Raw genomic sequence first — 57,671 nt, 5'->3', positions numbered from 1 at the left:
CGAAGAGCATTTCCGTGCTTTGAAGGATAAGGCTATTGTTTGTAATATCGGTCACTTTGATAATGAGATTGACATGGCCTGGTTAAATGGCGCTTATGGCAATACCAAAATTGAAATTAAACCACAGGTTGATAAATATACCATCGATGGCAGCGACGTTATTGTTTTAGCCGAAGGCCGTTTGGTAAACTTAGGTTGTGCAACCGGTCACCCAAGCTTTGTAATGAGTAACTCGTTCACCAACCAAACCCTTGCCCAGTTAGAGCTTTGGACCAATGGCAGCGCTTACGAAAACAAAGTTTACACCCTGCCAAAACATCTTGATGAAAAAGTAGCCCGCCTGCACCTTGCAAAAATTGGTGTTGAGCTGGAAGTACTGGATCAGGATCAGGCCGAATACATCGGTGTAACTGTTGAAGGTCCGTTTAAACCGGAATACTACAGATACTAAGTCAAAATTCAAAAGGAAAAATTCAAAAGGGATGTGGTTGAGGCCATGTCCCTTTTTTGTTTATTACGCAGCCCGGGCTCAAGGCGTATCGGCAATTTGATAGTTTTATTTTCTCCGCCTTAAAATAACAATGGGAGTAGCCAATGTTATTTTATATTTACGGCTATTAAGCTAAATGAAAAAATACCTGCGTTTAATTATTGCTATTTTGTTGTTGTGTGGACTGTTTGCAAGTATTTGTGTGCAGGCAGGTGAGCGTATAAATCCTGTATTTTCAACAAATCAGGCACCGCAGCTTATTGTTGGCGATGTAACGGGTGCTATTTCTGCCTGTGAGGGTATGGCATCGGTGAGTCCGGCGGTGCAGCAGTTTACGGTTTCGGCAAGTGGCCTGTCGGCCGATGTAGCAGTTACAGCTCCCGGTAATTTTGAAATCTCGCTTGCTGCCAACGGCACTTATAGCAACAGTTTAATGCTTGCGCAAATTTCGGGGCTTATTTCCAGCGTAACTGTTTACGTTCGTTCATCGGCGCAGGCTACAGCGGGTAATATCACCGGCGATGTTACTTTAACTTCGGGCGCAGTAAGCCAAACGGCGAAGGTAACCGGGCACATTACCGCGTTGCCCATTGTAAACGCCATTGCCGATCAAACCAAACAAAACGGGCAATTGACCGACGCGGTAGCTTTCAGCGGAACAGCAAACACCTACACCTGGACCAACGATAACCCTGCAATTGGCCTGCCAGCCTCAGGTACAGGTAATATCGACAAATTTACAGCCATAAATACGGGTACAATCCCCATTACGGCACATATTACGGTTACCCCGGTGCCGGCGAGTTATATGTATGCGACAAATTCCGCACTAAATTCAATTTTTCTTATAAACACTGTCACAAATAAAGTAGAGCAAACAATAACAGAAGAGACAAATTCCAATCCCGTTCAGATGGTGTTCAGCCCGGATAAAAGTCTGTTGTATGTGACCAATCAGAGTTCTGGTACGGTATCGGTAATTAATACAAGTACAAATAAAATAATCGCTACTTTTCCGGCGGGGTTTAATACAACAGGTATCGCAATAAGTCCCGATGGCAGCAGGCTTTATGTTACCGATTTTAGCTTTAGTCATTTAAATATTATAAATACAGCAAATTACGCCATCATAAAAACTGTTGATACTGGTATAAACCCTTATAGTATGGTTATTAGTGCCGATGGTAAATATTTATACATCATCAGTGGAACTTCAAACCTGTTGCAATTTTATAATACTACGGGCAATTTTTTTGAATACGGTATTGTTACAGGTGTAGGCCCAAACAGCATAGTGATAAGTCCGGATAATAAAACGCTCTATATAGCCAATTATAACTCACATGATATTGCCGTGGTAGATATTGCCAGCAGGCGGGTTACCTATAAAATTGATGTGGTTTCTGCGGCAGATTGGGTGGCTATAAGTCCTGATGGTTCCAGACTGTACGTGTCAAATATTGACGAAGATAGAGTGACGGTAATTAACACAGCAACCCGTAGAATTATAACCACTATTGATGTTGGCGACCATCCTGTAGGTGTAACAGTTAACAGCGATGGTAGCAAAGTTTATGTATCAAACATCGTGTCAAACTATATATCGGTTATTGATGCAACTACCAATAAAGTTACCGGACAAATTCAAACGCGTCAGAGCGGTTATTTCATGGCCATACTCAGCGATAATGCCTGCAGAGGCCAACCGGTTACATTTTCTATCACCGTAAATCCATCGCCGGTAATAGTACCGCCTGTAGAAGGCGAAGCTGTGATAATACCCAACAGCTTTTCGCCCAATGGCGATGGTGCGAATGATACCTGGGTAATAAAAAACCTGAGTACTTACCCTCATAATACGGTTGAAATATTTAACCGCTACGGGCAAAGGCTCTTCCTGTCTAACGGTTACGGCGTGGCCTGGGATGGTACCGTTAAGGGCGAGCAACTTCCGCCGGGTACGTATTATTATATTGTTAACCTTAAAAATGGCAGCAAATCGTTGTCGGGCAGTGTAACTATTATCCGGTAGTTTTTTAAAGTCAAAATTCAAAAGGAAAAAGTCAAAATGAGAACGATGGATTTGTTTCCTGCTCATTCCTTCACCTTCCCCAGTATCTTACTATCAATATAAAACGTACCGAAGGGGATAATACAGGCAAGCAGCACCTTCCAGGTGGTGGTTTTAAATTTCCATCGCTGTTCTGTACCAACGCTTATGGTGTTAAAGATAAACAGCAGGAACAGGGCGCCATGAATAGGCCCCATAGTTTTTACCATGGCCGGGTTATGCTGAAAATGCTTAAGCGGTACGGCTATAAAAACCAGTATCAATAGCGATAACCCTTCCAGGTAAGCGATGATGCGCAGGCGGCCAACGTTTGTTTTAAACAGATTTTTCATGTGTAGTTAATTTATTAAAATGATCTTAAATAGGGGCGGTGGGCTAACGGCGAAAACGGCCAGGGGATAGCTATAAATATTGCGGCCAGTGCTATTCCAAACCATATCAGCATGGTTTTAAATTTATCGTGATGGTTTAATTGCCGCCTGGCCCTGGCCGAACCAATGGTGATAATAATAATAGCAGCCAGCATCATACCAATATGTATAGCGCCAAAGAAAACCGGCTCGCTTACCCTGTTGGTACTGGCAATGCCGTTAAACAATGATTTTACTGTAGGACTTTGGGTATACATATAAATACCCAGCATTAGTTGAATGTGCGCTACGGTGGCAGTCCAGTGCCTTAGGGCGTTATCTGTTTTGTCGAACGGGAGGCGTTTGGTGTAGCCCCGGTAAGCCCGGCAAATAGCGATAAGCAAGCCTGCCAGTACAAACCACCGGATAAGCGAATGAAAAAATAATAGTACGGTAAAGAGATTCATCATGTTTATATTTTAAAACATACTAAATGGTATGTTTTTATTTAAATTTTTTTATTGAAGCCGTGTTAAATAATTTTTTAGTTCGTGCAGGTAAGAGGTGTAGCAAGGTGTACCTAAAAGCTTACCCATATTACGGATGCCGCTATAGCCGGCCGCTATAAAGCAGGACACTTGTTTGGGGTCAACATCTGCCCGGACGATGCCTGCGGCTTTTCCGTTGCCGAGGCTGGTTTCCATAGCCTGTTGCCATTCGGTAATAAGTTTGCCAAGGGCTTTATGGAAGGCCGCGTTAAGAGGTGCCATTTCGTCGATAAGGTTAACGGCGGGGCAGCCGTACTTTACTTCAAAAAACGGCACTTTTAAAAACAGGTTGGTCATCATTAAATGAATTTCCTGCACCGGATTGGCCGAACCGGCGAGGGGTTTTATCATCACATCATACATACCGGGATACATGATCTCCTGTATCATGGCCAGGCCCATTTCTTCCTTGTTTTTAAAGTGATAAAAGAAAGCCCCCTTGGTAACCGGACTATCAACCAAAATATCATCAATGCTGGTAGCCTGGTAACCATTGCGGTATATCAGCCCAAATGCTTTTTGAAGGATGCCCAAACGGGTGGTTTCTGCTTTTGTCATTAAAAGATACTGCCTGGTATGTAATGCAAACATACTGGTTAGTATGTTTAGTTGCAAATGGTTTTTTAATTATGACGAATCGGTGTTGTGCGTATCCTGAATGCAGTTTATTGTGGCTAAAGCCAGCTTATCGCTTTTTTATCCGTTGACTTCAGTCAACGGCAATGAATAGATGAACGGATTTATTTCATAATAGCTGATTTGATTACAACGTATATTCAATTCCTTTTTTTGATAATAATTATGATGGCACAAACTATAAAAAAGTAGAGGTTGTGCGATTCCCTCCCGTTGGGCAATGTCATTAAGTTAAGGATTTTGTCATTTCGACCAACGGGAGAAATCTTATACGTTTTGCAAGGTTTCCGCCGATATGTATAAGATTTCTCACTCGTACCTCGTATCGAAATGACAAACTTTTTAGTTATTATTCCTTAACTTAATGACATTGCCCAACGGGAGGGTGTAGGGAGGGGTTTCTGCGTAAACAATGCGAATAAACCCCTCCCTGCTACTTCACAACCCAACGCGCCCCTCCCGTTTGGAGGGAAAAGGTAAACGGATTATCTTATGATAGACTATTGTTTCTAATGGAGAACAGGTTAATTAACTAAACTAAAGTCTACATTACTTACTTCCCTCAAATTCCTCATCCACACTTTCGCGCAAATCATATAACAGCCATTGCTTGCCGGCTATGGAGCGTGTTTTGGATTGCAGCAGCTTTATAAAATCGTTAACGCCGGTTGGTTCGTTACCATTACCGTGTATTAACACAATGCTGCCTGCCTGGGGTTGTTGTCCTTTGGCCAGCCAGGCATCGGTACCAATGGGGATGAGGCCAAAATCTGTGATCTTATATACCAATTGCTGATCTGACACCAGCCCCGGAAAGCGGAAAAACACGGATGGAAGCAGGCCATTCTTTAGCATTGCTTTTTCAGTTTCCAGCACTTCATAACTGATGTTTGTACCGGGTTCCAGTAAAAAGTTTTCCTTTAGCGGGGCCTTTAAACTTACGTGGTGATTAAAGGAGTGATTTATCCAGGTAATATAAATTTCATGCTTTTGCTGCATTTGTTTAAGCCAGTCCAAATCCTGCGGGTGCTGTCGCATCCAAACACCGGTAACGGAAAGGGCAACGGGAACGGGTCGCTCTACCTTTTTAAATTCATTAAAAATATCGGTAAAAATGCGCCTGTCCAACGGCCGGTGCGACGGGCATAGATCGGCGGTTAAGTTAATGCCCGTTTCTTTGGGCAAACCGCTTTCTATCCCGGCATCCTGTATCGTTACCGATTGTTTTTCGGCCCGGCGCAAGGCTTTCTGGTAGGGTGTACTTTTAAAAAAATCGCGGGCGGCGGCTACGTCCATTGGTTTCACATCGTAAAAGCTGCGTTCGTCTATCCGGGTTTCCAGCGTTTGCGGGTTTACCAGTAAAAGATAGTTTTTGCCCTCGTTATCAAACTGGCGCAGTATCATATAATCCTGCGGAAAATGGTGCGCCCAGCCGTAAAACGGTTTGTAGTTGTCTATTTTGCGATAATTGGCCTGCGAATAAGCAGCCCCGCAGAACGCCGTTAAGCAAATAAATACGGTTAAAAGTGTTTTAGCTGGTAGTTTGTTCATGTGGTTGGGTATGCCAGTTTTTACCGGTGATAACGGCGGTGATTACCAATATCAACATAAAAAGTACGACAATAAAAGGCAGGATTTGTTTAATCAGCATCAGTACAAAAAGATGATGGTAAAGTTTCTCGCTTATTGGCGGAATGTTTTTACCTAAGGCCGATAAAGGCGGATAAATCGTCCACCCGGGAGATGACAGCGTGCTTGCAAACACCGTGTACGGGTAGAGTTTTACAAGAACTAAAAAGTTAGCGACCAGCAGTATAATGTTTTGAAACCTGCGTTTATAACGCTTAAAGCCTTCTTTAATAAGATAAACAAGAGTTATAATTAATAAGCCGGCTGTAAGGATAATTGGTGCCGGTTGAATTACAAAATAAGTATCTTTCATATCAATATCAAGCGTGGTATTGCTTACGTAATGCGTAAACAGCAACCAGGTGATCACGAAAATTGCAGCTACAATTAAAATCTCGATGATAATGGTTTTAGGTTTCATGATTTAAATATAAACTTATCAATTAATAATAGGTTTATAATTGTATAAATGATGTATTAACTTTGAGCCATGGCCCGTTTATCTGTCAACATCAATAAAATAGCTACCCTGCGCAACTCGCGCGGTGGTAATAATCCCGATCTGGTACAAGTTGCCAAAGATTGTGAACGTTTTGGCGCGCAAGGCATAACTGTACACCCCCGGCCCGATGAAAGGCACATCCGTTACAATGATGTGTTTGAGCTGAAAAAGATAGTTACCACCGAGTTTAACATTGAAGGTAATTGCGAGGAGCAAAAATTTATTGACCTGGTACTGGCCAACAAGCCCGAGCAGGTAACCCTGGTGCCCGATGTACTGGGGCAGATAACATCAAATCACGGCTGGGATACTATTGCCAACTATCATTACTTGAAAGATATGATAGCGGTTTTTAAAGAGGCCGGTATCCGGGTTTCTATTTTTGTTGATCCGGTTGCCAAAATGGTTGAAGGCGCCGCCAAAACCGGTACCGACCGTATTGAACTATACACCGAAGGTTACGCCACGCATTTCCGCCAAGGTAAAGAACTCGCTATTGCCCCCTACATAGAGGCCGCCCAAGTAGCCCAGGAAGCAGGTCTTGGCATAAACGCCGGGCACGACCTCGATCTGCATAACCTTAAATACTTTGCCGAAAATATACCCGCGCTGGATGAAGTGAGCATTGGCCACGCGCTGATCAGTGATGCGTTATATTACGGGTTGGAAAACACCATACAGATGTATTTGCGCCAATTAGCTTAAGTATTTTCGGGGCTAAATATTATAGGCATAGGTCTTTTTAATTTCTTTTAAAACAAAGGCGCTGTTTAAGATCCCAATATTGGTGATTTTTGACAGTTTGTACCTTATGAAATTATGATATTCATCAATGCTGCCTACATTTACCTTTAACAAAAAATCTATTTGCCCGGCTATGTGGTAGCATTCCTGAACCTCGTCGAGTTTTAAGATCTCTTCTTCAAATTTATCGATATATTCTTCGTGATAGCGCATAGATACCTGGCAATAACTGGTGAAGGCCTTGCCAATCGTTTCTTTATTCAGGATAGCAACGTATTCTTTAATAAAACCCATGTTTTCCAAGCGCTTTATCCGCTCATAAACTGGCGAAATAGTAAGGTTTAGTTTTGAGGCCAGTTCTTTAGTAGTGATCTTGGCGTTTTTTTGCAGTTCGCGTAAAATGCCTTTGTCAATTTCGTCTATAGGTTCCATTAGGATAATTTTTCTTAATAAATGAGCGAATATGGTATGATTAAGATTTTTTTTATAAAAATAACATCTTTTGCAGAAAAATTTACCAATATACCTTTAGTTATAAAATAAAAATTCTTTATTGTGTAAATTTGGGCGGGATAATATTTAAGCAGCAAAGCATGAAATTAGATACGCAATACCAGGAAAAATTCCAGCATAGGCATATAGCGCCAAACCAGGCAGACACCGAAAAAATGTTAAAAACAATAGGTGTTAATACGCTTGATGAATTAATAGCGCAAACCGTTCCTGAAAAGATCAGGCTAAAAAAACCACTCAACTTACCGGCAGCCAAAAGCGAGTTTGACTACCTGAACACTTTGAAGCAAACCGCTTCAAAAAACAAGGTGTTTAAATCATTTATTGGCAAGGGTTATTATGATGTGATTGTGCCGGGTGTTATTCAGCGCAACATTTTGGAAAACCCGGGCTGGTATACCCAATACACACCTTACCAGGCCGAAATTGCGCAAGGCAGGCTACAAGCCCTCCTTAATTTCCAAACTATGGTTGTTGATTTAACCGGGATGGAAATTGCCAACGCATCGTTACTTGATGAAGGTACTGCAGCTGCCGAGGCTATGTTTATGCAATATAGTCTGCGTAAAAACACAAATGCCAATATTTTCTTTGTTTCGGAAGAGTTGTTTCCGCAAACCATAGATATTTTAAAGACCCGTTCTGAGCCTTACGGTATCGAACTGCAAATTGGTGATCACCGCACGGTTGAGCTTAACGAAAATATGTTCGGTGCCATTGTGCAATATCCTGCAGGTAATGGTGCGGTTTATAACTATGCCGATTTTGCCGCCACAGGTCATGAAAAAGGTATCAAACTAACCGTTGTTGCCGATATCATGAGCCTTGTGCTGTTAACCCCTCCGGGCGAGTGGGGGGCCGATATTGTTGTTGGCACAACCCAGCGTTTTGGTGTACCAATGGGTTTCGGCGGTCCGCACGCAGCATTTTTTGCTACTAAAGACGAATACAAACGCGCTATCCCGGGCCGTATTATTGGTGTAACTATTGATAGCGCCGGTAACTACGCTTTGCGCATGGCTTTGCAAACGCGCGAGCAGCACATCCGCAGGGATAAGGCAACCTCAAATATTTGTACCGCGCAGGCATTGCTGGCTATTATGGCCGGTATGTATGCCGTATATCATGGTCCGCAGGGTGTTAAGCTGATTGCCGAGCGCATTCACGGTTTAGCCGTATTGTTAGCTAAAGCCCTTGGCGAGTTGGGTTACAAGCAACTAAACGAATCGTACTTTGATACCCTGAAGTTTGATGTGGCGCATTTAGCCGGTCCTATCCATTCAGAGGCGTTAAACAACGAAATGAACTTCAATTACGAAGGTTCGGTTGTTACCATTTCTGTTGATGAAACTACATCACCAGATGATATTAAAAACATTGTAAGGTTTTTCGCCAAAGTAATAGGCAAAACCATTAACGATGTAAACTTTGATGAGCTTAAAGGCGATCTGCAAACAGTTATCCCAACCGAATTGCAGCGTACATCAGCTTATTTAACGCATAGCCTTTTCAACACGCACCATTCCGAGCATGAAATGCTGCGTTACATTAAGTCGTTAGAGGCAAAAGATCTTTCGCTTTGTCACTCTATGATAGCACTTGGTTCATGTACCATGAAACTAAACGCTACCACCGAGATGGTACCGGTTACCTGGGCTGAGTTTAGCAAGATCCACCCGTTTGCCCCGGCCGATCAGGTTGGTGGCTACATGCAGCTGTTTGATGAAATCAACAACTGGCTGAGCGAAATCACTGGCTTTGCCGCCATGAGCTTGCAGCCAAACGCAGGTGCTCAGGGTGAATATGCAGGTTTAATGGTTATCCGCGCCTATCACCGCGATAGGGGCGATCATCACCGCAACATCGCTTTGATCCCATCTTCGGCACACGGTACCAACCCTGCATCGGCAGCAATGGCCGGCATGAAAATAGTGGTTGTTAAATGCGATGACAACGGTAACATTGATGTTGCCGATATGAAAGCCAAAGCCGAGCAATACAAAAACGAACTATCATGCTTAATGGTTACTTATCCATCTACCCACGGGGTATTTGAGGAGTCGATCATCGAGATATGTGATATTATACATCAGAACGGCGGCCAGGTTTATATGGATGGTGCTAATATGAACGCGCAGGTGGGCTTAACCAGTCCGGCTAATATTGGCGCGGATGTTTGCCACCTTAACCTGCACAAAACCTTCTGTATACCGCATGGCGGTGGCGGTCCTGGTATGGGCCCTATCGGTGTAGCCAAACACCTTGTTCCTTATTTACCGGGCCATGCAGTGGTTGATATCGACAGGGGTAAATCTATCCACGCGGTTTCTGCTGCTCCATGGGGTTCAGCATCTATACTGATCATTTCACACGCTTACATAGCCATGATGGGCGGCGAAGGTTTAACCAACGCAACCCGTTACGCCATCCTTAATGCCAACTACATTAAGGCAAGGTTACAGGAGCATTTCCCGGTATTATACACCGGTGCCAATGGCCGTTGCGCGCACGAAATGATCCTGGATTGCCGCTCGTTTAAATCGTTCGGCATTGAGGTTACTGATATAGCAAAACGTTTAATGGATTACGGTTTCCACGCGCCAACAGTATCATTCCCGGTTGCGGGTACGGTGATGGTTGAGCCAACAGAAAGTGAGCCTAAGCATGAGCTTGACCGTTTTTGCGATGCCATGATAGCTATTCGTCATGAAATTGCTGATGTTGCAAGCGGCTTACTTGATAAAACAGATAACCCGTTGAAAAATGCACCGCACACGGTTTCGGTAATTACGGGTAACGAGTGGGAGCACCCATACAGTCGTCAAAAAGCAGCATTCCCGCTTCCGTACGTGGCTGCTTACAAATTCTGGCCGTCAGTGGGCAGGGTTAATGATACTTATGGTGATAGAACGCTTATTTGCTCATGCCCGCCGCTAACCGATTACGAGTTTGAAGAAAGCGAAGTAACCACACCGGAATACGGAACGTGAAAATAATTGAATAGTAAAACATAAAAGCCATCGTTTACGATGGCTTTTATGTTTTATAACAATTTAGGATTCAGCTCCGAATCAACGGGCGAGCCAATAGGCTTGCCCATCAGCCATTTTTGGTGATCGTTCTTTTGCCACTCGTTTTTATGTGGGGTGATGCGGGCGCCATCGGCAACGTAAATAATGGTCATTATCTCGCGCCTTTTGCCAGAGTTATTACCCGGTGCATTGTGTATAGTAAAACCGCGATGAAAGGTAGCATCGCCGGCCTTCATGCTTTTGGCCCGGCTTATGGGAAAGTTGTTCTCCGTCACATAATCATCAAATGCCGATGCGGATTGGTCGGAAATTTCGTGATTAAATACAGCGCCGTTAGTGTACGAGTTGGATGCAAAAGTGAGCATGCCCATTTCCTCGTTAATATCAACCAGGGGCATCCACATAGTTACGGTGTTGTTGGTATCTACAGGCCAGTAATATTGGTCCTGGTGCCACGGCGTAGGGCCGCCGCCGGGTTCTTTAAAAAGGGCTTGGTCATGGTATAATCTTACGTTTTCTACACCCATTAAATCGGCGGCTATTTTAGCCATGCGCGGTGCAAAAACAAACTTTTTGGTATCGGTATCAACCTGCCATAAATTCATGATTTGCAAAAAAGCCTTGCCGTAGGTATCTCTTTCTTCGAGCTTGCGTTTCTCAGTATTATACCTGTCGGCAGCGTTAACAATCACGGGTCTATAGGCCTCAATTTCAGCCGGTGACAATATATTTTTAACCAAAGTATGCCCTTTTTCGCGAAACTCCAGGATGGTTTGGGGCGACAGCCTTTTGAAATTATCCAGCTGCGGTAATGGTGAAACCTTAGCATTCATATTTTTTTAGGTTTTATTCAAAGGAAGTTTAACTTTATAGCAAAAAAAATGAAATGAATGGTATGTTTATGGGTTATTTTATCCGAAATTTACCTATTAATAACGTTCACGCTAATATATGCAATGATTAAAGCATCGTACGAAGTTCTTCAACCTGCAAACAGTCAATCGTTCCTGGTAAGGAAGTTTGATAAGCTGGCATTTGATGCCCCTTATCACTTTCATGAGGAGTACGAGCTGACGTGTATTTTAAACGGTAGCGGTAAACGCTACGTTGGCAGCCACATGGAGGATTTTGTAACCGGCGACCTGGTGCTGCTTGGCCCCAACCTGCCCCATTGCTGGAAGCTGGAAGGCAAGGACGTTTTACCCAGCGACGCCGGCGCCATAGTTATACAGTTTAACGACGCTTTTTTGGGCGATGATTTTTTTAACAAATTTGAACTGCTGCACATTAAAAGACTTTTCCAAAAAAGCGGCTCGGGCATTTATTTTCATTCGGATACGCAGGCCGAGGTAAAGCAGATGCTGCTTAACCTGGTAGAAGAAAAAAGTAACTTCAGGATCTTGATCGGCTTGCTGGAGGTATTGCAGCGCATGGCCTCTTCAGATGAGTATGTACTGCTGGATCAGCACCGTGTTATAGCCGAGCGTACAACTGCCGAGCGCGAGCGCATAAACCCGGTATTTGCTTACCTGGTTGAAAATTTCCGTAAACAGGTTTCGCTTGATGCCGCCGCCAGCATTGCCAATATGACTACCAACGCGTTTTGTAAATACTTTAAAAAAGTTACCCGCAAAACCTTCATGGAAACCATAATTGAGTACCGCCTTAATTACGCCATACAACAACTGGTGCAAACGGATAAGCCTATTTCCGAAATTTCTTTCGAAAGCGGTTTTGGCGATGTATCGCACTTTTACAAAATGTTTAAGGCTAAGATGCACCTTAGTCCGCTTAATTACCGCAAGCGTTTTATGCGTACCATTGCCAGCCCTAAAAAGCAATCGGCATAATAAAACGGTAAAGCCTACTTGCTTTCCCTGAATTTTAGGGCGCTGCCCTTTATATATTCCACCATATCATAGTCGGTCATTTTTTTTACCTGGGCTATAGGCGGGCGGTACTGGTCAATAAAATCATCTAATGAGTCTGATTTGAGGTTGGTAAGCTTGCTTACCAGCTCGGTAGTAAAACGGCTCTCTACGTATTTCAGCTGCTCATCTCTAATAAGCACTTTTTTAAATTTATAGGCGCGGCTACGCCTATAAGTAAGCAGGGCCACTAATTGCGAAGGATGAATGGTTATCCCCGCCACGTCCAGCGGACCAGTGCCCTGCGCTAATCCAAAAATATCAGTGAATTTTGGCGGCGCGCTGTTAAAGTCCTTCGCAAACAGGCGGCGGGTGTTCAGTGAATCTTTTACCCTGTCGCGTTTGCCGGTAATGCTAACCTCGGTTAGTTCAATAACGCGGGGCTCCAGCTCAATTTTCAGGTAAACCTCTGCCGATGGATTGACGGCCCGCACATACGATTTATAACCCGGCATTTTTACCTTAATACTATCTGCAAGCTTTTTTACGCTGATGCTGTACTCGCCCTGCAAGTTGCTTATGGCCGATCCGCTGGTGCTGGTAACCCATGCGCCGGTAAGCCTCATGCCCGTGGTTTTATCGGTTACTATACCGCTAATGGTTTGCGATTTTGCCGTAAAGCAGATGCCTAATATGATAAAAGTAAGCAGGTAACGCATAGGTTGTATCTTATTTTATATCAACACATTACAAATATAAAAAAGTGGCCGCTGTTTTCATGAGTACTTTAACAACTTTTAACTAAAGCCGATAGGGCACCGCTTTACTTACTTCTGTTGTATAAGGTAATTGCCGAAGCTGCTGTTTACTGATAATTTTTTCTTATCAGCGGCATTAACGTCACAGTTTTTAACTAAGAATAGTACCCTATACCGCGGCGTTTCCTGGCTTAACGAAAGCATGGTAGTGGGCAGTGAATATTGCTTTTCTGTATTGTATCTATCCGAAGGAAGTTTGTATGTTTTAAGTTTTGCAGAATCGGCAAGTAGCTTTTTGGCAAGTTCTGATACATCAAACCTAAAGACTTCACCATTGAGCTTTAATATATGAACATGGTCATTCAAATTGGTTTGCATGATCTTTATGCCGTTGTAATTATTGATCACAGTATCAACAGAATTATCGTTACTCAAAATAATATCATACCCTTTAACTACCGTGATGTTTTCATTTGCCGTAAAGCGATAAAAGTCTGCTACTGTATCCTGCGATGGGGAATAATATGGATAAAAATGGCTAAGGCCTACTTGCTTCTTTATCCATTCAAGTTTTTCATCATACAGGGCATAGCGGGTAATTTCCCTTTCGCCGATGGGTTTATCTTTTACCTTTCCTAACGAGTCGGAAATTTTTTGCAGGTTGCGGGTAAAGTAAGGCTGCAACGAAACAATATCATACTTATTAATAAAATATTGCAGGTTGGCTACGCCGCTGCTGCCCTCTTTATTGCTTATTTTGGTGCTATCTACAAAAGTTATTTTTCCGTTTTTAAATGCGTTGTGTTTTTCAAAAAACTTTACCACCACCCGCCGCTGCGAGTACATGGATACCGTAAACGCGCTTTGCGGTCCGTAAATGGAGAGCAGCGTAAGAACGCTTAAAGAGATAGGGATAAGCTTAATGTTTTGCTTTTTAAATAGCAGGAAGTAAACAGAAATAAACAGTAGCCAGCAAGCCAATACAATTAAAAAGTAACGGTATTCGGTAATGCCGTAGCTAAATACCCTTGCGCCAACGGCTACAAACAGTAGCAATAGCAGCGGCAGTAATAAAAAGTAAAAGCTGCGCGAGTAAGTTTTGAGCCATTTGTTTTCGGCATGCTCACGGATGGGGTATACCAGCAATAATGATAAAAGGCCAAATACCGCGTAACCCAATATCAGGTTTGATACCAGGCCTTTAGGCAAATTCCATTGCACCAATATTTTAATTTCGTAGGCCAATAAAATAATAACATACACCGTTGATAGCGGGATGAGTACGTACTGGGTAAATATTTTTAGGCCTTTCGGGTAGCTTTCGTCGGTGTTAAGCGCGTGGGTATCAACAGGTACGCCGGCTAAGAAAAACAGGGTGGTGAACATGCCCACTATCCAGGCCCATAGTACGGCGTAGGTATCCCATTCAAATTTAAAATTGAACAAGAAGTTAGTGGCGCCAATTGCCGCGGCCAAACCGGCAAATAATACCACGCCATATAACACACTTGTTAAAAAACGCAGGAACAAAGTTTTATTAAACTGCCAGAAACCCTGTAACTGTCCCTTGCCCGTGAAGGCCGCGAAAGCTACCAGCAAGTGCATCGCCAGGCTCATCAGAAAAAAGCGGGTATAATCTGCCGAGCGGTGCGTGGGGTCGATGATGAGGATGAGGAGGGCAGCAAAAATGGCTACGATTACCTTCAATACCAAACTTTTGCTTTTGGCCATTGCCACGCTCTGCGTGTAAAGCGTGGCCGATAAACTGAGCAGTAAGCCCAAATTAGCTATCATCATAACGCGTACACACCAGCCCTCATTTTCACGGGCAATTTGGCGCAGCTCAATTTGGGTAGTAGCGGCTATGGTACCGGCCAAAGCAAACAATACCTCAAATGGATATCGTTTTATGGTTGATACCGCGCCTTCGGCAAGGTTTTTCAGGGATGGAAATTTCATTTATGACAGGTTAGATAAGCAAGGTAGTAAACTTTCGGCTAAAAAAACTACCGCAGCGAATCTATCTTGACGGTCATTTGCTGTTCAAAATTCTCAAAAAAGCCCTCATAGGCTTCGCTCACTACCCCTTCTTTATTTATAATATAAAATACCGGGATAGCACTCACGTGATAGGCTGCTTTAATGGTATTACCGTTAACATAAACCGGGTAAGTAACCTTGTTCCTGTCTTTAAACTTTATAATGTCTTCCCGTTTATCATCAAGGTTAATACTCACTACGGCAACATCGGTACCCTTATATTTAGCATGCAGGTTGTTTAATGGCGCTACCGACAACATACAGGCTGCGCAGCCTGTTGAAGTGATATCAAGCAAGGTAACCTTACCCTTTAAATCCGCCAGCGACAGGGTTTTACCATCGGTGCCGGTAAGTTTCCAGTTGGGGGCGGGGGCACCTTTTTTCAATAGGGCCAGAGGCGGTTTTTCTTCGGTAATGCCTGCGGGTATGTTTAGGGCAAATGTGCCGGGTGTAACGGAGTTAAGCTTGTATTTGGTGGCGGTAACTTCCCATTGAATTTTAAATGTTCCTATGGGCATGCCGCCTTTTTCCAGTACTCCCTTTTGGTCGCTTTTCCAATAGGCTGGTAAAAAGGTTTTCTGACTGATGAATACATCTAAATTATTATAAGAATCTTTGGCTTTACCGGCAGAATCAATGCTTTTTATGGCGATGTGGTAGCAGGCAATGCCGTTAACCGTACTGTCCTTTGCCTGCGTTATGGCATGCTTGGTGTTTTTTAAATAACCTTTTAAATCTGCCGCCAGGCGATAAACCGAACTGTTATCAATATTACCATCGGTATAATTCTTTTTAAGGCGATAGGTTTTATCGGTAAGGCTGATATTTAACAGATCCGTCCCGTTAAAAATGTTGTGCGTAGCATAGTTAAAACCCTTATCGCTTGTGGTAACAAAGCTTATATTGTAGAGTTGCTGCAACGCCTTATTGGCCTGCGATGCGAAGCTTATTTGTGATGTTATGGTAAAAAACTCGTCGCTAAAGGGGCTGCCGCCCTTTTCTACAGCGTTGTAACTGATGCTTTTACAGCCCTGTATCTTATCAATTGTTTTTTGGAGGATAGATATTTGTGCTTGTGCGTTAAAAAAGCAGGCAAGCAGCAACAAAATTAATAATGGCGTAAGGTTAAATTTATTCATTAGGCTTGATGTTTCATAAGCTGTAACAGCATTATGTTTGGAAATACTAATTTACCTAAAAACAAACCATTTAAGTGTGAAATAAGGTTAAACTTATATCGGCTTTTATGGCATTGCTTTTTACACATTAGTGATTATATTTGCTACCGCAAAAAAACGTCATTTTATATAATATAATGAGAGAAATACAATTCAGAGAAGCGCTAAGAGAGGCCATGGTCGAAGAAATGCGCAACGACGATAAAATATACCTGATGGGTGAAGAGGTTGCTGAATATAACGGTGCCTATAAAGTTAGTCAGGGTATGCTTGATGAATTTGGCGCTAAACGCGTTATCGATACGCCAATTTCTGAATTGGGCTTTGCCGGTATCGGTATAGGCTCGGCTATGAATGGCTTACGCCCGGTTATTGAGTTCATGACCTTTAACTTTTCGTTAGTGGCCATTGACCAGATCATCAACGGTGCTGCCAAAATCATGTCAATGAGCGGCGGCCAGTTCTCGGTGCCAATCGTTTTCCGCGGCCCAACCGGTAACGCGGGTATGCTAAGCTCACAGCACAGCCAGTGCTTTGAAAACTGGTATGCAAACTGCCCGGGTTTAAAGGTGGTTGTACCATCAAACCCGTATGATGCAAAAGGACTATTGAAATCAGCCATATTAGATCCGGATCCGGTTATTTTCATGGAGTCGGAATTAATGTACGGCGATAAAGGCGAAGTGCCTGAAGAAACTTACTACATACCTTTAGGTAAAGCTAAAGTTGTAACCGAAGGTACTGATGTTACTTTGGTAGGTTTTGGCAAGATCATGAAAGTGGTTATCGCTGCTGCTGCCGAACTTGCAAAAGAAGGTATCCACGCCGAGGTTATTGACCTGCGTACCGTGCGCCCTATTGATTATGAAACTGTTATCAATTCGGTTAAAAAAACAAACCGTTTGGTTATTATTGAAGAAAGCTGGCCTTTAGGTTCAATTGCTACCGAGGTTGCTTTTAAAGTACAGAAAGATGCTTTTGATTACCTTGATGCGCCTATACTGCGTATTATGGGTGGTGATGTGCCTTTGCCTTACGCACCAACTTTGATCCAGGAATACCTGCCAAACCCTGAGCGCGTAATTAAAGCCGTTAAGGAAGTATTATACGTTACCAAGTAATACACGATTTAAGGATTTTACAGGACAGACAGGATTTTTGCCTGCCACCCTGCTAAAATGAAATATAATTTTTGAGCCCGGATTGTAAAATACCGGGCTTTTTATTTTTTATACCTCCAACAATGGAAACATCAAACGTTAAAGACAGCAACGGAAATATCCTGAATACCGGCGATTCGGTAACGCTTATGAAAAGCCTGAAGGTAAAAGGCGGCGGCACTACCCTTAAGCAGGGCACGCTGGTAAAAAAATCCGCCTTACAGATAACGACGAAGAGGTTGACTGCAAGATAGACGGCATGAGCATTGTACTGCGTACGGAGTTTTTGAAAAAACGGTAGATGTTAGTGCCCTAAATTGGCCATTAAAGCTATATAATCTGGCGTTTTACGAATATTGTCAAAGTCTTCGTCGTCAGCTGCATAGCTCTTTGAATATCCCGCATCGACTGCTTTTTTCAAATAAATATTAGCTTCCTGCGGTTTATTTAAGAGGGAATACAAGCATGCAAAGTTGTAGTATTGCCTAATCAAATCGTCGGAATTGGAGATTTTTAAAATGTTCTCCTGTAGCTTTCCAAGTGCTGTATCGGCATGACCCAGATAAAATTGCGAAAAAATATAAGCCACCGTTGATTTCGTGGTATCTAACTCAAGTACCTTGTTAAAATCTTTTATGGCCAGATCTTTATTTTCCAGTCTTTTTAAATAGAGTTTACCCCTGGTAAAATATGGCAAACAAAAATCGGGATATAGTTCGATGGACGTGTTACATTCCTTGAGCGCATTTTTGTTGTCTTTTGTGATGTACAGGTCTGATGCAATATCGGCGTGTAAATTACACAGCACTTTTTTATTATCCTTGAAAAACTCCATCGTTTTATTATAGTCATCTATGGATAATTTGTAATTTCCCGTTTGCGCGTAAATATTTGCTCGTGTCCAGTATGTGAAACCATTTTTAGGATACAATTCAATTGCGCTTGTAACGTCATCAATTGCTTTTTGTGGTTGATAGGCGGCTATTTCGTCAACACTACGGCTTTCCAGAAGCTGTGCTGTTTGTTCTTTGCTGTTTTTATAAAAAGGTATAGCGGTAGTATAATCATTAATAGCCAATTGATGATCGCTATTTAAATGATAGGTATAGGCCCGGTGCCAATAGGCGGTACCTCTTTGGGGATTTAATCTTAATGCAGTATTAAAATCATTAAGTGCCTCTCTGTATTTTTTCAATGATCTTTTATTGAGCCCCCTGTTATCATATAAAGTTGCCAATTCCTGCGTATTTTCCTGGTTATAAAACATAGCCATGGTGTAATCATCAATAGCCAGCTGATAATCCTTGTTGCCGTTAAATGCAATAGCCCGATGCCAGTAAACCTTTCCATTTTTGCTGTTTAGTGACAGCGCTTGATTATAAGCGTCAATAGCATCTTTATAAAGTTTTAATTCTGCTTTGCTCAAACCAAGGTTATCATACAACTTAGATTGACGTTCGTTGTCACCTTTGAAAGTTAATATTGCCTTATTATAGTCATCGATAGCTAACTGGTACTTTTCGGTTCTTGCATAGGCAAGGCCCCGGTTCCAGTAGGCATCGCCTAAAATAGGGTTTTCAGCGATAGCCGCTGTTTCGTCGGCTATCACTTTGTCATGTTGTTCAAGTCTTAACTCAGCTAAAGCCCGTTTATCAAGCAATTCAGCCAGACCGGATTTATCGTTTTTTACATTATTTATTCCTTGCGTGTAGTTAACTATCGCGCCATTATAATCTGCGCTTCTGAATAAAGAGTCGCCAATTGCTTTAAAGTCTATTGTTGTTTGACAGATGGCATTGCTGGTAAAAAAAAGCAGGATTAATGCAGGTAAGATTAGTTTCATTGGTATTAATTGTGACGGTTGATTTTAAGCTGAATATAAGTATATGATTTATCATAACTAAACTATTTTGCCAAATATGATAAATTAAATTTTCAATTTAATAAAGTGATGAGCTATGTATTAAAGCGTATTAACATATAAGGCATTTTTATATAAAATCACTATTTTAGACAGCAAATTCTATCAATATGAAAAACTTCCCTCGTAATGCTTTTAAAACCTTCGTGCTGGTTTTATTTACTTGTATTTTAGGCAATACCGCATCCGCGCAAACTGCCCCGGCAAAAGCACCTGCCAGCGTAGTTGGTGTTACCAGCATTATTGACAAGTTTTTTAAAAGCTATGAAAATGACGGCACCTCTAAAGCGGTTATCGAAATTTTTAAAACCAATCCGCTGGTTGATCCATCAAGCCTTACCAAACTGATAGCCAAAATTGATACCACCCGTGGGTATATTGGCCCCTATGTAGGGAAGGAACTGTTGGTACAGCGTAAGGCGACAAACAGCCTGGTATTGTACAGCTACTTAGCCAAACACCAAAACCAGCCTATCAGGTTTACTTTTATGTTTTACAAAGCTAAAAACGACTGGGCCATATACCGCCTTTATTTCGACGATCAGATTGATAATGAGCTGGAAGAATCGGCCAAGGTAACCGGTAAGCCATAACAATTTTATTATTGTTAAAATACAATTATGGTTGTAACGTTTTTGTAAATCAATCGTCTATCAGTTAAATTGTTGATTATGAAATTCAAACTGATCTTTGCTTGTATTTTATTTTTTTGCGCCGGTACCCTAAAAGCCCAAACAGCTAAGGAAAAACAATTTGCCACCTTTGCCCAAAGGCAGGATAGTCTGTTTAACCAGGCCTATCAAAAACGCGACGCCAAAACCTATGAGAAACTGCTTGCCGCTTCTTTGAAGGAATACAATAATTTAAGCGATAGCGTAAAGAAAGATTTTAGCGGGTATTATATGAACAGCTTTTATAACCTGTGCTGTACCTATTCGCTCCTTAATAAAAAACAGCAGGCGTTGGATTACCTGGAGAAAACCATTAAAGAAGGCTATTACGATTATGCGCATATACAGGCAGATGCCGATCTGGATAATATCCGCAATGAGGCGCGGTTTAAAACGCTGGTACTATCAACCCGCGAAATTGGTGATTATATGTACATCCTGAACAAGGGGGGGAAGTATAATTTAAGCGATAAGCGCGAGATCCCTAAATTTACCTATCAATCGGCCGATAACCCACATCTGGTATCATTACGCAAAGCTTTTAAACTTGATTCGGTTGCCGGTACCGGTAACGATGCATCTAAAATAATAAACCTGCTGCATTGGGTTCATAATATCATTCCGCATGATGGCGGCCATGGCAATCCCGAAGTTATGAATGCCATGAACATGATCGCGGTTTGTAAAAAAGATAACCGCGGCCTTAATTGTCGGGGGCTTGCAACTGTATTAAACGAATGTTATTTATCGTTAGGTATAAAATCGCGCCTGGTTACCTGCCTGCCTAAGGACAGTTTGGGTATAGATTTGGATTGCCATGTGATAAACACGGTGTATGTCAATTCGCTAAAAAAATGGATCTGGATAGATCCTACAAACGATGCCTACGTTATGAACGAAAAAGGTGATTTACTGGGTATTGAAGAAGTGAGGGAAAGATTGGTAAATGGAAAACAGCTTATTATTAATCCCGATGCAAACTGGAACCATAAGCAATCTGTTGTGATAGAAAACTATTTGTATTACTACATGGCCAAAAACCTGTATATGCTGGAGTGCCCCCTTAACAGCGAATATGATTTAGAAACAAAGGTAAAAGACAAAAAATTAGCTTATGTTACGCTTCTGCCACTTGACTATTTTAAACAAAGCCCAGACAAATCTGAACATACCAACGCCCTAAACGGCGCTATTTTTACCTATTACAAAACAAATAACCCCACTAATTTTTGGCAGGTGCCAGCGGCAGAGAGTATCGCAAAAACAAAATAGCATCAAACAGAAAATATAACGTAAAACGGGCTTCCTTTTAAGAGAAGCCCGTTTTTGTATTTAAAAACAACAATAATAATTAATGCCTGTCGTGACCGCCGCCATGGTGTTCACCACCGTGTCCCTGGTTGCCACGACCAGGATTGCCATGGCCTTGATTACCGCGGCCTGGGTTACCGTGACCCTCGTTTCCACGACCTGGGTTACCACGGCCGGCAAAATGCTGGTCCCTGTTGCCATAACGGTTGCCCGGGCGATAGTTGCCCCTGCTATGGTTTGCATAGTGTGGGTTACCATAACTATGGCCACCTCTCCAGTAATTGGCATACCTAACATCACGGCTATTGCGGATGATCACCTGATCATGACGGCCTCTGTAGCCTGCGTATCTTGTTCTGTAAATATTGTTTCTAACCCATGGGTTACGCTCGTTTATAACAACCTTGTAACCGCCGTAAACATCATAATTACGGTAACGTGCCGGTAAGTAAGCGCGGTGTACCCACACATTGTTATCATAGTACACATACTGGTGGGTTGGTACATCGTAATAGGTATCAATATCGGGCATGTAGTAATAGTTGGCATAATCATACCCTACAGGGCCCCAGGCAGGCTGGCTGCCAATATTAACCCCTAAACTAACGCTAACCTGTGCTTCGGCTTTTTGAATGGATATGCAGCCCAATAAAACGGCTGCTGCTAATATGATCTTTTTCATAACGTAATTGTATAGTTTGTATGGGTATGACTATAGATAGCCCGGATAGTTTAACCGTTTTGCCCAACAATGCCATATGCCCAAAATTGATGCCACAAAAAAGCCCCCGTTTTAGCGGAGGCTTTTTTGTGGTGATGCGAAGATGATTATCTCATTTTTGCGGTGTCTTTCTTCATGGTGGTATCTTTCTTCATCTTTTTCATCTTCTTCATTTTTTTCTTAGTGGTATCTGTTTGGGCTGTTTCATGTCCTGTTTTTACCACTGTACCATGAGCAAATACGCTCCCGAAAGAGATCGCTGCTAAAGCGATCATACAAAGTGCCTTTTTCATAGTTGTTTATGTTTTATACCTGTTAAACAATTTAACTGCCGATTGTTTTTAATTTCTCTAAAATTAAATAAAGGTATTGCTTATAACAAAGGCGATAATCATCTGCACATCTATCCTGATTATTTTGCATCTGTTATAAGCTGTATAGCTTCGTCGGCGGCTTTTGCCGATGCATCATCCTTTAACTGTACGCGTTGTGCTTTAATATCGGTTAAAAATTTAATAGCTGGTTTATCTACACCATAGCTTTTATATTTTATGGCGAGGTCTTTAATTTCGGCAATACCTTGTTGCGTATAGGCTGGTTTATCAACCCTGCCGGTCATTTCTGCAAATTTTTGCAGGTTATTAAACTTGCTTTGTACGCTTGCGTCATGAAAATGCTGAAATACAAAAGGCCACTGTGCTGATGTGCCGCTTCCCGCGTATACATTTATTAATGCGGTAGTAAGCACGCCAGCGTTATCTTTTTCCAACCCTTTACCAACTTGCAAAGCCTGCGCCGGATCAAGCAGGTTAATAGCCGTTAGTGCAGCCGCCTGTACTGCGTATGACTGGCTGTTTAATGCCTGTTTAAATAAATTCATATTACCTTGTGCCTTAAGCTTGCCAAGGGTAGTTATTGCGGCTGCGCGTACCAGGGTATTATCATCTGTTTGCGCCAGGTATGCCAGTACGGGTTGTGCTGCATTACGCACATCATCATTGGTCATGTTTAAGGCCTTAATCGCTTTTATGCGTAAACCATAGTATTTATCCTTTAACGCGGCAATCAGTACTTTTTGCGCGCCTTTTTCGGTTTGCTTATCCGCCGCGGCATCAATAGCCTCAAACCTGTCTAAATATTGCGGGGCGTTAAAATATTGGAAAACATACTCATCCAGTGTTTTCTTGTCGTTCTTTTTAACAAGCAGGATCTTATCGGCATCCACATTCACCAGGTCGGGCTTGGCCGATAGTTTAAAAGTAAGGCTGTCGGTTTTGCTGTTCATCCATACCTTGTGGCGTGTTTTGGTGCCACCTGCATAAATATCAACAGCCATTGGTAATTTAAAAGTTTGGCCATCCTGGTTTTGCTGCAGATAAACAGTTTCGGTTTTGGTGGCATTATCCCACTTATAGCTGATATCCAGTATCGGGTGACCGGCGCCGTAATACCATTGGTTAAAATACCAGTTAAGATCTAAACCGCTTGCTTCTTCAAAAGCCAGGCGTAGTTGCTGGGCTTCGCCGTTTTTAAAGGCGTTTGTTTTAAGGTAGATGTTAAGGCCCTTGTAAAAAGCGGCATCGCCTAAGTAATTTCGCAGCATATTTAAAATACGACCGCCTTTTTGGTAGGTAACCACATCAAAAACCTCTTCCTTGTCGGCATAATTAAAACGTACCAGGTTTTTGGTATTTGCCCCAGGCGATCTTAAATAGCTTTGCATATCGCCATAGTTATGATCGTCGCCGGCATCTTTACCGTATTTATGTTCGGCCCAAATGGTTTCGCTAAAGTTGGCGAATGATTCGTTCACGGTAAGGTTGCTCCAGCTTTCGGCAGTTACATAATCGCCAAACCATTGGTGAAACAGTTCATGCACAATAGTGCTGCGGCCATTGTTATAATAAGCATCTATCAATTCGCGCGGGGTAGCCTGCACGTATTCGCCATGCAACGTGGCCGATGTATTTTCCATTGCACCGCTCACGTAATCGCGCACTACAATTTGTGAGTATTTGTACCAGGGATAATCTACCCCTAAAGTTTTGGAGTAAAATTCAATTACCTCGGGTGTAAAACCGAAGATCTCCTTGGCATACGGCGCGTACTTAGGCTCCAGGTAATAGCTAACCTCTTTGTTGCGCCATTTGTCTTTATAGATCTTGAAATCGCCAACGGCCATCATAAACAGGTATGGCGAATGCGGTAATTCCTGTTTCCAGGTATCGGTACGGGTGCCATCGGCATTTGTTTTTTGCGATGCCAGGCGGCCGTTTGATAGCGTAACGTATTTTGATGGTACCGTCATGCTGATCTCTTCGGTAGTTTTCTGGCTTGGCTTATCAATAGTAGGGAACCAGGCCGATGAGCTTTCGGTTTCGCCCTGTGTCCATATCTGGGTTGGCTTGTCCTTTTCAGTGCCGTCGGGATTTATAAAGTATAAACCTTTATCGTCGGTAATGGCGGCGCTGCCGTGGCTTTTAAGCTCGTTTGGTTTTGCGGTATAATCAATATAAATGGTGTAGCTTTCGTTGTTGTGGTAAACCTTATCAAGCTGGATAGCTACCGATGAACTATCCTGGTAGGTAAATTTCAGGGGGATGTTTTTACCGTTTTTAACTACCGCTATAGTTTTAAGGTTCATGCCCTTGGCATCAAGTCTAAGACTGTCGGTAGGGTAAAAATGAGGTTTCAGTGTAACCCATTCCTTACCGTACATGTAGCGTTTTTTGTAGTCGAAACGTACATCGAGCTTGGTATGTACCAGGTCGTTGATTTTTTTGGGTACCTCGCGGTAAATTTGCATTGCCGGATTTTCCGGGGCAGCGGTTTGCGCATGGGCGGCAGTAACGCCAACGGTAACCACACTCGCAACAATAAAGGACGAAATTTTGTTGAAATTGATCATATAGTTATTAGTAAAAATGAAGCAGTCACGCTTAATACAGGCCAAATTAACGTATTTTACCTGTAAATAGTAAAGACCTTTAAATAGCAAAAATGTTACAGCGGCACGTTTTTATTTCTGCGTAGAAATAAAGCGCGCATCCCGGTAAAACCGGACACATGATTGTTCGAATACGAACGGTTTCAATAAATAATTGTTTATAATATTCACATTTTCAATTACTTGTGATATTGGCACGTATATTACTATGTGATGAGTAAATTGGGAGATCTGATTTTAATAAGTTGATTTTTAGAACATAATGCATCATGATAAAAAACTACTTGAAAATTGCCTGGCGCAACATGGTAAAAAGCAAGGCACATTCGTTTATCAATATAGCCGGCCTATCGGTAGGTATGGCGGTTGCCATGCTTATAGGGCTTTGGGTTTATGACGAGTTATCGTTCGACAGGTATTTTAGCAATCATGAGCGTATAGTGCAGGTAATGCAGCACCAAACCTTTAACGGTACGGTGCTAACCCAAACCGCCGACCCCATCCCGCTGGGTTTAAAGCTGCGCGAATCATACATGAGCGATTTTAAGTATGTAGTACTTTCTACCTGGACAACGGAGAACATCATCTCTTACGGAGATAAAAAATTTACGCAGCGGGGGAACTTTACACAACCCGAAGCACCGGATATGCTCACCCTTAAGATGCTCAGTGGTACCCGCAGCGGACTTAAAGATCCATCATCTATAATGTTATCGGCCACCCTGGCTAAAACCCTTTTTGGCACTGCCGACCCAATAAATAAGGTGCTGAAAATAAACAGTAAATTTAGCGTAAAAGTAACCGGTGTATTTGAAGATATGCCCACCAATTCCAGTTTCAGGGAGGTTACATTTTTAGCACCCTGGGATTTGTACGTTAGCAGCGAACCCTGGGTACAACGGGCATCAACCCGCTGGGGCAACAACTCATGGCAGATATTTGCGCAGCTTGCACCCAATGCGGATATAGACAAAGTATCGGCAAAAATTAAAAACGTAAAACTGGAAAATATTGCCGCCCAGGGCGATAAAGTGGGTGCTGAGTTTAAGCCTCAGGTTTTTTTATATCCCATGAACAAATGGCACCTCTATTCGGAATTTAAGAACGGAATAGTAACCGGCGGTCCTATTCAGTTTGTGTGGATGTTTGGCATTATCGGCGTATTTGTACTGCTGCTGGCCTGTATCAACTTCATGAACCTGAGTACAGCCCGGTCAGAGAAACGGGCTAAAGAAGTGGGTATCCGCAAGGCGGTGGGTTCCATCCGGTCGCAGCTTATTACCCAGTTCTTTATGGAATCGTTACTGGTGGTTGCGTTTGCCTATGTGTTTTCTATAGTGCTGGTTGAGCTTGCACTGCCCTGGTTTAATAACGTGGCCGATAAAAAGCTATCGGTATTGTGGTTTAATCCGTGGTTTTGGATAACAACGCTTTCGTTCAGTATCCTTTCTGGCTTGGTTGCTGGTAGTTACCCTGCTTTGTACCTGTCGTCTTTTAACCCGGTTAAGGTATTGAAAGGCACGTTTAAGGTGGGGCGTTTTGCGGCCATCCCGCGCAAGGTGCTGGTGGTGATGCAGTTTACGGTTTCGGTTACACTTATTATAGGTACGGTAGTGGTTTTCAGGCAAATTCAGTTTGCCAAGAACAGGCCGGTTGGTTACAGCAGAGATGGTTTGTTATACGTGGTATCAAAAACAGAGGATATTCACAACCATTTCAATGCCGTGCGTGACGAACTGCTGAAATCTGACGCGATTGTGCAAATGGCCGAATCGGAAAGCCCGGTAACACAGGTTTGGAGCAATAGCAGCGGTTTTGAATGGCGCGGCAAACCCGTAGGTATGCAGGATGATTTTGCCACCATAGGTGTAAGCTATGATTTTGGTAAAACCGTTGGCTGGCAGTTTAAGGACGGTCGCGATTTTTCAAAAGCCCTGGCAACAGATTCTACATCGATAGTGATAAATGAGGCCGCCGCGAAGTTCATGAATTTAAAAAATCCGGTTGGCGAAATACTTAAATCTGACGGACATAATGTAACCGTGGTGGGCGTTATTAAAGATATGCTGATGAGTTCGCCGTACGAGCCTGTTAAGCAAACCATATTTTATATCAGCCGCGACGCGGCAAGTGTTGCATCGTTACGGATAAATCCTAATATGAGCACCCATAACGCGCTTGATAAAATACAGAAGGTGTTTGAAAAATACGCTCCATCGGCCCCGTTTGACTACAAGTTTGCTGATGATGAGTACGCCAAAAAGTTCGATCAGGAAACGCGGGTAGGCAAACTGGCCAGCGTATTTGCCATGCTGGCTATATTTATAAGCTGTCTTGGTTTATTTGGTATGGCCACCTTTATGGCCGAGCAACGCACCAAAGAAATTGGCGTACGCAAAGTATTGGGTGCATCGGTATTTAACTTATGGCGATTGCTATCTGCAGATTTTGTGGTGCTGATCATAATTTCGCTGGTAATTGCATCGCCAACAGCATATTATTTTATGAGCGGCTGGCTAAAGGGTTATCAATACCATTCGGAGATCTCCTGGTGGATCTTCGCGCTCACAAGCCTGGCAGCTATCACCATAACACTGCTCACCGTAAGCTACCAAAGCATCAAAGCCGCCCTCATGAACCCCGTGAAAAGCCTGAAGACGGAATAGTTTAAGGAGGTGAAAGGATAAAGGTCAAAGGCGAAAGGCCGAATGAAAAGGGCAAAAGGTAAACTAGAAAAACTATATAAATTAAAAGGCGAAAAGCTAAGGGTTTAAAACCTTTAACCTTTCGCCTTTTACCTTTAACCTGAAAAATTAGCAGTATTGCTCAAACGCGCCAATTAGGTTATCGGCTATCATTTGGGCAGGGCGGCCTTCAATTTGATGGCGCTCAATAATGTGTACCAGCTTGCCATCTTTAAACAAAGCCATTGCCGGGCTCGATGGAGGATAAGGCAGCATATAATTACGTGCAGTATCAACAGCGTCTTTTTCCATGCCTGCAAAAACGGTAACTAATTTATCAGGGTGTTTTTCGTTAGCCGCGGCAATACGTGCTGCCGGGCGTGCATTTGCTGCAGCGCAACCGCACACCGAGTTCACCATTATAAATACAGTACCTTCGCTTTCAATGGCATTTTTTACAGCCTCAGCGTCTTTTAATTCCTCAAAACCCACTCTGGTTAAATCTTCCCGCATTGGGGCAACTAAATATTCTGGATACATAATATGTTTCTTTTTTAGATTTTCTCAACAACAAAAATAAGAAATGATTAACAGTTTGCGTTTAAAAAACGCAATAATAACAATCTGCTGACTAACCTGCTTTCAACTAAGCATCAGGCAATAAGGTGTTTATTTAGAATGAGTATTGATTTGTTGACAGTATTACTTATATTGCGAACCCTAATTATTTGATTTTGATGAAACAAAAAACATCTGATATCAGTACGGTTGTTATTATTAACAAAAACCAGCAACCAACACGTTCTGTACAAATAAAAACAAAACACCTCAACAGGCTTGGCCATTATGCTGCAAGCGCAGCAACGGTTTTAGTGGTTTTGGTTGGTTGTATTATTTACCTGAGATCGCAAAATACACAACAGGCGCAGCAAAACCAGGCGCTGCTGGCACAGATAACCAAACTTAAAGTTGCAACGCCCGTAGTTGTTGCAGATACAACCGGTGTTAAACCAGGCAGTGCGCAATCATACGTTAAGGCCATTGAGGGTAAATTGAAAACCATTAATGATTACCTGCGCAGGCGCGGCTTAAAAGGCTTTTCAACAAAAGGCCTTGGGGGCGATAACAATGCCGAAGGCGAAAAACTAAGCGATAAAGAGGTGTACTCTTTATACAACAATTACCTTAATCAGTTAATGGGTACCATCGCTTTTACGCCTATGGGTTATCCGCGTATCGCTTCTTTTACCTCATTTTTTGGCTATCGCAGCGATCCGTTTGATTCTGGTAATGCTGAGTTTCATCCCGGTATTGATTTTAAGGGCAAAAAGGGCGACGAGGTAAAATGTACTGCCAGCGGTAAAATAGTTTTCGCGGGCTGGAGCAATGGCTACGGTAAATGTATCCGCATACAGCATATCAACAATTTTCAAACGGTTTACGGGCATCTTTCGCGCATCCTGGTAAAAGAGGGGCAGGATGTAAACGTGGGCGATAAAATTGGTTTGGTAGGTTCAACCGGCCACTCTACCGGGGCACACCTGCATTACGAGGTGCGTAAAAACGGCAAACCTGTAAATCCGGTTAATTTTTTAACGCTTAATAAGTAAGGTAGCGGTAGTATCAAGTAGCGAGTATCAAGTATCACGATTTTTTTACTCTGTTTAAATACCTGATAGTCGTCACTTTATACTAATGCCCGATACCAAAAGGAACATAAATTGAATTGGCGACAAGTTGGGAGAATCCAAAATCTTGATACTTGATACTCGTTACTTGATACAAAAAAACTATGGCTATTTTCGGTAAAAAAGATAAAGTTGCGCTTGATCTGCAGGCTATATCAACGCTTATAAGCGAAGGTTGCATTATTGATGGCGGTATAAAAGCACCCGCTTATGCCCGTATAGACGGACAAATAACCGGCGATGTTACAGTAGATGAGGGCCTGATACTTGGCGAAAAAGGCCTGGTAACCGGTAACATCATTACCAAAGAAATTGTAGTGTACGGCACCATAAACGGCGATATCCAAACCGGATCATTAGAAATAAAAGCCTCGGGAAAAATTACCGGCGAAATAAAGACCCAAACCCTTTTGGTAGAAACCGGCGGTGTTTACAACGGTCGCCTCACTATGGAGCCTGTTAAAAACGGATAAACTCGGTGTCTTCAATTAGAAATTAAAAAAGGGTTTATACATATAGTATAAACCCCTTTATTTTTTATTGTGATTTCGAAACGAGGTACGAGTGAGAAATCTTCTACTTCATACATATCGACTAAATATAGTCCGCATACAAAGTTTTATAAGATTTCTCACTCGTACCTCGTTTCGAAATGACAAACTTTTTAAAACTGCGCTTTCCAGCACGTAGGGTCAAAAAGCATTATACCCTTTCCTTTTAGAATATCTTAAACCCTACGCTTAAAGCCCAGAGGTTTTGGCGCTGGCCAAAGTTTTCGTTGACCTTAGTTAGGCCGCCTTCGTAACGCAGATCGGCGGTTATGGAGCCGATATCAACACCGGCGCCTACCTGGTAACCCAGGGTACTATTTTTGTAATTCCCAAAATCGGCCACCGCGCCGGATGCGTTACCGCTCAGGCTTTCATTTTTGTCTAAAATGTAGGTGTAAACCGGGCCGGCCATTATCCTAAAATTAAGATCCTTTTCGCCAAATGATTTACCAACCAGTACCGGCAGGTTTAAATTGGTGAACCTAACCTTGGCATTGTAGTCCTGCCCGTTATCGCTCGATGTAAATTTACCACCCGTTCCGCTTAAATAAAGTTCGGGCTGCAGGTACAGGCTGTTGCCAACCCGGGCAAATAAACCAGCCTGGTAGCCGGTAAGTGTTGATTCTTTTAAATTATCGGTATTGATCTTTGAAAAGTTGACCCCTCCCTTAACACCTAATGAGAATTGTGCCTTTGCGCTAATGCTTACAGCAATTAGTAATGCGGCACTTAACAGATACTTTTTCATAATTTTTAATTTTAACGGAGCCGGTGCTTTTTGTTGATGGTACAGCAACTCCGGTTTAGTTTATAAAACAAGCCTATGTGATAAGCCTGCATTTGCTTATCAATTGACGAGCCAAATATTTAAACGTTGCCTGATGCGTATTTTTTATATTTTTGCGTAAAAGAATTTAATCATGGCTGAGATCAGTATTACCAATAAGGATTGGGAACGCGTAAAAATTAAAGTTCAACGTAAATACAACCACCTGAGCGACGAGCAGTTAAAATACACCGAAGGCCAGGAAGAAGCGCTGATAACCAAACTTATGGACCTCGTGAACCGTAACAGGGAATATGTGGTATTCACCCTTAAAAAAGCTTTGGTGAATATTGATAATAACAGGCTGTAAATAAGCGCTTTTACTTGTATAAAGTAGGGGTTTAGTAACTAACTGTTAAAGACTTATTCGGTATGGGAAATCCCGCAGTTATGAACGAAACAATCAAGCCAATAAATAATGCTCCGGTTAAGATATATGCCTGGTTAATTGGGTTGTTTTTTGCTTGCCTTTGTATTTCTTTTTTTATTATTTATAATGGCAGCTCGCAAGTTCAACAAAATGGATTTGGTTATATTTTATTAGAATTTGCAGTCTTTATACTTGCCCTTTTTATTATTAGCATAATTACTACCATTGCATATAAACCCTGGTTTATAAAAAACTGGTATATAAATGCGTTCATATTTGTATGCTCAGGATTTGTATTAGGGTCAATTTTATACTCTTTAATTGTTAACGGAGGCATAGGTTAGTTTGCAAATGCAGATAAGCTTTTCGTATTTTTATAAGCTTAATGAAGAATAAGGATATGGTGATCACTAAAAGATACAGAAAGATAGGCTTATTTACCGGTATAGTGGTACTGGCCGCGGGGGCGTTGGCTTTTGATGATGACCTGTTCCAGATCTCGAAGAACCTTGATGTTTTTGCATCGGTATACAAAGAGGTTAACATTAATTATGTTGATGATATAAACTCGGCCAAGCTGGTAAAAACCGGCGTTGATGCCATGCTGGACGGTTTGGACCCCTACACTGAGTTTGTTCCCGAATCGGAAATTGAAGATTATAAACTGCATTACGTAAGCACACAATACGGCGGTATAGGCTCCAGTATTTTTGCCCGCGATGGCAAAGTTTACGTATCTGAAGTGTTTGCCGGTTTCCCCGCCCAAAAAGGCGATGTGCGCCCCGGCGATCAGATCCTGAAAATAAATGATATTGACCTTAGCGGTAAAAATAACGACCAGGTAAGCCTTTTACTTAAAGGCTCAAAGGGTGCAGCCATAAAGTTGCTTTTAAAGCGCGACAACGTAAGTCAGCCTTTTGAGAAAAACCTCGTCCGCGATGAAATTAAGCAGCCAAATGTATCATACTCAGGCATGGTTGACGGTAATATGGGCTACATTAAGCTCGATAAATTCCTGGAAAACTCGGCCAGCGAGGTTACCAATGCCTTAGTGTCTATAAAAAAGAACAATCCCAACGGTATTATTCTTGATTTGCGCTCAAATGGGGGCGGTATTTTGCAGGAAGCCGTTAAAATTGTGAACCTGTTTGTACAAAAGGATGTAGAGATCGTATCGCAAAAGGGAAAAGTAAAGGATAAAAATTTTACCTACAGTACCGTAAGCGCGCCGCTTGAGCCTAACTTGCCGTTGGTAGTGTTGGTTAATAGTCATTCGGCATCGGCATCAGAAATTGTTGCCGGGTCATTACAGGATCTGGACAGGGCGATTATTATTGGTCAGCGCAGTTACGGCAAAGGGTTGGTACAGCAAACGTTTAACCTGCCTTATAACAGCCTGGTGAAAATTACCATCGCCAAGTACTATGTACCGTCCGGCCGTTGCATCCAGGAGCTTGATTACACCCACCGTAAGGACGATGGCAGCGTAGTAAAAGTAGCCGATTCGCTTATACATGAGTTTAAAACGAAAAATGGCCGCTCGGTTTACGACGGCAGCGGTATTTACCCCGATATTTTTATTAAGCAGGAAAAATTTGCCAACGTAACACAGGCACTGGTAGGCAAGCTGCTGGTATTTGATTACGCTACCATTTACCGTGATAAACACGCTAAAATAAACGATGCGCGCACGTTCACCCTTTCTGATACGGATTACGGTGATTTTGTAAAATACGTGTCTGATAAAAACTATAGCTACACCACCAATTCCGAAAAAGTACTCAACAGCCTTAAAACAGAGGCTACCAAGGAAAAACAATTCCCCGAGATACAGGCCGAATACGATATCCTGAAATCGAAACTGATGGCCAGCAAAAAGAATGATCTGCAGCTGCACAAAACCGAAATAAAACAGGTGTTGGAAAACGAGATCTCATCCCGCTATTATTACGAAAAGGGCCGCTACGAAGCCAACTTTAAGTACGATGATGAACTTGCCCAGGCAGTGAAAACCATGCAGGATAAAACCCAGCTGGCATCCATCCTTAAAGGCGAAGGTAACTACAAAGTTATTGGTAAACCCGTATTAGCTATGGCAGGTAAAAAAGTTGCCGATAAGGACACCGACGAACAATAGGTTGATTATCTGATATTTAAGTCGTTTAAATTTTATTGTAACTGATTAGTTACCTGTTGCAACTGGTAATGCTTAAACTTTATTCATTGGTTATTGTCATACCTGCAAACAAAACAATAACACAAATGAAAAAGATCATATTAACAGCAGCCATTTTCTTTAGCTGCTTATCAGTAAAAATAGCCAGTGCTCAAATTAGTTTAAGCATTAACATTGGCAGCCAGCCCGAGTGGGGCCCTACAGGTTATGACCGTGCCGACTATTATTACATGCCGGATATCGACTCATACTATGATGTAAATGCGCATCAATATGTATACTTTAATAATAACGTTTGGACACGTTCAAGCGCATTACCCGCCCGTTATGGCAATTACGATGTATACCATAGCTACAAGGTAGTAGTTAATGACCGTACGCCATGGGTTCATAACAATGTGTATCGTACAAAGTATGCAAACTATAAAGGCCGTCGTGATCAAACCATTATACGCGATACTAAAGAGGTTAAATACCGTAACCATTGGACAGGCCGTGGAAACGACCGCAAGGTTGTTGTGCGCAAAGATGTTCACGTAGATAAAAGGAACGACCATCATGATGATCATGACCGCGATCATGGTAATGGTCACAGAAACTAAGGTTTTATATTGTTGAATTTTGATTGATTTTGATAAGGAGGCTGCCCGTAAAATGGCAGCCTCTTTTTTTTATGTGATGCGCATCATATTTGTTTTAACTAAAAAAGCGTTTGTTTACAAATACCAGATTGGTTTGGTATCTTTAACGTAAGCTTTAAAAACATGAATAAAACTTTATAGTCTTTTTTGAGTTAATCAACTAACAATAAACCTTTTAATCAACAAAAATAAATTTTATGAAAATCCGAATAACTATGCTGGCGCTGCTTGTGGTAGCTGTAGCAAGCCAAAGCTGTGTAAGTACCAAGAAATACAAAGATCTGCAAACCAGCTATAATCAGTTGGATAGCAATACCCGCAACCTTAACACCAAGTATCTTATGAGCGAACGTAATGTTGCGGTATTAACCAACAACGTTAAAAACCTCGAAGATCAGTTAGGATCTGAACGAAACAACGTAAAGGCTTTACAAGAGGCGCTAAACAAATGTTTAAACTCCAGCAGCCAGGGAAATGTGAATATCTCCAAACTGGTTGACGAGATAAACAGCTCAAACAAATACATTCAACAGCTGGTAAATGCCAAAAATAAAAGTGATTCGCTTAATATGGTGTTAACCAATAACCTTACCCGTTCATTAAGTCAGTCAGAAATGAGCGATGTTGATGTACAGGTGCTTAAAGGCGTGGTTTATATTTCCCTTGCCGATAACATGCTGTACAAATCTGGCAGTTATGAAGTATCTGACAAGGCAGGCGTAACGCTAAGCAAGATTGCCAAGATCATTAAAGATTACAGCACTTACGATGTATTGATTGAAGGTAACACCGATAATGTGCCTATCACCATGAAAAACATCCGCAACAACTGGGATCTGAGTGCTTTAAGGGCATCATCGGTAGTGCAAACCTTGCAAACCACCTATGGTGTTGAACCTAAACGTTTAACAGCAGGCGGCCGCGGCGAGTACAACCCGATAGCCGATAACAGTTCAGAAGCAGGTAAAGCCAAAAACAGGCGTACCCAAATTATCATCACACCAAAACTGGATCAGTTTATGGATCTGATTGGTAAAGCTCCCGAAAATAAGGCTGCACCGGCTGCAACACCGCAGCAATAAGCATAACCGCTAAACAAGAAAAGCCTCCGCAAAACGGGGGCTTTTTTGTTTTTTATATTTTTAACGATTGAGGATTATATGGCTATTAGGTTTTTAGCTTTTAAGCTATCAAGATAAATATCAATTTCTTTATCGCCCATGCCGTATACCTTTTCGGTGAGCCAAAATTTTTCGTATATCTCCGGGCGGGTTTTGGCGCCGCTGTTGTAAATGTTCAATAAGGTTTCCTGGATATGATTTAAGCCATCGGCATTAAGGTGCAGGCGTTTCAGGTGTGCCTGCAGGGCGGGTTTCAGTAAATGGAGTACACCCCAAAAGGAGTTTTCGTTAAGCCATTGTTCCAGTTCGGCGGCATCGCAGGCAACGTATATGTTCCATGCTTCGGTAGCCAACTCAAACTCCCAGTCGCTGAGCCTTTCACGGCCATCGTAAAGGTCTTCCAGCTGGTCGCCGTTAAGCTGGCCCATGCCGCGAAAATCTTCCATGCCGGGATAGTCGCAGGGGCAAATAAGGTATACCGCCGGTGCCGACATGTCTGTTTTTTGACTAAGCAGGCGCATCATGCCCAGCAGGTTCACCTGGCAATGCAAATCAAACTCAAACCACAAATTAATTTCGGTGTAGGATTGGTTTAGCTTGCCCAGTTCGTCGATCATTTTATGCTGATAGTCTTCTGCCGGTTCATGAAATGTTTCGCCTATCCATTTTGAGCGGGCCTTCCAAAAACTACCCGACGAGATATTCTCATCCAAAGGGCCTTCGGATAATACTTCGCGCCAAACCATTACATCACCATCCAGGCCGGTTTGATTAAAGCCATGCAGGGTATCATCGCCGTTAAGAATATGCAGTATCTCGCTCATAGGAATTACAGACTAAAGTATTACAACAAAACAAGGCGTTTAATGTTGAATTGCCTGCACGTTATTGTAAAAATAAATTGACGGCCGAATTTTGTCATTTCGAACGAGGTACGAGGAGAAATCTTATACGACATGCTATTGGGACTTAGCATCCCGGAGAAGATTTTTCGCTATCGCTCAAGAGATAGTTCTCTTTCGCGCCCACGCTTTGCCCGCCCGGGCTCTATCGAAATGACAAACTTTTTATAATTTTCAAACACTTGTGTTTATCCTACCAATGCTTTAACTGCTTCAGATAAGCCGTTAGCTCATTAGCGATAAGTTCATGTTCTTCTATTGTAGGATGCCCGCCGCAGCCGCCGTGGTATTGCCGGGAGAAGAAATATTTGTACACTTTGCTATCGCCATTGTTATTAGCATAAGTTGTAATGGCCGTAATATAATGCCTTAGTGCGGCGTTTAATTTGCCATCGGCCATTGGGCTGGTAAGGCATACAATATCGGCTTTGGGATACTTTTTCCTAACGGTATTAATGAATTTAACATAGGCACCGCAGTACAACGCCGAATCCTGCACGCCATCGTTCTGACCCAGGCAAATGGTAACCACATCGGGCTGGTAGCGTTTAAAATCCCAGGTGATGGAATCTTTACGCAGGTAAACCTTATCAAACACCTGCGGCATCAACACATCCATATCGCAGCAGCTGTGTACAAGGCCAATGCCCGCAACCGAGGTAAGCTGCCAGTCGGCATTTAAGTTGCGCGCTGTGCGGGCCCCGTAGGTCATGTAGGCGTTATGCTGATCATACCATTCACCTTTATCACATGGTGTTGTGGATTGGTCCATACCTGCGCCGCTGGTAATGGAATCGCCGATGTATTCAATTTTATGTTTAGGATGCGGTGCCGGAGAAAGCAGCTTTGCACACCTGATCCCCAGAAAATCAATATAGCCGATGTGGGTTTCAGTGTCCTTACAGATCAGTATGGTGTGTGTACCATTGGTGAGCCCTTCGGCAACGGTAATAATATTGGTTTTGCCGGTGGTTTGTATGCGATAAGGCTTATTGTTATCAACAGCAATTTCAAGGTAATTGTGGCTTTTGCCATACATCACCTGGTCGTTTATCAGCAACTCGCATTTGCTGCCCTTAAACCGTGCCCTGATGTATACCCCTGGCGCCCACATCCGGGGCTGCATAGGGTTTGAAACATCTACCCGGCCTACGTATTCAATATTAACATTGTCGGCCGCGTAAAGCTTTAATGAATCGGCAGGGTTTGCCGCCCGGGCAGCCAGCGATGTAAAGAGGATAAAAAGCGTGGTAATAAATTTCATACGTAAGCGTAAATTTAGCCATTTGCTCTCCATCGGCATTAATACTTTTATAACATTTAATAGATACGGCTGTAAAACAAAACAGGCCGCTTCATAAATGAAACAGCCTGCTGGTATTTGAATTTTTATTAGTTTTTAGTTCTGTCCGTCTGGTTCGTCAGATGGGGTACCTACAACTTTGTAACTTACGTTGCCATCATTGTCGGTAACTTCCTGGTAGTAAAAACCATCCGGAGAAACATATAATTTTTCGCCATTGATCTTTATTTTCCTGCAATCCTGCGGTAGCTGATTGGCAATATCGCCAATTTGCGGACCCTGATCGTAGTTACCATTTCCATTACCCTGGTCGGTATTCAGTTCACCGTCTTTACCGGCAATTACGTAAGCCTGGGTACCATCATCTTTAGTGATAGACTGGTAGTAAACACCGTTTGATTCATAATACTGCTCGCCATTAATGGTGATAGATTGTGCATCAGATGGTAACGATTTGATCTCGGCACCTACCGGTGGTTCAACTACAGTATACTGGTTGTTTTGTTGTGTGTAATACAAACCATCGCTGTAGTAGTACTGATAATCGCCAAAGTAAAATGGATAGTATCCGTAAGGTAAAAAGCCTATGCTAAAGCCAAGTCTTGGCAAGTAGTAAGAGTTATAGTATCCACGGTTTTGATAGTAATAATGATTACCGAAATAACCACCGCGACCACCATAACGGCCATAGCTGCTGCCACCAGTACTTACACGACGTCCGTATCCGTAGCTGCTGCCGTTTCTGTAATAAGTACCACGACCGCCGTTGTATGAACGTCTGTCTACACTACTATAACGGGTATTACCGTAGCTGCTGCCACGTTGTGGAGCAGTGCTTGTCACGTTTGGTCTGCCATAATTGCCACGCTGAGGGGTTATGGAAGAACCTGTCGGCCTGCCGCCGCTGGCAACATGCTGGGGTGCTATGCTTTGGTTGCCACGCGAAATTACCGCGCCGCCACCCGATGATGGGCGTGAAGGGGCTACTGCGCTGCCACCTGAAGGCCTTGAAAAGCCACCACCGCCACCCGAAGGTCTTGATACGCTGCCGCCACCGCCGCCGCCTGATGGTCTTGAGCCACCACCGCCGCCGCCACCACCACCGCTACCTCTGCGTTGTGCATCAGCGGTGAATGCTAAAGACATGGTCAACAGACCAGCTAAAGCAAATGAGAATAAATTTTTATATGTACGTTTCATGATGAAAATTTTTTAACCAATCAGCCTTTATTCGCTGATGTACAATATATAGACTGATAAATGTTTAAACGGTTTAATTGCCGTTTAATTATTATTATACAAAAAGCACACCAATAAATATGGCTTTGTAAATGCTTTATGATATATACGTAATTGCCGGGCGTTTAATTACAGCTGCTCGGCAATTATTACAAACGGTTCATCAAATTGTAAGGTAAAAAAGCCATCGTGTGTTGTTTGATAGCTGTTTGTCGCAGTTTGTTGTAAGCCATTGTGGTGTAAGGTATTAGTTGTTGATAACAAGTCAATTTGTTCGCCGGCGGGTTTCCATTTGCTAAAGCCCGTTGTTACAGTGTATATTTTTTGCCTGGCGTTAATAATAACCAGGTTTATTTTACCTGCAAATGGCAAAAGCTCATCCAGCGCTGTACCGGTTGTGATAATGTTAACCGCGGGATAGTTGTGTTCAATTAAATACGTTAAAGCTGCACCGGCAGATGTATTATTGCCAGCCGGCATAATCTTAACATCCGATTGCAGATCGGTATTGTTACTGTCGGCAATTATCCAGTCAACCTTTATCCCTAAGGTGTTCAATACTTCGGCCGTGTGGGGTGTGGTTATTACCGTGGGGCTCCACTCCAGCAACTGCCCAAGCATCTCCTCCGGAAAATTATCAAGCTCCAAAATCAGTAAAGCAGGTTCCTGTTTTTCGCGGATAATATGGTGGGATGACATTTTATAAAGGTAGGCGATTGAAATGAATTTTTTATGAAACGCCCGTGTTTGCTAAATTTCTTCTGTTAAATGCTGGTTGTTTATTACCTGTGTCTGGGGGGCTGTTTTGGTTGATGCTACTGCCTGCCCGGATAATATAAACGCAACACCGCTGAAAGCCAGTGCCTCAAAAACGCTGGTCCATTCGTTACCGCTGCCGCTGGTTGGGTCGGCAATGGCACGGGGAATGTGTAATACTACTATCCATAAAAATATCATCAGCCCCAATAAACCGGCGGCCAGCCTTACCCTTATGTTGAGGACTATAGCCACGCCCGAAGCAAACAGCGCTACGCCAGCAAGGTATGTCCAGAACATATGGCCAGGGAGCCATGTTGGTACCAGTGTTTCAATAAATTGCGTGTACATAAAATGCTCAATGCCAAAAACGATCATAGTAGTGGCAAAAAAGTAGCGTCCAAGTGGTACCAGTTTTTCCAGGAACCTGCCCAGTGCATCGGCAGGGGTGCCGGGAATAGACGCCGCCACTATAAATGAACCGCCGCTTAAAGCCAGCATTTTAAAAGCATCGCTCCAGCCGCCCAGGAAACGCAAATTGCTTATTATTTGATTGGGGATATGGAAAAGTATCAGCATTATTAAAAATACAGTACCCAGGTAAACCGCCACCTCATGCGCGTTTATGTTAAAAACAATGGCAAAAGAAAGCAGGATCAGCAATATGCTGGATACGCACATGGCAAATGTACTGCTGGATAACCACTGTGGCTGGGGCGGCATAATTACCGGCCTGAAACCGCTACATATAAATTGCTGAACAGCAATGGCTATTAATGCAACAGCAAAAAACAGCCGCCATACTTTGTTGTAGGTTTCCATAAGATTTGGATCGAGGTTTATTGGATTTCACTGCAATTTACAAAATCAAAAAGCATTAATCCTAATACATTTACCATATTAACCGTATACTTTTTAAATAAAACAGCGATGGTATAAAAACCCATCGCTGTTTGGCTATCCTGTTGATGCAGAGGGAGTAATAACGGGTGTTCAATAGCCGCTTATTCCATCTTGCATACCCGGCATTTGGCCGCAATGTAGCTTATCTGCTTACTCATCTCCGGCCTCATTAACGGTTGCTGTTACCGGGTTTTTGCTGAGCAATTTTGCGCTTTCGGCAAGTTTCACAAACTCGGCCCGGTAACCTTCGTGGTCATCCCCTTTAGCGGCGCGGGCCATTTTTATAGCCTGGTCATAAGTGGAGTGCTGTTTAAACCGCGAATCGCGCAGCAGCATCCCAAACTCGGCCACGGCGGCAGCAAATCTGAAATCGGTTGAGGTAGCTTTCAGGTCGAGTGGCTTATCAAATACGGCCACCTGGCTCACCTTGCTTACAGATGAGGTTGGTTGTTTGTACCTGAATTTGATGGTCATCATTTCATCAGATGCGCTTGCGTAGGTAACCGGTTTAGGTTTCTGGTATTTAAGCGGATCTACACTTCCCGAATAATCATCCTTAACGCCAACGGGCACTATCTCATAAAAAGCGGTCACCGTATGGCCCGATCCCATATCACCGGCGTCCTTTTTATCATTATTAAAATCCTCTTTGGCCATTACCCGGTTTTCGTAGCCTACCAAACGATAGGCCTGCACTTTTGCCGGGTTAAACTCAATTTGCAGCTTTACATCCTTGGCAATGGTAAATAAGGTGCCGCCAAATTCGCTGATGAGTGTTTTACGGGCTTCGGTTATGTTATCAATATAGGCGTAATTGCCATTACCTTTATCGGCAAGGGTTTCCATTTTGCTATCCTTGTAATTACCCATGCCAAAACCCAAAACCGATAGGGAGATGCCGCTTTCACGTTCGCTGGTTATTAGTTTTTCCATGTCATCGTCGCTTGATGCACCTACGTTAAAATCACCATCGGTAGCCAGCATTACGCGGTTGTTGCCATTTTTCATGAAGTTATCTTTGGCAATTTTATAGGCCAGTTTTATACCTTCGCCACCAGCTGTTGAGCCGCCCGCACTTAAATTATCAATAGCATTGTTGATGGTTTCCTTGTCGGTGCCTTTGGTTGCGGGTAGTACCACACCGGCTGCGCCTGCGTAAACTACTATGGCTACCTTATCCTGCGGCCGCAGTTTATCAACCAGCATTTTTAATGACGATTTTACCAGCGGCAATTTATTAGGCATATTCATTGACCCCGATACATCTATTAAAAACACCAGGTTTGAGGCTGGTAGTTTATCAGTAGGAATTGTTTTGGCCTTTATGCCGATGCGCAGCAAACGGTGTTGGGTATTCCAGGGTGCGGCTGCAAGTTCGGTATGGATGGCTACAGGCTCGTTATCTGTTGGACCGGCCAGGTTGTAATTAAAATAATTGATCATTTCCTCAATCCTCACCGCATCGGCAGGCGGCAACTGACCGCCATTAATAAAACGGCGAACATTACTGTATGATGCTGCGTCAACATCTACAGAAAAGGTAGATAGCGGCTCATTAACGGCGGTTTTAAATGTGTTTTCGGTAATGCCTTTGTAGCTTTCATCATCGGCTATTGCAGGCTTGTATTCTGCTACCGGGGCGGCGTTGCCTATAGTTGCATCTGCGTATCCAAAGGTTGTGGTGGATTTGTTTTTGTCTGCGTTTTTAAAGTTATATTGCTTAGTAGCCCCCGATGCAGGTTTAATAACGCTGACACTGCCCGTCATTGACATCTTTTTTTGAGCCTGATAACCTACAACCGCAACTTCGCTCAGCTGACTTGTAGCGGATTTAAAGTAAACATCAACCACATTGCTTTTACCTATCGTAATACTTTGCCGCTCAAACCCCAGGAAACTGAAGGTGAGCATTGTTTTACCCTTGGGCACATCAATGGCGTAATGGCCCTTCGCATCTGTTTGTGTGGTAATATTACTGCCGTTAACCACTACAAGTACACCCGGTAAAGCGGTGTTGGCATCATCATAAACGGTACCACTTATGTGGCGGCTGTTGTTTGGCGTAAACCCTGTTAGGCCAATGAACATTAAAATAACTAATAGCTGTTTCATATCCTCATCAATTTTTAATAAGGATGTTACATGGTGTTAATTTCCATAAGCCGGTAAAAAAATTTATTTTGCAGGCTTTTAATGACCAATTTTATTAAACCAGACAAGCAAGGCTCATCAACCGACGAAGAACTGATTGGCACGTACCGTAAAAGCGGCGATGTGGCGGTTTTAGGCAGGCTATATGAAAAATATATGCCGCTGGTTTACGGTGTTTGTTTAAAATACCTCAAAGATGAAGAAGCCGCAAAAGACGCGGTTATGGGCATATTTGAAGAATTGGTTATAAAAGTTAAACAGCATGAAATCAATACCTTCAGAAGTTGGTTGTATGTATTAGCGCGTAATTATTGTTTAATGCAGTTACGCAGTGCGAAAAAGATGGAGCTGGTGAATTTAGACGATGTTATGGAATTTACCCCGCTTTTGCATCCTGAAGACAATAACCGCGAAGAGGTATACAAAGCCCTGGAACGATGTATTGATAAACTTACCGGCGGGCAAAAACAAAGCATCGATCTGTTTTATTTAAAGGAGAAGTGCTATAAAGAAATTGCCGATGTTACCGGCTTTAGTTTAAACGAGGTAAAAAGCTATATACAAAACGGCAAACGGAATTTAAAAATTTGCCTGGATAAACACAGTGGACAATAAAAAGGCCAACATATCGCAAATCAGGAAGTACCTTAACGGGCAGCTTGATGCTACAGCTATGCACAAGCTGGAGCGCGAGGCGTTGGACGATCCTTTTTTGATGGATGCGCTGGAAGGTTACGAGGCCGCAGGCAAAGATCAGCAACCAAATATTGCGGAACTCAATGAACGCCTGCAACAGCGTACCCAGGAAAGGAAAGGCCGTGTTATAGCATGGAGGGCATGGTCAATAGCGGCATCCGTACTTTTGGTGCTAACCATTGGCGGCTTGTGGATGAGAAAAACGCCATCATCATCACCAGTTTTAGAGCGGCAGACGGCAGATGTAGCCCTTTATAAAAAATCCCAAAAAGTATTGAAGGATACTATCAGCTTGCAGAAGCCCGTAATACCCGCCGCGCCGGTGCTTGCTCAGTTTAATAAAAAACCTGCCGCATTAAAGCAAGTAAAGCCCGGCGAAAAATCGGTATATCAGCAGGAGATTTCGGCCGCAGATAATGCTACCCCGGCTACCGGTAACGTGGGTGGTGCACCGCCTGTTATTGCCGAAACAAAGGCCGAATACGATAAAAACACATCGATGCTAAGCGAGGCTGTGGTAAATAATTATACCCAAAACAAAAAGGTAGTGGCCGATACCACCATGCTCACCTTTGGCTCCACTACACCGCCAAAAACATACGGGAATTTCAAAAATTCCACAATTACTTCGAAATTACAGGGTAGGGTTGAGGGACTAAAGATTGAACCTACTGATCCTAAAACGCATTCGGCAATAGATTTGGCCCGGTATGCCGGTGTTATTATTTCAAAGGACGATGGGATGCCTTTAATTGGTGCCGCCATACGCGTTAAAGGAACAAACAGGAGCACTGTAACCGATACAAAAGGCTATTTTGCTTTACCGGCCACCGCTCCCGGCGATAAAGAAACCCTTGATATTGCATACATAGGCTACCAGAACACGCAGGTAAGTGCAAAAGCCGGCGATAGTTTAAAAGTGGCGCTTAAACCATATGAAGGTTCACTAAGTGAAGTTGTAATTGTCAAAGGCGATGAATCTGTTTATGTGGCCGCTCATCCGGAAAAGGGGTGGAGTGATCTCAAAAAATACCTGCAAACCAACGCCACCCTGCCCGATGGAACCACGGGTACCGTAAGCGTAACGTTTACCGTAAATGCTGATGGTTCCCTAAGCGACATGAAGGTTAAGAAAAGCCTTAACACCATTGCCGACCAAAAAGCCATGGAACTGCTAAAAACCGGCCCCGACTGGATAAGTAACACCAAACACACGCCCGAAACCGTTACTGTTAAAATAAAGTTTCAAAAGCAGAAGTAGTTTTTTCGTCATTAAAAACTTTTGTTTACCACAACCCCATTGTTTAAGTAATTCCTGTTGGTTGTTGCATTTAAGGAAACAAAACCTGGCTACTGGCTACTTAAAAAATAAATATTTGAAAAATATTATCGCTAAAATCAAAAAAACGAAATCCGGGGAACGTATTATCTCGTTAATTATGATATTAACAATATCAAAAGGGATGAAAGAGATGCTGAATTTCAAAATAAAAGCAATTGCAGCTAACATTAGGAACACAAGGGAGCAGCTGAACTATACGCAGGAATACCTTGCGGCTAAATTGCATATATCGCAAAACGCGTACAGTAAAATAGAACTCGGTTATACTAAAATAACTGTAGAGCGGCTTTTCCAGATTGCTGCCATACTGGAGGTTGATGTGCATGACCTCATTAACACCGAAAAAGTTGTAGCCGCTTAAGGCTAAAAGCAGAGAGCCCAAAGCTTAAAGCGAAATATAAAGAGTCACGAAAGGCCGGGTGCTGCATTTATGCAGCACCCGGCCTTTCGCCTTTCGCCTTTCGCCTTTCGCCTTTCGCCTTTCGCCTTTCGCCTTTCGCCTTTCGCCTTTCGCCTTTCGCCTTTCGCCTTTCGCCTTTCGCCTTTCGCCTTTCGCCTTTCGCCTTTTCCCATATCTTTGCACCCATGAATCGCGATAATTTAATTGACGCTACCGTACAGTTTGTACGTGAAACGCTAAAAAATGCCGAAGGTGGCCACGATTGGTGGCATATTCACCGCGTTTGGACAAACGCCAAACTCATTGCACAAACAGAAAACGCCGATATGCTTACCGTTGAACTTGCCGCGCTGCTGCATGATATTGCCGATAGCAAATTTCACGGCGGCGATGAGGAGATCGGTCCGCGTACTGCCGGCGAATTTTTAAGGGCGCAAAAAGCCGATGCCGCTATTATTGAGCACGTACAGCAGATCATCAGGCATATATCATTCAAGGCCAGTTTTGATAAGGTGAGTTTTCAATCAACAGAATTAGCCATAGTACAGGATGCAGACCGCCTTGATGCCATAGGCGCTATAGGTATTGCCCGGGCATTCACTTATGGCGGTTTTAAGGGGAGGGAACTTTACAATCCTGAAGTGAAACCCAACCTTAACATGAGCAAGGAAGAATATAAGAACACCACCGCGCCTACAATTAATCACTTTTACGAAAAGCTGTTGCTGCTTAAAGACAAAATGAATACAGAAACCGGGCGTAAACTTGCAGCCCAGCGCCATGATTTTATGGTGGCTTATCTCGACCAGTTTTTTATGGAATGCGGCGAATAATAACCGCTTAACCACAATGCAATATTTATGAAAAAACACTTACTAATTATTACCCTCCTGCTTCATGTAATTGTATTTGCCCGGGCCCAGGATACAGTTAAACAGCAACGCTTCAATTTTCATTTCCAGCAAACAATTATTACCCAGTATAAACCATCTTTTGTTGCCGATTATACTGGCGATAACAGCCTGCTCACCAAATCAGAAACGCAAAGCTCATTAACAACTACTTTTTTTGGCGGCGCAAGGTTATGGAAAGGTGCCGAAGCCTATTTTAATCCGGAGCTATCGGGCGGTTCGGGCCTTAGCAAAACTTTGGGAGTGGCCGGTTTTCCTAACGGCGAAACTTTTAGGGTTGGCGGTGCCGAGCCTAAAATTTATATAGCCCGCCTCTACTTTAAGCAAAAATTTGAGTGGGGTAAAGAAAAAGATACCGTTGCCGATGATGCCAACCAGTTAGGTGGCCTTAAAAGTAAGCGCTATTTTTCTGTAACGGTAGGTAAATTTGGCATGGCCGATTTTTACGATGGTAACGAATTTAGTCATGACCCACGGTCGCAGTTCATGAACTGGGCGTTGATGGATAACGGCGCATGGGATTATCCCGCCAACACGCGCGGCTATGTTATGGGCACCCACCTTGAACTTGGCCAACCAAACTGGACACTGCGTTTTGCCTTCACCATGTCAACAACGGAAGCAAACGGTGCTATCTGGGATGCTAAGATAGGTAAGGCAAATACCCAAACGCTGGAGTATGAGCGGCGCTATCTGCTTAACGGTAACAAGGGAACGGTGCGGGTGCTGGGTTTCAGGAACAACGGCAAAATGGGCAACTACCGCGATGCGCTTGCTGCAAACCCGGTTAACCCGGTGGTTGATACAAACCTGGTGTACGGGAAACATAAGTATGGTTTCGGTATAAGTGCAGACCAGTATCTGAGTAAGGATTTTGGCGTATTTGCCAAGCTAAGCTATAACGATGGTCATACCGAAACCTGGTATTTTACAGAGATAGACCGGTCGTTAAGTTTTGGTGGTGTGCTCAAGGGCTCGTCATGGAAACGGGGCGACGATGAACTGGGGCTTGCCTTTATTGCCAACGGATTATCAAAACCCCACAGCGATTACCTTGCTGCCGGCGGCTACGGCTTTATTATTGGCGATGGCAAGCTCAATTACAGCCATGAGCTTATAGCCGAACTTTATTATAAAATTAACGCCTATCAAAAGAAATTCTGGCTTACGCCCGATTATCAGTTTATCATGAACCCGGCTTATAATAAAGATCGTGGTCCGGTGAATGTGTTGTCGATAAGGGCGCATGTAGAGTTTTAAGAAAAAAAATTATCGCCCAAATCATTAAATTCAAAAAACTACGTTACTTACACAAATGATCAGGAAAATATATATCGCCCTAATGTTTACCGTTTTAGCAGGCACCAGCTTTGCGCAGGTAAAATCAACCGTTACAAAATCAACTGTTACCTTTAAAATAAAAAACCTGGGTATTAACACCAGCGGCAATTTTAGCGGTTTACAGGCAAGCATACAATTTAAACCTACCGATCTGGCCACAAGCACTATCGAAGCATCTGTTGAAACGGCCACCGTTAACTCTGATAATACCATGCGCGATGATCACCTGAAAAACGAGGATTATTTTGATGTGGCCAAATACCCTAAGATCACCTTTAAATCGGTATCGTTTAAACATAAAAGCGGCAACAATTATACAGGCGATTTCAGCGTAACCATTAAGGATAAAACCAAGGTTATTGAAGTGCCCTTTACCTACACCGAAACCGATAATGCCGGAGTATTTAACAGTAGCTTTAAAATATTACGGTCGGATTTTGGGATAGGAGGTAAAAGCATGGTGCTATCAAACGAAGCCACTGTTAACATTAATACCGAGGTAAGCAAGTAGCAGCTTTCTCTCCCGCTCGGGGTTGATTTTATCCGCTAATATTAAGGGGTGTAAATTGATAACATTAATTTAACATGTTTTGGCGTGTGCAACAGGCAGTTAGTCGCAGGTAAATTGTAACTTTACGATTATGAATTTGCGGGTACTTGTTTTAATTACTGCCGTAGGCGTTGCATTAACGCTATCGGCCGTTAACTTCTATTTTCAGCACAAGTGGTACGATGTTATGATAACGTTTACGGCCACTCTGGTTGTAAGCTACATTGTTTTTTATTACCTCATTGAAAAGTACATTTACTCGCGTATTAAGCTTATCTATAAGCTTATTCATAATTTAAAACTGGGCCGCGATCTGCGCGATGCCCTGGGCGAACACGTAAGCGCCAACCCCATTGATGATGTTGAACAGGAAGTAAAGGAGTGGGCCAAACAAAAGAAAAGTGAAATAGATGAATTGCGCAAGCAGGAAAAATTTCGCCGCGATTTTTTGTCCAACATATCCCACGAGTTTAAAACCCCCCTTTTTGCCATACAAGGCTATATTGAAGCCCTGCAGGATGATGACTTTGACGACCGCGAACTTGCCCGCCAGTTTTTAGATAAAGCCTCTAAAAATGTGGATCGTCTTAGTTATCTGATAAAAGATCTGGATGAGATTTCAAAACTCGAATCGGGCGAAATTCCTATCAATTACACCAAATTCAAGATCAACGACCTGATAAAAGAGGTGTTTGAATCACTGGAGATCAAGGGTAAACAATACAAGATCAAGCTGGTATTTAAACAAAAATATGACGACGGCATCATTGTATACGCCGATCGCGAAAAGATACGCCAGGTGTTGGTGAACCTTATCGACAATTCCTTTAAATACGGGAAAGAGGAGGGCAACACCTCCGTAAGCATTTTTGTACTGCACGACCAGGTTTTGGTTGAAGTTACCGACGATGGCATAGGGATTGAAGAGAAGTTTTTACCCCGCCTGTTTGAGCGTTTTTACCGTACAGATACCAGCCGTTCAAGGCAAATAGGCGGTTCGGGCTTGGGGCTGGCCATTGTAAAACACATTATTGAAGCACACCAACAAACCATAAATGTGCGCAGTACCGAGGGGCTTGGCTCAACCTTTGGCTTTACTGTAGAACTGGCGAAACAAAATTTACCTTTCCCTCACATACCAGTGTTAAAAAGTTAACATTAATTTAACATAGCAACCGTACCTTTACCGCAATTTAAAGCATTATGTCATTAAACAGTATCTTCCAGTATTTTGTACCAAAGGACAAAAAAATATTTTTTCCTTTATTTGAGCAGGCCGCCAGCAATGTAGTTACCATGGCTACTGTATTGGTTGAAGCTGTTAACTCCAATAACCCAGGTACCCGCGAGGAGCTGTTTAAGCAGATTGATAAATTGGAGAACAAAGGCGATGAGCTTACTCATCAGATATACCTGGAACTTGGTAAAAACTTTATCACTCCATTTGATCGTGAAGATATACATGCTTTAGCTACAGCTATTGATGATGTGGCCGATTATATACAAGGCGCTGCCAACCGCATGAGCCTTTATAAAATTGATGATTTTAATGAGCACATCCGCAAACTGTCTGACCTGATATTACAGGCAAGCATCGACCTGGAGAAAGCGGTTCGCGAGTTGAAGGACTTGCGTAACGTACGTAACATTGCCGATTCATGCATCAGGATAAACAGCGTTGAAAACCAGGCCGATTATGTATTTGACCGCGCCGTTGCCGACTTGTTCCTTTACGAGAAAGATGCTATCCGCCTTATAAAATATAAAGAAATACTTGCCGCACTTGAAACCGCTACCGATATGTGCGAAGATGCTGCAAACGTTATGGAATCAATTTTAGTTAAAAACGCTTAAGCATACCTAATCATCTATAAATGGTTACCTCCCTACTTGTTGTTATTGTTGTACTTGCGCTAATATTTGATTATACAAATGGCTTTCACGATGCGGCCAACTCTATAGCCACCATAGTGTCAACCAAAGTATTAACCCCGTTTCAGGCGGTGTTGATGGCTGCCGTATTTAACTTTGCCGCTTACTTTTTTATTAAGGATCATAAAGTGGCCAACACGGTTTCAAAAATTGTACTGGCGCATTATGTAACCCTGCATGTAATACTTGCCGGTTTAATTGCCGCCATATCATGGAATTTAATTACCTGGTGGTTTGGTATCCCTTCCAGCTCATCGCACACCCTTATAGGTGGCTTTGCAGGTGCCGGGATGACTAACGCTCTTTATATGGGTGCAAACGCCCTGCATGCTATTGAAATGCAATACGTGCTTACCATTATTGCTTACATAGTGCTGGCCCCGTTCATCGGTTTGTTCATAGCATACATCATCACTATTTTAATATTGAACATTTGCAAACGAGCCCGGCCCGCCACGGCCGAACGCTGGTTTAAACGCCTGCAATTGATCTCGGCTGCTGCATTAAGCTTTGCACATGGTGGCAACGATGCGCAAAAGGTAATGGGTATCTTATATGTTACCCTAATCGCCGCAAAAGTTATCCTGCCGGGTTCGCCTATGCCAGATTGGATTCCCTTGGCCTGTTATACCGCTATCGCGGCAGGTACCATGTCTGGCGGATGGAAGATCGTGAAAACTATGGGGTCAAAAATCACCAAAGTTACCCCGCTTGAAGGTGTAAGTGCAGAAACTGCCGGTGCTGTTACCCTGTTCATCACCGAAAGATTTGGTATCCCGGTATCAACCACGCATACAATTACAGGTTCAATTATAGGTGTTGGTTTAACAAAACGTGTATCTGCCGTACGGTGGGGAGTAACGCTTAACCTGGTTTGGGCCTGGATCATCACCATTCCAATTTCGGCTTTAATTGCCGCGGGTATATTTGCTTTGTTACACGTTATAGGGTAACCTAACTTATTGTTGGCTTCATTTTTGCTAAATTGCACACTATGAGATCAAAGATACTTTCGTTAACAGCGTTGCTGTTGTTTATTACATTAACAAGCTGCGATACGCTTAGCCAGGTTGCTAACGCCACCACGCAGCAATTGGGTAACCCATCAACTTTAGAAATAGGTAACGGACTTAAGCAGGCCCTTGAAATAGGTACCGGTAAAAGTTCAGATCAGCTCTCGGCTGTAAATGGGTTTTTAAAGAATGCCGAAGTAAAGATCCTGTTTCCGCCTGAAGCTCAGAAAGCTGAGAAAACCTTACGCGGACTTGGTTTAAACAGCCTTTGCGATAATGTTATTACATCGCTTAATCATGCTGCTGAAGATGCCGCTGTACAGGCTAAGCCCATATTTGTTAACGCCATAAAGCAAATGACGCTGAAAGACGTAACCAATATTTTATTGGGTAATAAAGATGCCGCCACACAGTATTTTAAACAAACAACAACTCTACAACTATCGGGCAAGTTTAAGCCGGTTATAGAGGTAAGCCTTAACAAAGTAGGTGCTACAAAATATTATACCGATGCAGCGCAGGCGTATAACAAAGTGCCATTTGTATCAAAGATCAATCCCGATATCAGCGATTACGTAACCCAAAAAGCTATTGACGGTTTGTTCATAGAGATTGCAAAAGAAGAGTTAAATATTCGTCAGAATTTAGGCGCACGTAGCACACCTTTGCTGCAAAAAGTATTTGCCTTTGCCGATAAGCAAAAGAAATAAGTTTATTAAGTGTTAAAAAGGAAATGCCCCTGTTGATAACAGGGGCATTTCCTTTTTATAACGATTGAAGGTTTTGTTATTACTCCCTCAAGAGGGGAACCACCAACAAAACTTCTTTTTAGGGCGATGAGCCAAATAACGAACAGCTATTGATCTTGTTCAAGAAATGGCGTACAAACTACACCCTTATATACACCTTCTTCTTATCCAGCAACCAGCCTACCGACCAGCACACCAACATATAGCTAATGGCAAACAGCAACGAGCCGATTGCGCCGGGGGCTATTACCTGGTAAAAACTGCTGTTGATCCAATCGTACAGGTTAAGGCCGGGTTTTACGGTTACCATCCAAAACAGGATCACCAATGTTTCTGATAGTACATATATCGGCAATGGGTTTTTGCCTAATATGGTGAAAAAGCGGGTCCAGTTTCCTTTGTTCCAATCGTTAATTTCCAGCGCATATACCAGGAACGACAAGATCACCAAATCTAACCCGGTTGTTATCAGCACAAATGAGCTCGACCATAATTTTTTGTTGATCGGGAACACCATGTTCCAGCACAAGGCCAGGAAGATGAGCAGGCAACCGGTAAGCAGCATTTTAGCTATAACATCGTACCCCTTACCTTTTTGCTGAATAAATTTGCCGGCGTAATAACCGATAACCACGTTTACAATTGCAGGTATGGTACTTAGTATCCCTTCGGGATCAAAGGCTATTTTTTCGCCGTGGTACATGTGGCTGTCGCCCAATACAAATTTATCAAGGAAAATACCCGCGTTACCTGTCATGCTCAGCGGATTGGCCGGATCGCCAAAAACCAGCAGGATAACCCAGTAGCCTATTAAAAACAGTACCGATAAAATAATGACCGACTGTTTCGACAAAAAATGGATCATGAGTGATGCAAAACAGTAACAGAGTGCAATGCGTTGTAATACCCCCATAATACGGGTATTGCTAATTGGCGATAGCGTGATATGCCCATGATCTAAACTGAAGAAGGGGAACCAGTACATCAAATAACCTATTAAAAAAATAAGCGCCGTACGCTTAAATATCTTGGTAAGTACCGCCGATGTACCCAGCTCCAGGTAACGTTTCATGGAAAAGCTCATGGCATTACCCACCGCGAATAAAAACGAGGGGAACACCAGATCGGTTGGTGTAAAGCCGTGCCATGCGGCATGGTTAAGCGGGCCAAAAGCATCGGCACCGCTGCCGGGTGTATTCACGATGATCATAAAACAGATGGTCATGCCTCTGAATACATCAAGTGATAAAAATCGTGTTGCTGATTTGTTCATAAATTGGTTTATAGAAATTCGACTATAAATTCAGGAGTGTAATAGGCTTATTAAATATCTGCCAGCATAATTATACCGGCAGATATTAGGGTTTTAATTAATGATAGCCTGGGTTTTGTTTAAGCACTGCTTTACCACTGGTACCGCTCAGGTCAATCTGTCTTTGGGGAATAGGGAAATATTCGTTACGGCCCTTTGTGAAACGGCCGCCTTTAACATCAATGGTTATAGCGCCCTGGTAATTGAAATAGGTATTTAGCTCGATATCCGCAATGCCCCACCTTACCAGGTCAAAAAAGCGGTGGCCTTCCATAGCCAGTTCAATTTTACGTTCGTAATAAATAGCTTTCAGTGCAAAATCCTTGCTTGAAAAAGCACCCGGCAGATAATTGCCTACCTTATAGTTTGCCGCGGGTTCATCTGTAAAACCACCGGTTGGATCGCTGTCATCTATATACTTATGTACAAAACCTTCGGGTTTGGCGGCGCGGGTGCGTACGTCATTTACATATTCTTCGGCTTTACTCAGGTTATTTAACTGCGCTTCAACTTCGGCAGCCATGAGCAGCACATCGGCAAAACGAATCACATTTACATTGATGCCCGATCCCGGCGCCCATGAGGTATTATCGCCATTTTCATCCTGCTCGGCCTGCCCGTAAACATTTTTCAGGGGCGAGTACGGGCCAGAATATCGCTGATCACGCACATAACCTGCACCGGGATGCACACCCCAATCCAGGTACGGGATACCCCGGCGACCGGCTGTCCAGTCGAGCCTTGGATCTATATTTCCGTCGTCGGGTGTATAGCTATCATCGGCCGAAGGGATCTTCATGTCAGTTTTTAGCGCGTGGCTATTGTAATCGTCCAAATAAGGCAAGCCATTACCATCTGTACGGAAATGGTTTGCCAGGTCAATTGATGGCTGATAAAAACCGCAGCAGCCAAAAGGACTAAGATCGCCATAGGGGAAGTTCAACATATCGCCATTATTTGCATTTGACGGGCCATTCGGATCAGAGTTGGCAGCAGCCTGTACCGCGAATACAGATTCGGCACTGTTGTTAGTCACCGTTCTGAAATTGTCATTAAACCGATCATTCAAGGCGTATGTTTGACCATTGGCAGTTTTGCCCTGCAGTATAACGGCATCAAAAACCACTTTTGCCGAATCGTATTTATGTTGATACAGGAATGTTTTAGCTAAGTATGCGCCTGCTGCCCATTTGTTTGCCCTGCCTGCATCCGGTTGGGTTGGCGGCAAATTTGTGTACGCGAATTTAAAATCGCTCTCAATCATCGGCCATATATCCTTATCATTAGGCTGATTAAAATTGGTTGTGTTTTCATCAATATAGGGCACCATATTAAACATCTTCTTCAGATCGAAATAGTAGTGGGCGCGTAAAAATTTAGCCTGCGCTATGATGTTCGTCTTGCTATCTGCCTCAATGTGTGTAACCTTGGCAACGGTTGCCAGCGTATGGTTTGCACGGGAAATGCCTTCATAATCTGCCTTCCATTTGCTATTTAAAAAGTTATTGCTTGCATCAACGGTAAATTTCATAATACCGTTTATTGGGCCCTGGTCATTAGGAATACTGCCCTTTGATGCATCGGCACCGGCAACACCACCATAGATCCAGTTATCTGGCGATGCTTCCCAGGAGCCACCGCCACCAATTGCGGCATCGCCGCCTTGCTGCCCATCTAAAGCGGCGTAGGCTCCAATAAGTAATTCCTGGGCACCGGCTTCGGTTTCTAAAAACTGCGGTTCAAGCGCGCCGGTGATAGGTTTATCTAAATATGTTTTTTTACACGCGCTAAGAGCGAGTGCGCTTAGCAACGTTAGCGTAATAAGTTTTTTAGCTTTCATCATGATAATTATTAACTGTTATATTTATAATGAAAAATTAACTCCGAACAAAAATGTATGCGGACTTGCATACGACCCCTCATCAATACCGAAGTTGGTAGTGCCGCCGCTTAACTCCGGATCAACGCCGCTGTAGCCGGTTATGGTGAACAAATTGGTTGCCGATACATAGAACCTTAATTTTTGGATCCCAGCCTTTTTAAACGCCGGGGTATTAATGGTGTAACCCAACTGCAGGTTACGCAAACGCACATAAGTACCGTTTTCAATAAAGTATGAATTTGCCACTTCGTTGGTACTTATGGTTGCCTCAGATTCCTGAATTGCCACCTTTGCATTCTGATGGGTAGGCGTCCAGGAATCATTTAGGGCGGTGTAGCTTTTACCTGTTTCAAATGATGAGTAAAAATCTGTCCAGTATTTTACGTTATTAAAAATCTGGTTGCCGAATGAACCGTATAGCAACGCGCTAAAATCAAACTGTTTATAGGTTACACCTAAATTTAGCCCGCCTGTAACTTTAGGATTAGGGTTACCAATTGAAGTACGGTCGGCATCGGTTATCATGCCATCGCCATTAACGTCAGCATATTTAAAACGACCTTGTTTCAGGCCCTCTTCCTGGTAAAACGCGTATGGGTCACCGGTAGCCTTTTGTACTGCAGCATCTGCTTTATCTATTTCTGCCTGGCTGTTCCAGAAACCAACTATCTTGTATCCGTAAAACTCGCCTATGGAATGACCAACCTGGTTACGTACAATCTTGGTATCAAAACGCCTGGCTATATCACTATCAAAGTAAGTGGCGTTATCGGTTATCTTTAATATTTTATTGCTGTAGGTTGTAAACGTAAGGGTTGAGGTAAAACTCAGGTCTTTTTTAACCGGGAAGTTACCTGTTACCGATACATCAAGCCCATCTGTTTTCATGCGACCAATGTTTACCGCCGGTACTGTTCCGTTACCTACTGTACCAAGTACTTCTGCGGCAACCAGCAGGTCGCGGATATCCTTGCGGTAGTAATCGGCAGTTATGGATATTTTTTCGTTAAAAAGTGATGCATCAAAACCAATATTGGTATTTACGTCCTTTTCCCACTTAGCATTGGGGTTTGCTATCTGTGATTGATAAAACCCGGGAACAATAGTCTTGCCGCCGTTAATTGGGTAGTACGACTGCCCAATATCTGTATTATAAGTAGTGTATGCATTGGCCGAGTTTACGTTAAACTGGTTACCCATGATACCCCAGCCGCCTCTGATTTTCAGGTCATTTATCCATGATATACCTTTCATGAAGCTTTCCTGCGACAAGCGCCATCCTGCACTAAACGCAGGGAAAACACCATACTGATGGCTTTTTGAAAACTGCGATGCCCCATCACGACGAACAGTTGCGTTAAACAAATACTTATCATCATAAGTATAATCAAACCGGGCAAACTCCGAAAAAAGAGAATTTGATCCGCGGAAACTATAACTGGCAGGATTGACATTAGATCCTGTTGAAATGCTCACATAATTTGGATCAAAACTGAAGTATCCAGTTCTGCCTGCACCCAAACCACTGTTATGATCTTCGCTGGCCTCGGTACCAACAACAAATTTTAAGTCGTGCTTGTTAATGGTTTTTTGATAGGTAAGTGTGTTTGTCCAGGTAAAGCTATAATTGCTGTATGAATCTTCGTTATAACTGTTTTGCGTCGTGTTCTCTATGTTCTCATATTGAGGATAGTTAAAGGCATGACTGTTCCCTTGTGCCAGATCGCCGCCAAAGCTGGTACGCAGGGTAAGTCCTTTCAAAATATCAGCCTCGGCAAATATGTTACCAAACAGGCGATAATCTGTAGTGCCACTTGTTTTGGTACGCTCCTGAATAGCAACCGGGTTATTTGCATCGCCCAGGCCACTACCCGCACTGCCCGCGTAGTTGCCCATGATATCATGCACGGGGATAATTGGAAGCTCCCTTATGGCCATTGTAATTACACCATCCGGATCATTCGCGCCCACTTTAGGGTTTTGCGTAACCGAGTAGGCCATATTTTCGCCTACACGAATGTGTTTGTTTAAATTATAGGTACTGTTTGAGCGTATAGTATAGCGTTTTTGATAAGTTTCAATCAACGTACCGCGCTGATTAAAGTAGTTGAGGGAAAATAAATAACTGCCCTGATCGCTGCCGCCGCTAAAGGTGAGGTTGTGGCTGGTCATGGGCGCTGTTTTAAATAGCTCGTGGTACCAGTCTGTCCCTTTTTTGTTGGCCTTAACTATCTGATAAAACGAATTAAGGTCGTTTGCATTAGTATAAAACGGGTTTACATAATATTTTGACGGGTCAACCTCCGGCGATCCGGCTTTAGCGCCTGCCGGTAAAATATAATCTGGCAATGTAAATTTAGTTCCGGTGCCAGATGGATTATATTGGGCATCGGTAAAATCGTCGGTACCTGTATTAACCAATGCCAGGTGCTTCAGATCGGCATTTCCCTGCGGATCCATTAAATGCCATACGTTGCCGCCCTTAGGTACCTGCGAACCATAATAGGAATCGTACTGAATGCTTACCTTGCCTTTACCCTTTTTAGTAGAAATAATAATAACCCCGTTAGCCGCCCGTGAACCATAAATGGACGCAGAACTGGCATCTTTCAACACTTGAAGATTTTCAACATCATTAGGGTTAAGTGTGCTGATGTCCTGAGTGGGTACACCATCAACCACATAAAGTGGTGTATTATTAGCAAAGGTGTTAAACCCCCTGATGTGTACCTGCGGCTCCTCGCCCGGCTGGCCCGAACCTGTAACGGTAACACCCGATGCCTGCCCTTGCAACTGTGTATTTACCGATGACGAAGCCTGTTTATTAAGATCCTTAACGTTCACTACAGCTACCGCGCCGGTAAGGTCCTTTTTCTTTTGAGTGGTATAACCAACCACAACTACCTCATTTAAAGCCTTTGACTCTTCGGCCAGTTTTATGTTGATAACGGTTTGGTTGTTAACGGCTACCTCCTGCGGGGTAAACCCTATGAAGTTAAATACCAGCGTGCCGCTGCCATCAGGCAGGGTTAAACTATATTTGCCACTTACATCTGTAACGGTGCCCAGCGATGTGCCTTTTAGTTTTACGCTTACGCCGGGCAATGGCAATCCTGCTGCATCATTTACTACCCCCGTTACG

At 43.0% G+C, this 57,671-nt stretch carries 52 protein-coding genes and 1 pseudogene (2 of these 53 cut by a window edge); 27 read left to right on the top strand and 26 right to left on the bottom strand.

Translation table 11 applies throughout. The annotated features are described in order from the left end of the window. Together ahcY and BLS59_RS11275 are read left to right on the top strand one after the other, a co-directional pair. Positions 1–451 carry the final stretch of an adenosylhomocysteinase gene (ahcY, locus tag BLS59_RS11280; protein ID WP_091149198.1) on the top strand. 866 nt of this gene lie to the left of the window's left edge, so 451 of the gene's 1,317 nt are visible here — the last part of the coding sequence; its start codon lies beyond the left edge, outside the window; the stop codon is at positions 449–451. Positions 452–626: 175 nt separating this feature from the next. Then, positions 627–2,522: a T9SS type B sorting domain-containing protein gene (locus BLS59_RS11275; RefSeq protein ID WP_091149196.1), complete on the top strand. Its 1,896-nt coding sequence runs from the start codon at positions 627–629 to the stop codon at positions 2,520–2,522. A 62-nt stretch (positions 2,523–2,584) separates the two neighbouring features. On the opposite strand, the gene BLS59_RS11270 is transcribed toward BLS59_RS11275, so the two are convergent. From BLS59_RS11270 to BLS59_RS11250, 5 genes are all read right to left on the bottom strand, one after another. Then, positions 2,585–2,893 carry a DUF3817 domain-containing protein gene (locus tag BLS59_RS11270; protein ID WP_091149193.1) on the bottom strand — a complete coding sequence of 103 codons (309 nt, stop codon included), beginning with the start codon at positions 2,891–2,893 and terminating at the stop codon, positions 2,585–2,587. Between the two features lie 14 nt (positions 2,894–2,907). Further along, positions 2,908–3,381, bottom strand: coding sequence for a hypothetical protein (locus BLS59_RS11265; protein ID WP_240315222.1), 474 nt, complete (start codon positions 3,379–3,381; stop codon positions 2,908–2,910). A gap of 48 nt (positions 3,382–3,429) precedes the next feature. Further along, positions 3,430–4,050, bottom strand: a complete 621-nt coding sequence (locus BLS59_RS11260) for a TetR/AcrR family transcriptional regulator (protein WP_240315221.1) — start codon at positions 4,048–4,050, stop codon at positions 3,430–3,432. 594 nt (positions 4,051–4,644) lie between these two features. Continuing rightward, a complete protein-coding gene (locus BLS59_RS11255) occupies positions 4,645–5,646 on the bottom strand; it encodes a polysaccharide deacetylase family protein (RefSeq protein ID WP_240315220.1) in 1,002 nt (333 codons plus the stop codon). Further along, on the bottom strand, positions 5,627–6,145 hold the full coding sequence (locus BLS59_RS11250) for a hypothetical protein (RefSeq protein ID WP_091149188.1): 519 nt from the start codon (positions 6,143–6,145) through the stop codon (positions 5,627–5,629). The genes BLS59_RS11255 and BLS59_RS11250 overlap by 20 nt, the downstream gene beginning before the upstream one ends. 69 nt (positions 6,146–6,214) lie before the next feature. Between BLS59_RS11250 and BLS59_RS11245 the strand changes: the two genes are divergently transcribed. Then, positions 6,215–6,931 carry a pyridoxine 5'-phosphate synthase gene (locus tag BLS59_RS11245; RefSeq protein WP_091149185.1) on the top strand — a complete coding sequence of 239 codons (717 nt, stop codon included), beginning with the start codon at positions 6,215–6,217 and terminating at the stop codon, positions 6,929–6,931. Between the two features lie 12 nt (positions 6,932–6,943). On the opposite strand, the gene BLS59_RS11240 is transcribed toward BLS59_RS11245, so the two are convergent. After that, positions 6,944–7,402 (bottom strand): Lrp/AsnC family transcriptional regulator, encoded by a 459-nt coding sequence (locus BLS59_RS11240; RefSeq protein WP_091149182.1) that lies wholly within the window; start codon positions 7,400–7,402, stop codon positions 6,944–6,946. Positions 7,403–7,563: 161 nt separating this feature from the next. Here BLS59_RS11240 and gcvP point away from each other — a divergent pair, with 161 nt between their 5' ends. Continuing rightward, positions 7,564–10,473 (top strand): aminomethyl-transferring glycine dehydrogenase, encoded by a 2,910-nt coding sequence (gcvP, locus tag BLS59_RS11235; protein ID WP_091149584.1) that lies wholly within the window; start codon positions 7,564–7,566, stop codon positions 10,471–10,473. Between the two features lie 53 nt (positions 10,474–10,526). Here the strand turns inward: gcvP and BLS59_RS11230 are convergent, their stop codons facing one another. Then, positions 10,527–11,348, bottom strand: coding sequence for a phytanoyl-CoA dioxygenase family protein (locus BLS59_RS11230; protein WP_091149179.1), 822 nt, complete (start codon positions 11,346–11,348; stop codon positions 10,527–10,529). A gap of 123 nt (positions 11,349–11,471) precedes the next feature. On the opposite strand from BLS59_RS11230, the gene BLS59_RS11225 reads away from it, so the two are divergent. Continuing rightward, positions 11,472–12,365 carry an AraC family transcriptional regulator gene (locus BLS59_RS11225; protein ID WP_162842612.1) on the top strand — a complete coding sequence of 298 codons (894 nt, stop codon included), beginning with the start codon at positions 11,472–11,474 and terminating at the stop codon, positions 12,363–12,365. 14 nt (positions 12,366–12,379) lie between these two features. Here BLS59_RS11225 and BLS59_RS11220 read toward each other — a convergent pair whose 3' ends face one another. From BLS59_RS11220 to BLS59_RS11210, 3 genes are all read right to left on the bottom strand, one after another. Continuing rightward, entirely contained in the window at positions 12,380–13,102 is a 723-nt protein-coding gene (locus BLS59_RS11220; RefSeq protein WP_091149174.1) for a carboxypeptidase-like regulatory domain-containing protein, read from the bottom strand. Between the two features lie 108 nt (positions 13,103–13,210). Continuing rightward, positions 13,211–15,100, bottom strand: a complete 1,890-nt coding sequence (locus BLS59_RS11215; protein WP_091149171.1) for a DUF4153 domain-containing protein — start codon at positions 15,098–15,100, stop codon at positions 13,211–13,213. A gap of 47 nt (positions 15,101–15,147) precedes the next feature. Further along, a complete protein-coding gene (locus BLS59_RS11210; protein ID WP_091149168.1) occupies positions 15,148–16,320 on the bottom strand; it encodes a TlpA family protein disulfide reductase in 1,173 nt (390 codons plus the stop codon). 176 nt (positions 16,321–16,496) lie between these two features. Between BLS59_RS11210 and BLS59_RS11205 the strand changes: the two genes are divergently transcribed. Both BLS59_RS11205 and BLS59_RS11200 read left to right on the top strand, forming a co-directional pair. Then, on the top strand, positions 16,497–17,480 hold the full coding sequence (locus BLS59_RS11205; RefSeq protein ID WP_091149164.1) for a pyruvate dehydrogenase complex E1 component subunit beta: 984 nt from the start codon (positions 16,497–16,499) through the stop codon (positions 17,478–17,480). 122 nt (positions 17,481–17,602) lie between these two features. Further along, positions 17,603–17,820, top strand: a pseudogene (locus BLS59_RS11200) (alkylphosphonate utilization protein). Between the two features lie 3 nt (positions 17,821–17,823). Here BLS59_RS11200 and BLS59_RS11195 read toward each other — a convergent pair. Next, positions 17,824–19,362, bottom strand: a complete 1,539-nt coding sequence (locus tag BLS59_RS11195) for a tetratricopeptide repeat protein (protein ID WP_091149161.1) — start codon at positions 19,360–19,362, stop codon at positions 17,824–17,826. Between the two features lie 188 nt (positions 19,363–19,550). Here BLS59_RS11195 and BLS59_RS11190 point away from each other — a divergent pair, with 188 nt between their 5' ends. Both BLS59_RS11190 and BLS59_RS11185 read left to right on the top strand, forming a co-directional pair. Beyond that, on the top strand, positions 19,551–20,033 hold the full coding sequence (locus tag BLS59_RS11190) for a hypothetical protein (RefSeq protein ID WP_091149158.1): 483 nt from the start codon (positions 19,551–19,553) through the stop codon (positions 20,031–20,033). A gap of 78 nt (positions 20,034–20,111) precedes the next feature. Next, a complete protein-coding gene (locus tag BLS59_RS11185; RefSeq protein ID WP_240315219.1) occupies positions 20,112–21,383 on the top strand; it encodes a TPR end-of-group domain-containing protein in 1,272 nt (423 codons plus the stop codon). Positions 21,384–21,462: 79 nt separating this feature from the next. Here the strand turns inward: BLS59_RS11185 and BLS59_RS32010 are convergent, their stop codons facing one another. The 3 genes from BLS59_RS32010 to BLS59_RS11170 form a co-directional block, all read right to left on the bottom strand. Continuing rightward, on the bottom strand, positions 21,463–22,104 hold the full coding sequence (locus BLS59_RS32010) for a hypothetical protein (RefSeq protein WP_091149155.1): 642 nt from the start codon (positions 22,102–22,104) through the stop codon (positions 21,463–21,465). Between the two features lie 146 nt (positions 22,105–22,250). Then, complete coding sequence (locus BLS59_RS11175; protein WP_091149152.1) at positions 22,251–22,436, bottom strand: hypothetical protein; 186 nt, start codon at positions 22,434–22,436, stop codon at positions 22,251–22,253. Between the two features lie 119 nt (positions 22,437–22,555). Further along, complete coding sequence (locus BLS59_RS11170) at positions 22,556–25,051, bottom strand: M1 family metallopeptidase (protein ID WP_091149149.1); 2,496 nt, start codon at positions 25,049–25,051, stop codon at positions 22,556–22,558. Between the two features lie 308 nt (positions 25,052–25,359). Between BLS59_RS11170 and BLS59_RS11165 the strand changes: the two genes are divergently transcribed. After that, the gene (locus tag BLS59_RS11165; protein ID WP_091149146.1) at positions 25,360–27,756 is read left to right on the top strand and encodes an ABC transporter permease; all 2,397 of its coding nucleotides are present in this window, start codon (positions 25,360–25,362) and stop codon (positions 27,754–27,756) included. A 147-nt stretch (positions 27,757–27,903) separates the two neighbouring features. Here BLS59_RS11165 and BLS59_RS11160 read toward each other — a convergent pair whose 3' ends face one another. Next, the gene (locus BLS59_RS11160; RefSeq protein ID WP_091149144.1) at positions 27,904–28,314 is read right to left on the bottom strand and encodes a BrxA/BrxB family bacilliredoxin; all 411 of its coding nucleotides are present in this window, start codon (positions 28,312–28,314) and stop codon (positions 27,904–27,906) included. A gap of 197 nt (positions 28,315–28,511) precedes the next feature. Here BLS59_RS11160 and BLS59_RS11155 point away from each other — a divergent pair, with 197 nt between their 5' ends. Next, on the top strand, positions 28,512–29,384 hold the full coding sequence (locus BLS59_RS11155; RefSeq protein ID WP_091149142.1) for a M23 family metallopeptidase: 873 nt from the start codon (positions 28,512–28,514) through the stop codon (positions 29,382–29,384). Positions 29,385–29,566: 182 nt separating this feature from the next. Next, positions 29,567–29,935, top strand: a complete 369-nt coding sequence (locus tag BLS59_RS11150; RefSeq protein WP_091149139.1) for a bactofilin family protein — start codon at positions 29,567–29,569, stop codon at positions 29,933–29,935. 244 nt (positions 29,936–30,179) lie between these two features. On the opposite strand, the gene BLS59_RS11145 is transcribed toward BLS59_RS11150, so the two are convergent. Then, positions 30,180–30,761: a porin family protein gene (locus BLS59_RS11145; protein WP_091149582.1), complete on the bottom strand. Its 582-nt coding sequence runs from the start codon at positions 30,759–30,761 to the stop codon at positions 30,180–30,182. A gap of 172 nt (positions 30,762–30,933) precedes the next feature. On the opposite strand from BLS59_RS11145, the gene BLS59_RS11140 reads away from it, so the two are divergent. The 5 genes from BLS59_RS11140 to BLS59_RS11120 all read left to right on the top strand — a co-directional run bounded on the left by BLS59_RS11140 (position 30,934) and on the right by BLS59_RS11120 (position 35,108). Then, on the top strand, positions 30,934–31,149 hold the full coding sequence (locus BLS59_RS11140; protein WP_091149137.1) for a hypothetical protein: 216 nt from the start codon (positions 30,934–30,936) through the stop codon (positions 31,147–31,149). Positions 31,150–31,229: 80 nt separating this feature from the next. Continuing rightward, positions 31,230–31,553 (top strand): hypothetical protein, encoded by a 324-nt coding sequence (locus BLS59_RS11135; RefSeq protein ID WP_162842611.1) that lies wholly within the window; start codon positions 31,230–31,232, stop codon positions 31,551–31,553. A gap of 41 nt (positions 31,554–31,594) precedes the next feature. Next, the gene (locus tag BLS59_RS11130; protein WP_240315218.1) at positions 31,595–33,346 is read left to right on the top strand and encodes a S41 family peptidase; all 1,752 of its coding nucleotides are present in this window, start codon (positions 31,595–31,597) and stop codon (positions 33,344–33,346) included. Positions 33,347–33,471: 125 nt separating this feature from the next. Further along, positions 33,472–33,987, top strand: a complete 516-nt coding sequence (locus tag BLS59_RS11125; protein ID WP_143014106.1) for a hypothetical protein — start codon at positions 33,472–33,474, stop codon at positions 33,985–33,987. A 236-nt stretch (positions 33,988–34,223) separates the two neighbouring features. Continuing rightward, positions 34,224–35,108, top strand: coding sequence for an OmpA/MotB family protein (locus BLS59_RS11120; protein WP_091149128.1), 885 nt, complete (start codon positions 34,224–34,226; stop codon positions 35,106–35,108). A gap of 74 nt (positions 35,109–35,182) precedes the next feature. Here the strand turns inward: BLS59_RS11120 and BLS59_RS11115 are convergent, their stop codons facing one another. From BLS59_RS11115 to BLS59_RS11085, 6 genes are all read right to left on the bottom strand, one after another. After that, the gene (locus tag BLS59_RS11115; RefSeq protein WP_091149125.1) at positions 35,183–35,971 is read right to left on the bottom strand and encodes a DUF1835 domain-containing protein; all 789 of its coding nucleotides are present in this window, start codon (positions 35,969–35,971) and stop codon (positions 35,183–35,185) included. A gap of 271 nt (positions 35,972–36,242) precedes the next feature. Continuing rightward, entirely contained in the window at positions 36,243–37,313 is a 1,071-nt protein-coding gene (locus tag BLS59_RS11110) for an SGNH/GDSL hydrolase family protein (RefSeq protein WP_091149580.1), read from the bottom strand. A 135-nt stretch (positions 37,314–37,448) separates the two neighbouring features. Further along, complete coding sequence (locus BLS59_RS11105) at positions 37,449–38,552, bottom strand: DUF6515 family protein (RefSeq protein WP_162842608.1); 1,104 nt, start codon at positions 38,550–38,552, stop codon at positions 37,449–37,451. 168 nt (positions 38,553–38,720) lie between these two features. Next, on the bottom strand, positions 38,721–39,290 hold the full coding sequence (locus BLS59_RS11095) for a hypothetical protein (RefSeq protein WP_091149117.1): 570 nt from the start codon (positions 39,288–39,290) through the stop codon (positions 38,721–38,723). Between the two features lie 51 nt (positions 39,291–39,341). After that, positions 39,342–40,169 (bottom strand): DoxX family membrane protein, encoded by an 828-nt coding sequence (locus tag BLS59_RS11090; RefSeq protein WP_091149114.1) that lies wholly within the window; start codon positions 40,167–40,169, stop codon positions 39,342–39,344. A gap of 231 nt (positions 40,170–40,400) precedes the next feature. Further along, on the bottom strand, positions 40,401–42,362 hold the full coding sequence (locus tag BLS59_RS11085; RefSeq protein WP_091149111.1) for a vWA domain-containing protein: 1,962 nt from the start codon (positions 42,360–42,362) through the stop codon (positions 40,401–40,403). 81 nt (positions 42,363–42,443) lie between these two features. Here BLS59_RS11085 and BLS59_RS11080 point away from each other — a divergent pair, with 81 nt between their 5' ends. From BLS59_RS11080 to BLS59_RS11070, 3 genes are all read left to right on the top strand, one after another. Then, a complete protein-coding gene (locus BLS59_RS11080; RefSeq protein WP_091149108.1) occupies positions 42,444–43,016 on the top strand; it encodes an RNA polymerase sigma factor in 573 nt (190 codons plus the stop codon). Further along, on the top strand, positions 43,006–44,358 hold the full coding sequence (locus tag BLS59_RS11075; protein WP_091149106.1) for a carboxypeptidase-like regulatory domain-containing protein: 1,353 nt from the start codon (positions 43,006–43,008) through the stop codon (positions 44,356–44,358). The genes BLS59_RS11080 and BLS59_RS11075 overlap by 11 nt, the downstream gene beginning before the upstream one ends. Before the next feature lie 178 nt (positions 44,359–44,536). Further along, positions 44,537–44,800 carry a helix-turn-helix domain-containing protein gene (locus BLS59_RS11070; protein WP_240315217.1) on the top strand — a complete coding sequence of 88 codons (264 nt, stop codon included), beginning with the start codon at positions 44,537–44,539 and terminating at the stop codon, positions 44,798–44,800. Positions 44,801–44,867: 67 nt separating this feature from the next. Here BLS59_RS11070 and BLS59_RS31210 read toward each other — a convergent pair whose 3' ends face one another. After that, positions 44,868–45,026 (bottom strand): hypothetical protein, encoded by a 159-nt coding sequence (locus BLS59_RS31210; RefSeq protein WP_162842610.1) that lies wholly within the window; start codon positions 45,024–45,026, stop codon positions 44,868–44,870. Here BLS59_RS31210 and BLS59_RS11065 point away from each other — a divergent pair. The 7 genes from BLS59_RS11065 to BLS59_RS11035 all read left to right on the top strand — a co-directional run bounded on the left by BLS59_RS11065 (position 45,025) and on the right by BLS59_RS11035 (position 51,296). After that, positions 45,025–45,672, top strand: a complete 648-nt coding sequence (locus BLS59_RS11065) for an HD domain-containing protein (RefSeq protein ID WP_091149104.1) — start codon at positions 45,025–45,027, stop codon at positions 45,670–45,672. The two genes, BLS59_RS31210 and BLS59_RS11065, sit on opposite strands and share 2 nt — an antisense overlap. Before the next feature lie 27 nt (positions 45,673–45,699). Further along, a complete protein-coding gene (locus BLS59_RS11060; RefSeq protein WP_091149102.1) occupies positions 45,700–47,010 on the top strand; it encodes a carbohydrate porin in 1,311 nt (436 codons plus the stop codon). 55 nt (positions 47,011–47,065) lie between these two features. Beyond that, entirely contained in the window at positions 47,066–47,602 is a 537-nt protein-coding gene (locus tag BLS59_RS11055; protein ID WP_091149099.1) for a YceI family protein, read from the top strand. Positions 47,603–47,732: 130 nt separating this feature from the next. After that, positions 47,733–48,797, top strand: a complete 1,065-nt coding sequence (locus BLS59_RS11050) for a sensor histidine kinase (protein WP_091149097.1) — start codon at positions 47,733–47,735, stop codon at positions 48,795–48,797. A gap of 47 nt (positions 48,798–48,844) precedes the next feature. Next, positions 48,845–49,495, top strand: coding sequence for a DUF47 domain-containing protein (locus BLS59_RS11045; protein WP_091149095.1), 651 nt, complete (start codon positions 48,845–48,847; stop codon positions 49,493–49,495). A gap of 20 nt (positions 49,496–49,515) precedes the next feature. Next, entirely contained in the window at positions 49,516–50,526 is a 1,011-nt protein-coding gene (locus BLS59_RS11040; RefSeq protein WP_091149093.1) for an inorganic phosphate transporter, read from the top strand. A gap of 41 nt (positions 50,527–50,567) precedes the next feature. Continuing rightward, on the top strand, positions 50,568–51,296 hold the full coding sequence (locus BLS59_RS11035) for a DUF4197 domain-containing protein (RefSeq protein WP_091149091.1): 729 nt from the start codon (positions 50,568–50,570) through the stop codon (positions 51,294–51,296). A 178-nt stretch (positions 51,297–51,474) separates the two neighbouring features. On the opposite strand, the gene BLS59_RS11030 is transcribed toward BLS59_RS11035, so the two are convergent. The 3 genes from BLS59_RS11030 to BLS59_RS11020 all read right to left on the bottom strand — a co-directional run. Beyond that, positions 51,475–52,608: an acyltransferase family protein gene (locus BLS59_RS11030; protein ID WP_091149089.1), complete on the bottom strand. Its 1,134-nt coding sequence runs from the start codon at positions 52,606–52,608 to the stop codon at positions 51,475–51,477. 97 nt (positions 52,609–52,705) lie between these two features. Continuing rightward, the gene (locus tag BLS59_RS11025) at positions 52,706–54,490 is read right to left on the bottom strand and encodes a RagB/SusD family nutrient uptake outer membrane protein (RefSeq protein WP_205411246.1); all 1,785 of its coding nucleotides are present in this window, start codon (positions 54,488–54,490) and stop codon (positions 52,706–52,708) included. A 21-nt stretch (positions 54,491–54,511) separates the two neighbouring features. Continuing rightward, a protein-coding gene (locus BLS59_RS11020) for a TonB-dependent receptor (RefSeq protein WP_205411245.1) crosses the window boundary here: on the bottom strand, positions 54,512–57,671 show its 3' portion. Its footprint extends 320 nt past the window's final position; 3,160 of the gene's 3,480 nt are visible here — the last part of the coding sequence; its start codon lies beyond the right edge, outside the window — the gene reads right to left on this strand; its stop codon occupies positions 54,512–54,514.

Source organism: Mucilaginibacter pineti, assembly GCF_900101875.1.
GTDB lineage: Bacteria > Bacteroidota > Bacteroidia > Sphingobacteriales > Sphingobacteriaceae > Mucilaginibacter > Mucilaginibacter pineti.
The sequence above is the reverse complement of the archived record's forward strand: the minus strand, read 5'-3'. Positions and strand labels throughout refer to the sequence as shown.

What these genes read in the sequence shown, in the direction of transcription:
- BLS59_RS11240 (WP_091149182.1), bottom strand. Translation starts at nt 7,402, where the DNA reads ATGGAACCTATAGACGAAATTGACAAAGGCATTTTACGCGAACTGCAA.
- BLS59_RS11060 (WP_091149102.1), top strand. Translation starts at nt 45,700, where the DNA reads ATGAAAAAACACTTACTAATTATTACCCTCCTGCTTCATGTAATTGTA.
- BLS59_RS11270 (WP_091149193.1), bottom strand. Translation starts at nt 2,893, where the DNA reads ATGAAAAATCTGTTTAAAACAAACGTTGGCCGCCTGCGCATCATCGCT.
- BLS59_RS11045 (WP_091149095.1), top strand. Translation starts at nt 48,845, where the DNA reads ATGTCATTAAACAGTATCTTCCAGTATTTTGTACCAAAGGACAAAAAA.
- BLS59_RS31210 (WP_162842610.1), bottom strand. Translation starts at nt 45,026, where the DNA reads ATGGGTGCAAAGATATGGGAAAAGGCGAAAGGCGAAAGGCGAAAGGCG.
- BLS59_RS11150 (WP_091149139.1), top strand. Translation starts at nt 29,567, where the DNA reads ATGGCTATTTTCGGTAAAAAAGATAAAGTTGCGCTTGATCTGCAGGCT.
- BLS59_RS11030 (WP_091149089.1), bottom strand. Translation starts at nt 52,608, where the DNA reads ATGAACAAATCAGCAACACGATTTTTATCACTTGATGTATTCAGAGGC.
- BLS59_RS11050 (WP_091149097.1), top strand. Translation starts at nt 47,733, where the DNA reads ATGAATTTGCGGGTACTTGTTTTAATTACTGCCGTAGGCGTTGCATTA.
- BLS59_RS11115 (WP_091149125.1), bottom strand. Translation starts at nt 35,971, where the DNA reads ATGAGCGAGATACTGCATATTCTTAACGGCGATGATACCCTGCATGGC.
- BLS59_RS11195 (WP_091149161.1), bottom strand. Translation starts at nt 19,362, where the DNA reads ATGAAACTAATCTTACCTGCATTAATCCTGCTTTTTTTTACCAGCAAT.
- BLS59_RS11095 (WP_091149117.1), bottom strand. Translation starts at nt 39,290, where the DNA reads ATGTCATCCCACCATATTATCCGCGAAAAACAGGAACCTGCTTTACTG.
- BLS59_RS11255 (WP_240315220.1), bottom strand. Translation starts at nt 5,646, where the DNA reads ATGAACAAACTACCAGCTAAAACACTTTTAACCGTATTTATTTGCTTA.
- BLS59_RS11220 (WP_091149174.1), bottom strand. Translation starts at nt 13,102, where the DNA reads ATGCGTTACCTGCTTACTTTTATCATATTAGGCATCTGCTTTACGGCA.
- BLS59_RS11145 (WP_091149582.1), bottom strand. Translation starts at nt 30,761, where the DNA reads ATGAAAAAGTATCTGTTAAGTGCCGCATTACTAATTGCTGTAAGCATT.
- BLS59_RS11120 (WP_091149128.1), top strand. Translation starts at nt 34,224, where the DNA reads ATGAAAATCCGAATAACTATGCTGGCGCTGCTTGTGGTAGCTGTAGCA.
- BLS59_RS11210 (WP_091149168.1), bottom strand. Translation starts at nt 16,320, where the DNA reads ATGAATAAATTTAACCTTACGCCATTATTAATTTTGTTGCTGCTTGCC.
- BLS59_RS11265 (WP_240315222.1), bottom strand. Translation starts at nt 3,381, where the DNA reads ATGATGAATCTCTTTACCGTACTATTATTTTTTCATTCGCTTATCCGG.
- BLS59_RS11165 (WP_091149146.1), top strand. Translation starts at nt 25,360, where the DNA reads ATGATAAAAAACTACTTGAAAATTGCCTGGCGCAACATGGTAAAAAGC.
- BLS59_RS11035 (WP_091149091.1), top strand. Translation starts at nt 50,568, where the DNA reads ATGAGATCAAAGATACTTTCGTTAACAGCGTTGCTGTTGTTTATTACA.
- BLS59_RS11215 (WP_091149171.1), bottom strand. Translation starts at nt 15,100, where the DNA reads ATGAAATTTCCATCCCTGAAAAACCTTGCCGAAGGCGCGGTATCAACC.
- BLS59_RS11090 (WP_091149114.1), bottom strand. Translation starts at nt 40,169, where the DNA reads ATGGAAACCTACAACAAAGTATGGCGGCTGTTTTTTGCTGTTGCATTA.
- BLS59_RS11275 (WP_091149196.1), top strand. Translation starts at nt 627, where the DNA reads ATGAAAAAATACCTGCGTTTAATTATTGCTATTTTGTTGTTGTGTGGA.
- BLS59_RS11205 (WP_091149164.1), top strand. Translation starts at nt 16,497, where the DNA reads ATGAGAGAAATACAATTCAGAGAAGCGCTAAGAGAGGCCATGGTCGAA.
- BLS59_RS11250 (WP_091149188.1), bottom strand. Translation starts at nt 6,145, where the DNA reads ATGAAACCTAAAACCATTATCATCGAGATTTTAATTGTAGCTGCAATT.
- BLS59_RS11185 (WP_240315219.1), top strand. Translation starts at nt 20,112, where the DNA reads ATGAAATTCAAACTGATCTTTGCTTGTATTTTATTTTTTTGCGCCGGT.
- BLS59_RS32010 (WP_091149155.1), bottom strand. Translation starts at nt 22,104, where the DNA reads ATGAAAAAGATCATATTAGCAGCAGCCGTTTTATTGGGCTGCATATCC.
- BLS59_RS11105 (WP_162842608.1), bottom strand. Translation starts at nt 38,552, where the DNA reads ATGAAACGTACATATAAAAATTTATTCTCATTTGCTTTAGCTGGTCTG.
- BLS59_RS11140 (WP_091149137.1), top strand. Translation starts at nt 30,934, where the DNA reads ATGGCTGAGATCAGTATTACCAATAAGGATTGGGAACGCGTAAAAATT.
- BLS59_RS11130 (WP_240315218.1), top strand. Translation starts at nt 31,595, where the DNA reads ATGAAGAATAAGGATATGGTGATCACTAAAAGATACAGAAAGATAGGC.
- BLS59_RS11080 (WP_091149108.1), top strand. Translation starts at nt 42,444, where the DNA reads ATGACCAATTTTATTAAACCAGACAAGCAAGGCTCATCAACCGACGAA.
- BLS59_RS11110 (WP_091149580.1), bottom strand. Translation starts at nt 37,313, where the DNA reads ATGAAATTTATTACCACGCTTTTTATCCTCTTTACATCGCTGGCTGCC.
- BLS59_RS11245 (WP_091149185.1), top strand. Translation starts at nt 6,215, where the DNA reads ATGGCCCGTTTATCTGTCAACATCAATAAAATAGCTACCCTGCGCAAC.
- BLS59_RS11025 (WP_205411246.1), bottom strand. Translation starts at nt 54,490, where the DNA reads ATGATGAAAGCTAAAAAACTTATTACGCTAACGTTGCTAAGCGCACTC.
- BLS59_RS11125 (WP_143014106.1), top strand. Translation starts at nt 33,472, where the DNA reads ATGAAAAAGATCATATTAACAGCAGCCATTTTCTTTAGCTGCTTATCA.
- BLS59_RS11160 (WP_091149144.1), bottom strand. Translation starts at nt 28,314, where the DNA reads ATGTATCCAGAATATTTAGTTGCCCCAATGCGGGAAGATTTAACCAGA.
- BLS59_RS11040 (WP_091149093.1), top strand. Translation starts at nt 49,516, where the DNA reads ATGGTTACCTCCCTACTTGTTGTTATTGTTGTACTTGCGCTAATATTT.
- BLS59_RS11230 (WP_091149179.1), bottom strand. Translation starts at nt 11,348, where the DNA reads ATGAATGCTAAGGTTTCACCATTACCGCAGCTGGATAATTTCAAAAGG.
- BLS59_RS11155 (WP_091149142.1), top strand. Translation starts at nt 28,512, where the DNA reads ATGAAACAAAAAACATCTGATATCAGTACGGTTGTTATTATTAACAAA.
- gcvP (WP_091149584.1), top strand. Translation starts at nt 7,564, where the DNA reads ATGAAATTAGATACGCAATACCAGGAAAAATTCCAGCATAGGCATATA.
- BLS59_RS11065 (WP_091149104.1), top strand. Translation starts at nt 45,025, where the DNA reads ATGAATCGCGATAATTTAATTGACGCTACCGTACAGTTTGTACGTGAA.
- BLS59_RS11135 (WP_162842611.1), top strand. Translation starts at nt 31,230, where the DNA reads ATGAACGAAACAATCAAGCCAATAAATAATGCTCCGGTTAAGATATAT.
- BLS59_RS11085 (WP_091149111.1), bottom strand. Translation starts at nt 42,362, where the DNA reads ATGAAACAGCTATTAGTTATTTTAATGTTCATTGGCCTAACAGGGTTT.
- BLS59_RS11260 (WP_240315221.1), bottom strand. Translation starts at nt 4,050, where the DNA reads ATGTTTGCATTACATACCAGGCAGTATCTTTTAATGACAAAAGCAGAA.
- BLS59_RS11190 (WP_091149158.1), top strand. Translation starts at nt 19,551, where the DNA reads ATGAAAAACTTCCCTCGTAATGCTTTTAAAACCTTCGTGCTGGTTTTA.
- BLS59_RS11055 (WP_091149099.1), top strand. Translation starts at nt 47,066, where the DNA reads ATGATCAGGAAAATATATATCGCCCTAATGTTTACCGTTTTAGCAGGC.
- BLS59_RS11175 (WP_091149152.1), bottom strand. Translation starts at nt 22,436, where the DNA reads ATGAAAAAGGCACTTTGTATGATCGCTTTAGCAGCGATCTCTTTCGGG.
- BLS59_RS11170 (WP_091149149.1), bottom strand. Translation starts at nt 25,051, where the DNA reads ATGATCAATTTCAACAAAATTTCGTCCTTTATTGTTGCGAGTGTGGTT.
- BLS59_RS11225 (WP_162842612.1), top strand. Translation starts at nt 11,472, where the DNA reads ATGATTAAAGCATCGTACGAAGTTCTTCAACCTGCAAACAGTCAATCG.
- BLS59_RS11070 (WP_240315217.1), top strand. Translation starts at nt 44,537, where the DNA reads ATGATATTAACAATATCAAAAGGGATGAAAGAGATGCTGAATTTCAAA.